50 protein-coding genes, 1 tRNA gene, 1 other RNA gene and 1 pseudogene (1 of these 53 only partly in view) are annotated in these 57671 nt (G+C 62.1%); 21 read left to right on the top strand and 32 right to left on the bottom strand.

Translation table 11 applies throughout. The annotated features are described in order from the left end of the window. The 4 genes and pseudogenes from GFD25_RS03820 to GFD25_RS12135 all read right to left on the bottom strand — a co-directional run. A protein-coding gene (locus tag GFD25_RS03820) for a DUF3427 domain-containing protein (protein WP_163230106.1) crosses the window boundary here: on the bottom strand, positions 1 to 2241 show its 5' portion. Its footprint begins 1083 nt before the window's first position; the window shows 2241 of its 3324 coding nt (coding positions 1-2241); its start codon is at positions 2239 to 2241; the stop codon falls past the left edge of the window. Positions 2242 to 2423: 182 nt separating this feature from the next. Then, a complete protein-coding gene (locus GFD25_RS03815) occupies positions 2424 to 2846 on the bottom strand; it encodes a (deoxy)nucleoside triphosphate pyrophosphohydrolase (protein WP_163230104.1) in 423 nt (140 codons plus the stop codon). Positions 2847 to 3030: 184 nt separating this feature from the next. Further along, entirely contained in the window at positions 3031 to 3180 is a 150-nt protein-coding gene (locus tag GFD25_RS03810) for a hypothetical protein (RefSeq protein WP_204314759.1), read from the bottom strand. A 99-nt stretch (positions 3181 to 3279) separates the two neighbouring features. After that, a pseudogene (locus GFD25_RS12135) lies at positions 3280 to 3764 on the bottom strand (aldo/keto reductase); the annotation flags it as partial. 812 nt (positions 3765 to 4576) lie between these two features. On the opposite strand from GFD25_RS12135, the gene GFD25_RS12530 reads away from it, so the two are divergent. Then, the gene (locus GFD25_RS12530) at positions 4577 to 5407 is read left to right on the top strand and encodes an AlbA family DNA-binding domain-containing protein (protein WP_239512385.1); all 831 of its coding nucleotides are present in this window, start codon (positions 4577 to 4579) and stop codon (positions 5405 to 5407) included. 25 nt (positions 5408 to 5432) lie between these two features. Beyond that, complete coding sequence (locus tag GFD25_RS12525) at positions 5433 to 6227, top strand: ATP-binding protein (RefSeq protein WP_420837543.1); 795 nt, start codon at positions 5433 to 5435, stop codon at positions 6225 to 6227. 67 nt (positions 6228 to 6294) lie between these two features. Here the strand turns inward: GFD25_RS12525 and GFD25_RS03795 are convergent, their stop codons facing one another. The 3 genes from GFD25_RS03795 to GFD25_RS03785 form a co-directional block, all read right to left on the bottom strand. Next, positions 6295 to 7119, bottom strand: a complete 825-nt coding sequence (locus GFD25_RS03795) for a PhzF family phenazine biosynthesis protein (protein WP_204314758.1) — start codon at positions 7117 to 7119, stop codon at positions 6295 to 6297. 91 nt (positions 7120 to 7210) lie between these two features. Next, positions 7211 to 7546: a branched-chain amino acid transporter permease gene (locus GFD25_RS03790; protein ID WP_163230102.1), complete on the bottom strand. Its 336-nt coding sequence runs from the start codon at positions 7544 to 7546 to the stop codon at positions 7211 to 7213. Then, positions 7546 to 8343: an AzlC family ABC transporter permease gene (locus GFD25_RS03785; RefSeq protein ID WP_163230100.1), complete on the bottom strand. Its 798-nt coding sequence runs from the start codon at positions 8341 to 8343 to the stop codon at positions 7546 to 7548. The genes GFD25_RS03790 and GFD25_RS03785 overlap by 1 nt, the downstream gene beginning before the upstream one ends. Before the next feature lie 169 nt (positions 8344 to 8512). Here GFD25_RS03785 and GFD25_RS03780 point away from each other — a divergent pair, with 169 nt between their 5' ends. Further along, a complete protein-coding gene (locus GFD25_RS03780) occupies positions 8513 to 9391 on the top strand; it encodes a LysR family transcriptional regulator (RefSeq protein ID WP_163230098.1) in 879 nt (292 codons plus the stop codon). Between the two features lie 533 nt (positions 9392 to 9924). Here the strand turns inward: GFD25_RS03780 and GFD25_RS03775 are convergent. Further along, positions 9925 to 11280 carry a metal ABC transporter substrate-binding protein gene (locus tag GFD25_RS03775; protein WP_239512383.1) on the bottom strand — a complete coding sequence of 452 codons (1356 nt, stop codon included), beginning with the start codon at positions 11278 to 11280 and terminating at the stop codon, positions 9925 to 9927. A 13-nt stretch (positions 11281 to 11293) separates the two neighbouring features. On the opposite strand from GFD25_RS03775, the gene GFD25_RS12120 reads away from it, so the two are divergent. Further along, on the top strand, positions 11294 to 11572 hold the full coding sequence (locus tag GFD25_RS12120; RefSeq protein WP_239512382.1) for a hypothetical protein: 279 nt from the start codon (positions 11294 to 11296) through the stop codon (positions 11570 to 11572). 257 nt (positions 11573 to 11829) lie between these two features. Here the strand turns inward: GFD25_RS12120 and rpmF are convergent, their stop codons facing one another. From rpmF to rpmB, 6 genes are read right to left on the bottom strand one after another with little or no spacing between them, the layout of a single operon-like run. Continuing rightward, positions 11830 to 11997 (bottom strand): 50S ribosomal protein L32, encoded by a 168-nt coding sequence (gene rpmF / locus GFD25_RS03770; RefSeq protein WP_101625382.1) that lies wholly within the window; start codon positions 11995 to 11997, stop codon positions 11830 to 11832. Then, complete coding sequence (gene rpmJ / locus GFD25_RS03765) at positions 11997 to 12119, bottom strand: 50S ribosomal protein L36 (RefSeq protein WP_012578244.1); 123 nt, start codon at positions 12117 to 12119, stop codon at positions 11997 to 11999. The genes rpmF and rpmJ overlap by 1 nt, the downstream gene beginning before the upstream one ends. Before the next feature lie 38 nt (positions 12120 to 12157). After that, a complete protein-coding gene (locus GFD25_RS03760) occupies positions 12158 to 12415 on the bottom strand; it encodes a type B 50S ribosomal protein L31 (RefSeq protein ID WP_163230094.1) in 258 nt (85 codons plus the stop codon). Between the two features lie 56 nt (positions 12416 to 12471). Next, positions 12472 to 12777, bottom strand: a complete 306-nt coding sequence (gene rpsN, locus GFD25_RS03755; RefSeq protein WP_101625380.1) for a 30S ribosomal protein S14 — start codon at positions 12775 to 12777, stop codon at positions 12472 to 12474. 13 nt (positions 12778 to 12790) lie between these two features. Then, positions 12791 to 12961: a 50S ribosomal protein L33 gene (gene rpmG / locus GFD25_RS03750; protein ID WP_163230092.1), complete on the bottom strand. Its 171-nt coding sequence runs from the start codon at positions 12959 to 12961 to the stop codon at positions 12791 to 12793. 57 nt (positions 12962 to 13018) lie between these two features. Further along, entirely contained in the window at positions 13019 to 13255 is a 237-nt protein-coding gene (gene rpmB, locus GFD25_RS03745) for a 50S ribosomal protein L28 (RefSeq protein ID WP_101625378.1), read from the bottom strand. A gap of 50 nt (positions 13256 to 13305) precedes the next feature. Between rpmB and GFD25_RS03740 the strand changes: the two genes are divergently transcribed. Further along, positions 13306 to 14079: a hypothetical protein gene (locus GFD25_RS03740; protein WP_163230090.1), complete on the top strand. Its 774-nt coding sequence runs from the start codon at positions 13306 to 13308 to the stop codon at positions 14077 to 14079. 1669 nt (positions 14080 to 15748) lie between these two features. Here the strand turns inward: GFD25_RS03740 and GFD25_RS03735 are convergent. Continuing rightward, positions 15749 to 17293 (bottom strand): RNA-binding domain-containing protein, encoded by a 1545-nt coding sequence (locus tag GFD25_RS03735; RefSeq protein ID WP_163230088.1) that lies wholly within the window; start codon positions 17291 to 17293, stop codon positions 15749 to 15751. A 1281-nt stretch (positions 17294 to 18574) separates the two neighbouring features. On the opposite strand from GFD25_RS03735, the gene GFD25_RS03730 reads away from it, so the two are divergent. The 7 genes from GFD25_RS03730 (at position 18575) to GFD25_RS03700 (ending at position 27868) form a co-directional block, all read left to right on the top strand. Then, positions 18575 to 18766: a hypothetical protein gene (locus GFD25_RS03730; protein ID WP_034528681.1), complete on the top strand. Its 192-nt coding sequence runs from the start codon at positions 18575 to 18577 to the stop codon at positions 18764 to 18766. Continuing rightward, positions 18763 to 20667: a DNA primase family protein gene (locus GFD25_RS03725; protein ID WP_034528684.1), complete on the top strand. Its 1905-nt coding sequence runs from the start codon at positions 18763 to 18765 to the stop codon at positions 20665 to 20667. Before GFD25_RS03730 ends, GFD25_RS03725 begins: the two co-directional genes overlap by 4 nt. Positions 20668 to 20816: 149 nt before the next feature. Then, a complete protein-coding gene (locus GFD25_RS03720; RefSeq protein WP_034528687.1) occupies positions 20817 to 21302 on the top strand; it encodes a hypothetical protein in 486 nt (161 codons plus the stop codon). A 328-nt stretch (positions 21303 to 21630) separates the two neighbouring features. Further along, positions 21631 to 22092: a hypothetical protein gene (locus GFD25_RS03715; protein WP_034528690.1), complete on the top strand. Its 462-nt coding sequence runs from the start codon at positions 21631 to 21633 to the stop codon at positions 22090 to 22092. A 29-nt stretch (positions 22093 to 22121) separates the two neighbouring features. Further along, positions 22122 to 23615 (top strand): relaxase/mobilization nuclease domain-containing protein, encoded by a 1494-nt coding sequence (locus GFD25_RS03710; protein WP_163230086.1) that lies wholly within the window; start codon positions 22122 to 22124, stop codon positions 23613 to 23615. Between the two features lie 961 nt (positions 23616 to 24576). Continuing rightward, entirely contained in the window at positions 24577 to 24912 is a 336-nt protein-coding gene (locus tag GFD25_RS03705) for a hypothetical protein (protein ID WP_034528695.1), read from the top strand. A 553-nt stretch (positions 24913 to 25465) separates the two neighbouring features. Then, positions 25466 to 27868, top strand: coding sequence for a LysM peptidoglycan-binding domain-containing protein (locus GFD25_RS03700; RefSeq protein WP_163230084.1), 2403 nt, complete (start codon positions 25466 to 25468; stop codon positions 27866 to 27868). A gap of 172 nt (positions 27869 to 28040) precedes the next feature. Here GFD25_RS03700 and GFD25_RS03695 read toward each other — a convergent pair whose 3' ends face one another. The 9 genes from GFD25_RS03695 to GFD25_RS03655 all read right to left on the bottom strand — a co-directional run bounded on the left by GFD25_RS03695 (position 28041) and on the right by GFD25_RS03655 (position 34882). Beyond that, positions 28041 to 28271: a helix-turn-helix domain-containing protein gene (locus GFD25_RS03695; RefSeq protein WP_051922930.1), complete on the bottom strand. Its 231-nt coding sequence runs from the start codon at positions 28269 to 28271 to the stop codon at positions 28041 to 28043. Between the two features lie 47 nt (positions 28272 to 28318). Further along, positions 28319 to 28798, bottom strand: coding sequence for a hypothetical protein (locus tag GFD25_RS03690; protein ID WP_034528700.1), 480 nt, complete (start codon positions 28796 to 28798; stop codon positions 28319 to 28321). A 505-nt stretch (positions 28799 to 29303) separates the two neighbouring features. Beyond that, positions 29304 to 29903, bottom strand: a complete 600-nt coding sequence (locus GFD25_RS03685) for a recombinase family protein (protein WP_163230082.1) — start codon at positions 29901 to 29903, stop codon at positions 29304 to 29306. Between the two features lie 296 nt (positions 29904 to 30199). Continuing rightward, positions 30200 to 30844: a hypothetical protein gene (locus tag GFD25_RS03680; protein ID WP_034528705.1), complete on the bottom strand. Its 645-nt coding sequence runs from the start codon at positions 30842 to 30844 to the stop codon at positions 30200 to 30202. A 90-nt stretch (positions 30845 to 30934) separates the two neighbouring features. Then, the gene (locus tag GFD25_RS03675; protein ID WP_051922931.1) at positions 30935 to 31636 is read right to left on the bottom strand and encodes an antirestriction protein ArdA; all 702 of its coding nucleotides are present in this window, start codon (positions 31634 to 31636) and stop codon (positions 30935 to 30937) included. A 101-nt stretch (positions 31637 to 31737) separates the two neighbouring features. Beyond that, positions 31738 to 31980, bottom strand: a complete 243-nt coding sequence (locus GFD25_RS03670; protein ID WP_034528707.1) for a helix-turn-helix domain-containing protein — start codon at positions 31978 to 31980, stop codon at positions 31738 to 31740. Positions 31981 to 32026: 46 nt separating this feature from the next. Then, positions 32027 to 33523: a site-specific integrase gene (locus GFD25_RS03665; RefSeq protein ID WP_084686158.1), complete on the bottom strand. Its 1497-nt coding sequence runs from the start codon at positions 33521 to 33523 to the stop codon at positions 32027 to 32029. A 440-nt stretch (positions 33524 to 33963) separates the two neighbouring features. Continuing rightward, positions 33964 to 34051, bottom strand: a tRNA-Ser gene (locus tag GFD25_RS03660). A gap of 411 nt (positions 34052 to 34462) precedes the next feature. Continuing rightward, positions 34463 to 34882 (bottom strand): glycerophosphodiester phosphodiesterase, encoded by a 420-nt coding sequence (locus GFD25_RS03655; RefSeq protein ID WP_163230080.1) that lies wholly within the window; start codon positions 34880 to 34882, stop codon positions 34463 to 34465. Between the two features lie 409 nt (positions 34883 to 35291). Between GFD25_RS03655 and GFD25_RS03650 the strand changes: the two genes are divergently transcribed. Further along, a complete protein-coding gene (locus GFD25_RS03650) occupies positions 35292 to 35795 on the top strand; it encodes a hypothetical protein (RefSeq protein ID WP_163230078.1) in 504 nt (167 codons plus the stop codon). Positions 35796 to 35834: 39 nt separating this feature from the next. Here the strand turns inward: GFD25_RS03650 and rlmH are convergent, their stop codons facing one another. The 3 genes from rlmH to GFD25_RS03635 form a co-directional block, all read right to left on the bottom strand. After that, positions 35835 to 36314: a 23S rRNA (pseudouridine(1915)-N(3))-methyltransferase RlmH gene (rlmH, locus tag GFD25_RS03645; RefSeq protein WP_163230076.1), complete on the bottom strand. Its 480-nt coding sequence runs from the start codon at positions 36312 to 36314 to the stop codon at positions 35835 to 35837. A 118-nt stretch (positions 36315 to 36432) separates the two neighbouring features. Then, positions 36433 to 37611: a UDP-galactopyranose mutase gene (gene glf, locus GFD25_RS03640; RefSeq protein ID WP_163230074.1), complete on the bottom strand. Its 1179-nt coding sequence runs from the start codon at positions 37609 to 37611 to the stop codon at positions 36433 to 36435. A 199-nt stretch (positions 37612 to 37810) separates the two neighbouring features. Beyond that, positions 37811 to 38824 (bottom strand): ribose-phosphate diphosphokinase, encoded by a 1014-nt coding sequence (locus GFD25_RS03635; protein ID WP_163230072.1) that lies wholly within the window; start codon positions 38822 to 38824, stop codon positions 37811 to 37813. 240 nt (positions 38825 to 39064) lie between these two features. On the opposite strand from GFD25_RS03635, the gene rpsF reads away from it, so the two are divergent. The 4 genes from rpsF to rplI all read left to right on the top strand — a co-directional run bounded on the left by rpsF (position 39065) and on the right by rplI (position 40918). Further along, positions 39065 to 39361, top strand: a complete 297-nt coding sequence (gene rpsF, locus GFD25_RS03630) for a 30S ribosomal protein S6 (RefSeq protein WP_033496384.1) — start codon at positions 39065 to 39067, stop codon at positions 39359 to 39361. 63 nt (positions 39362 to 39424) lie between these two features. Further along, positions 39425 to 40093, top strand: a complete 669-nt coding sequence (locus GFD25_RS03625) for a single-stranded DNA-binding protein (RefSeq protein WP_163230070.1) — start codon at positions 39425 to 39427, stop codon at positions 40091 to 40093. 111 nt (positions 40094 to 40204) lie between these two features. Beyond that, a complete protein-coding gene (rpsR, locus tag GFD25_RS03620; protein ID WP_033890661.1) occupies positions 40205 to 40453 on the top strand; it encodes a 30S ribosomal protein S18 in 249 nt (82 codons plus the stop codon). Between the two features lie 18 nt (positions 40454 to 40471). Next, positions 40472 to 40918 carry a 50S ribosomal protein L9 gene (gene rplI / locus GFD25_RS03615; RefSeq protein WP_163230067.1) on the top strand — a complete coding sequence of 149 codons (447 nt, stop codon included), beginning with the start codon at positions 40472 to 40474 and terminating at the stop codon, positions 40916 to 40918. 259 nt (positions 40919 to 41177) lie between these two features. Here rplI and ffs read toward each other — a convergent pair. Both ffs and GFD25_RS03605 read right to left on the bottom strand, forming a co-directional pair. After that, an RNA gene (gene ffs, locus GFD25_RS03610) (signal recognition particle sRNA small type) lies at positions 41178 to 41274 on the bottom strand. Between the two features lie 189 nt (positions 41275 to 41463). After that, positions 41464 to 45606: a S8 family serine peptidase gene (locus tag GFD25_RS03605; protein ID WP_163230065.1), complete on the bottom strand. Its 4143-nt coding sequence runs from the start codon at positions 45604 to 45606 to the stop codon at positions 41464 to 41466. A 277-nt stretch (positions 45607 to 45883) separates the two neighbouring features. Between GFD25_RS03605 and GFD25_RS03600 the strand changes: the two genes are divergently transcribed. After that, the gene (locus GFD25_RS03600; RefSeq protein WP_163230063.1) at positions 45884 to 48307 is read left to right on the top strand and encodes a transglycosylase domain-containing protein; all 2424 of its coding nucleotides are present in this window, start codon (positions 45884 to 45886) and stop codon (positions 48305 to 48307) included. Positions 48308 to 48517: 210 nt separating this feature from the next. Here GFD25_RS03600 and leuA read toward each other — a convergent pair whose 3' ends face one another. Continuing rightward, on the bottom strand, positions 48518 to 50431 hold the full coding sequence (leuA, locus tag GFD25_RS03595; protein ID WP_163230061.1) for a 2-isopropylmalate synthase: 1914 nt from the start codon (positions 50429 to 50431) through the stop codon (positions 48518 to 48520). A gap of 401 nt (positions 50432 to 50832) precedes the next feature. Here leuA and GFD25_RS03590 point away from each other — a divergent pair, with 401 nt between their 5' ends. Continuing rightward, a complete protein-coding gene (locus GFD25_RS03590; RefSeq protein ID WP_204314763.1) occupies positions 50833 to 52194 on the top strand; it encodes a metallophosphoesterase family protein in 1362 nt (453 codons plus the stop codon). Positions 52195 to 52294: 100 nt separating this feature from the next. On the opposite strand, the gene GFD25_RS03585 is transcribed toward GFD25_RS03590, so the two are convergent. Further along, on the bottom strand, positions 52295 to 53977 hold the full coding sequence (locus GFD25_RS03585) for a PASTA domain-containing protein (RefSeq protein ID WP_163230057.1): 1683 nt from the start codon (positions 53975 to 53977) through the stop codon (positions 52295 to 52297). Positions 53978 to 54059: 82 nt separating this feature from the next. Beyond that, the gene (locus GFD25_RS03580) at positions 54060 to 54707 is read right to left on the bottom strand and encodes a DUF5701 family protein (RefSeq protein ID WP_163230055.1); all 648 of its coding nucleotides are present in this window, start codon (positions 54705 to 54707) and stop codon (positions 54060 to 54062) included. A 433-nt stretch (positions 54708 to 55140) separates the two neighbouring features. Here GFD25_RS03580 and asd point away from each other — a divergent pair, with 433 nt between their 5' ends. Beyond that, entirely contained in the window at positions 55141 to 56235 is a 1095-nt protein-coding gene (asd, locus tag GFD25_RS03575; RefSeq protein WP_163230053.1) for an aspartate-semialdehyde dehydrogenase, read from the top strand. 198 nt (positions 56236 to 56433) lie between these two features. Then, a complete protein-coding gene (locus GFD25_RS03570) occupies positions 56434 to 57654 on the top strand; it encodes an ATP-binding protein (RefSeq protein ID WP_204314757.1) in 1221 nt (406 codons plus the stop codon). Positions 57655 to 57671: the final 17 nt, after the last annotated feature.

Raw genomic sequence — 57671 nt, 5'->3', positions numbered from 1 at the left:
GAAATCGAGATAGTTGTTGCGTTTCGCGGCCAGCGTGTACGGCAGCGAAGGATCGTAGTCGTAGATGTCCATGAGCATCGGGATTCTCCCGAGTTCGTAGCGCACCTGACGGTACTGTTCGGACAGTTTCTTCATTTCGGACCAGTCCGCGGTGTCCAGCGACTTCAGCACACGTTCCTTGGCGATCGGGTCGAAGCTGATCGACGACAGGCCGATCGACTTGCGTTGCAGGTTGCGTCGCGCCCGGTCGCGGTCACCGGTGTTGCCGTACAAGGCGACGGGAATGAGGTAATTGTTGTTGTAGTTGCCGATGAAATCGATGACGACAACGCTGTCCTTATGCGGGAACTTGCGCAGTCCGCGGCCCAGCTGCTGGGTGAAGACGATGCTCGACTCGGTGCTGCGCAGCATCACGATCTGGTTGACCGCGGGAATATCGACGCCCTCGTTGAACAGGTCGACGGTGAACAGATAGTCGAGTTCGCCATCCGTCAGTCGCCGCACGTATTCGTCGCGCCGTTCGGGCGATATCGGCTTGCCGTCGGCATCCTTACTGGTCACGGCCGCGGTACGATAAAGGCGTTCCGCCTGCTGGTTCCACTGCTGATTGAACAGTCGCGACAGTTCGTGCGCCTCGTCCTGCCGGCTGCAGAACACCAGTCCGGTAACGGGCAGGTTGAACTGGCCGTATTCCTGCAGTTTGTCGATGATGTAGCGCACGCGCTGCTTGGTGGCGAGTTGGCCGATCTCGTATTTGAGTTGCGCCGACTGTTCCGTATCGAGACCGTGCGCGATGTCGAGACGGTGCGCGCTCTGGTTTGGATCGTCGTCGGACCCGAGATATTCCGCGACGCCGTAGTAGTGGAACGAGCAGAGCATGTTCTCGTCCAGCGCCTTCTGCAGGCGGATTTCGTAGGCGATGTTGTGGCCGAACAGCTCGAAGATGTTGATGCCGTCGGTACGTTCCGGGGTGGCGGTCATGCCGAGCATGAAATCGGCGTCCTTGAAATGGTCGATGACACGTTGATAGCTGTTGGCTCCCGCATGATGCACTTCGTCGACCAACACATAATCGAATTCGTCGGACGCGAACTGCTCCAACGCATTGTCTTTGCTAAGCGTTTGCACGGTAGCGAACACGTACCTGCGATCCTGCTGTTTGCTGGTGCCCGAATACAGTCCCAGCTCCGACTCGTCGCAACCGAGCACCTTCTGATAGGACTTCATCGCCGCCTTGAGGATCATCTGCTGCTGGGCGACGTACAGCATGCGTTTCGGACGGCATGCGCGCACGTCGAACGCGGACAGGTACGTTTTGCCGGTGCCCGTGGCGGATACGATGATCGCGCGATGCTCGCCCTGATCGCGCAGTTTCTTCAGGTTCGCCAAGGCCTCGCGCTGCATGGCGTTCGGTTGGATGTCACGGCTTTCGAGGGATTTGAGGATGTCGCGGCGCGGCGGCGCGTATTTCTTGAAGTCCTCCTCGTAACGTTCGATCCACTCCTCGGTAAGCGGCACCGAATCGGCCACCTGCGAGTCGATCTCCTCGCGGATCTGCCGGACCAGCTCGCCATCGGCGAGGGACGACACTTTCAGATTCCACTCGCGCTGCGTGTTCAGCGCGGCTCCGGTGAGGTTCGAACTGCCAACGAACAGTTCATAGTACGGAGTGCCGTTGTGCATGCGGCGGGCGAACACATAGCCTTTCGGGTGGAACGGCTGGCCTTGGCCCTGCGATATCGCGGCGGAACCGTCGTCGGCGCCTTCCCATACGCGCACATCCACGCCGGCGGTTCGCTGCAGGTGCAGCAGCTCCCAGAAGGCTTGCGGGTCGTTGAAGTGGTTCTTGGTGGAGGTGATCAGACGGCTGACGTGCGATGCGGAAGTAGTGGACGCGCTACCATCGCCGGATTCGGTATCGGCCACGGCATTGGCATGATGGCTGCGGAAATCCTCGAACAGGCTCAGTACCGCGCCGGTCGAGACGAACGCGACGGAGATGTCGAAGGATTCGCTGTTCGCGAGTGCGTCACTGATCTGGTCGTGCATGGTCAGGCCGCCGGGACGGTTGGAGATCAGCGTCGGCTTGTAGTCGTCGGCGGCGTTCTCACGCGGCTCGATGAAGCCGGCGATGGCGCTTTCGAGGACCGAATACGTCGCGTCATCGTACGGGTTCTGCTGTGCGAGCGGAAGGCGGGATTGCCGGTTCGTGTTTGGGACGTTCTGGACTGTGTCTGCCATGATATTCCGCTCCTGACTATGAGATCTTGTGCTGCGCCCCGTTGGCTCTCCGATGAGTTACGGGACCGGTACTGCTTCGGACTGGTGTGAAGGCTTAATGCTCTGCTCCCCCTGAAGGGGGAGCTGTCGGCAAAGCTGACTGAGGGGGTGACACACCCAACACATCAACTCCGACCAACCATTTAGCGCACCAGCAACTGCCGTTTCTTCGCGATAATACCAACTGCTTCCCTATCGACCGGCGCCCAATCCAATCGCGGCATCTCGTCCGGTTCCATCCATCGGATATCCGTATGTTCGGTGAGCCGAGGCGTGCCGGAGATGAGGTGACAGATGAACGTCGTCAATCGCACCGTGCCGAAGTCGTACGCGTATTCGCTGGTGCATACTTCATCGGCCACGTCGACCTCGCACAACAGCTCCTCTTCGATCTCACGATGCAACGCCTGCCGCGCTGTCTCATGCGGCTCGATCTTGCCGCCGGGAAATTCCCAATAACCAGCGAGCGACTTGCTCGGACCGCGCCGTGCGCACAACACCGTCCCGTCGCGCACGATCGCCGCGCCAACGACATTGATGATTCTTGGCTGTTCCGCTGCCTCCATGACTCACCAGGATACAACGCGGCATCCGCGCCCCATAAACCACGTGCGGCGAACCGCCTTGTCACGGTTTCAACGCTTGACGCGTGCTCCCTGCCGTTGGCCGGAACGGCAAGGAGCACGCACTGCCCAAATAGTGCGACGGTCTCCGGCCATCACGCTACCGAGTCGACGTCACCGGTCCGCGTCACCGGCCGTTCTGCCCCGCCGCATCCGCCCGCGGCGTGACGGCGCCGACATGACCCAGCCAGCATCCCAGCGGGATGGTAAGAGCGCCACCGATGATGAAGATGAGCCGCACATCGATCATGTCGGCCAGCGGTCCGAACACCAGCATGCCCAACGGCGTGCCGAAGGCCGTATGCGGCGCATGCCCAGAATGTGGGCCTCGATGCCCTGCGACCAGCATGACTGTCGGACGGCCACGGCCGTTCCGCTACTCACGTCCGACGCGTTCCTTGAGCAGTCTCGCCATGAGTTCGATGGCCTCGGGGTGCCGTGGTCGAAGAACAGGCTGGTGCCGGTGTCGAGCGCCGCGATGTCAGTCATTTCGTCGTCCGTGAGCGTGAAATCGAAGATGTCGATGTTCTGCTTCATGCGCTCCCTGTGCGTGGACTTCGGCAGGGCGATGATGTCGCGCTGCGTGAGCCAGCGTAGGATGACCTGGGCGGCCGACTTGCCGTAGCGCTCGCCGATCGCCGTGAGCGTGGGCTGCGAGAACATGCCGGACCGGCCTTCGCTGAACGGCGCCCACGCCTCCTGCGCCACGCCGTACTTGGCCATGGTCTCGTGCGCTTTGATCTGATGGTTGAACGGGTTGGTTTCGACCTGGTCGACCATCGGCGCGATCTCGTTGAACGTGGCCATGTCGGCAAGTCGGTCCGGCACGAAGCTGCTCACGCCGATCGCGCGGATGACGCCGGAAGAAGCGTGATTCCGGCCGCCGATCGAACGCAAGCCTCGCGAGAGCCGGCTCAGGACGCTCAGCATCCGACTCCTGCTTCCGTATGGCATAAGCCAAAAACCGTTACATGGGACCGTCATGCTTCTTTTGCGCCACGGTAGAGGAAAATCGACGAAAAACCGCTGCCGTGGCACGCATTTTTGCCACGGCAGGGAGGGTAAGCGGTTACTGCGCGAACCGGGACAACATGCGCCCTCGCAAAACCGCAGAATTCCGCCATTCTCGAAATGACGGGATTTCCCCACCATCACGACGCTTGCCACGGTAGCCCAGAATCACCTTAAATCCGCTACCGTGGCACACCAACGACAGGCATAATGCCCGAAAGAACCCGCATAAGCATCAGCCGGACCGACTTCCGCCACCGAGTCCAATGGCCGCCGAACGACCAGACCACCAAACACACAATTCGGCCTATAACCCGAAATCCGCTATTTTGGCAACAAAAAAGGTTTTCAGAAATCTCTGAAAACCCTGATAGCGAAGGATACGAGACCTCAACCTTCAGGGCGGTTCCACCTTACTGCCGCTTGGGGTTTGCGGGATTCATGCGCTCGCCTCGCCACCTCCGTTACCACGTCCACGGCGTATCGTGACGGGCTTTTACGGTGCTGCAGGGCGTGGGATGCGCGCAAACTCGCTGCGCCGATGGCCGTGTTGCGGCATCGCTTTCGCTGAATTCTACGCTGAATACACTGAATTCAGTTATTCAACACTGAATTCAGTGTATTCAGCGTATCGAGAACATTTTGGCGGATTGGAGCTCGCTATGGCGCATGAATACGGCAAAGAGACGTTGTCGTTGGAATTCAAGAGCGATCTGAAGCGCCTGCCTGATGATGACCTGCTTGATGCGGTTGTGGCGCTGGCGAACTCGGATGGCGGCACGGTATATCTGGGCGTCGAGGATGATGGCACCCCGACCGGACTCAATAAGGAGCATCAGGATGCGGTCGGCCTGGCGACGATGATCGCCAATCGCACGGTTCCTCCGGTCTCCGCTCGCACTCAGATTGTCGGGACCTCGGAAGTGCCGGTGATGCAGATCGATGTGCCGAAATCGCGTAGTGTGGTCTCCACTAAATTGGGCAAGGTGTTGCGTCGTCGTATGAAGGCGGACAGCACGCCGGAAAGCGTGCCGATGTATCCGTATGAGATTGCGACGCGCTTGTCCGATTTGGGCCGTTTGGATTTCTCGGCGCAGCCGGTGCCGGACGCGACCCGCGACGACTTCGATCCCCTCGAACGTGAACGCTTGCGCCGAATCATCGGTACTTACCAGTCCAGTGACCGTAATCTGCTGGAGCTTACTGACGAGGAGCTGGAGCAAGCCCTGCAGTTGACGGTGACCGTCGACGGCAAAGCCATGCCGACGCTGACCGGACTGTTGCTGTTGGGCAAGGAGGAATCGTTGAAACGTTTCGTTCCGACCCATCGGGCTTCCTTCCAGGTCATGTCCGGTACGGACATCAAGGTCAATCAGGATTACAGCGGGCCGCTGTTGAAAACCATCGAGCAGATCAACGATATGTTCTCCCCCTTGGAATCCGAGCGTCGAGCTATCCGTCGGGCTGTTCTCCACGATGGTGCCGGAGTTTGACCATAGGGCGTTCCGTGAGGCGCTGGTGAACGCGTTCGGCCATCGTGACTACACCCTACTTGGGCGTGTGCGCGTGCAATTGGACGATGCCGGACTGACCATCGCCAACCCCGGCGGATTCGTGGAGGGCATCAACATCCACAACCTGCTTACCGCCGAGCCTCACGGGCGTAACCCCTGTCTGATGGACGCGCTCAAGCGCACGGGGCTGGCCGAGCGTACGGGACGCGGCATCGACCGTATCTACGAAGGATCGCTGCATTACGGCCGCCCGTTGCCCGATTACACGGCATCGAACGAGCGCAACGTGTCCGTATATCTGCAGCGTAGCGCGCCCGACGTCGAATTCGTGCGGATGCTGGCCGAAGAGCAGGAGCGCACGGGTAAGACGATGCCCGTCAATGGTCTGCTGATTCTCAACATGCTCAAGAACGAGAGGCGTTGCACCTTCGAGACCATGCGCAGGGAGCTCGATATGAGCGAACAGCGTCTGCGCGCCATGCTCGGTCAGCTTACGGAGTTGGGCTTGATCGAAGGTTCCGGCAGTGGCTCCCGTCGTGCCTACACCTTGGGATCCAAGGTGTACGGGCGTGTGGGCAGGACCATCGAATACGTGCGTCAGACGGACATCGACCGTGTGAGGTGGCCGGAACTCATCATGAAATTGGCTACGGAACAGCATGGCGTCACGCGTGCGGATGTCATGGAGCTGCTGCACATCGACGCCAATCAGGCGTATTACCAGTTGTCCAAGCTTGTTAAGGCCGGGAGGTTGAAAGTCGTCGGTCGTGGCCGGTGGGTGCGTTATACAGTCATGTAGCGGTGCCGGTTGGCGTCAATGCGGTAGCTCGTCATCGCCGCCAACGCGGCGAGTGTCATATCGGCCATCAGTCGGGCAGGATGGTGCCGATGGAGAACAGCGCCGCGCCGCCGCCGAGGCTGACGCGGCCGTCGCCGACCGTGGCGTGGATGACGCCGCCGCGCGCCGAGGCCTGATACGCGGTGAGCGCGTTCTTGCCGAGGCGTTTGCTCCAGTACGGCAGGATATGGCAGTGGCCGGAACCGCAAACCGGGTCCTCGGGGACGTTGAGTTTCGGCGCGAACGAGCGGGATACACAGTCGAAGCCCGAACCCGCGTCTCCGGCTGCCGTGACGTTGGCCAGCAGACCGGGCAGGCCCTTAAGCAGCCCCTGGTCGGGATTGAGATTACGCACGGTCCGCTCGTCGGGCATCACGCACAGCAGGTCGCGGCCGAGCCACGCCTCAACCGGACGGGCGCCCAACGCCTGCTCCATCACGTCGGTGACCGGGGTGGGCTTCAGGTCGAAGGCGGGGAAATCCATGGTGAACACGTCGCCGGCCTGGTCGTCGCCATCACGCCCGTCGCTCCGCCGCCGGGTCACGGTCAGCACGCCGCTCATCGTGCGGAACCGCACCACGTCGGCGTCCGGTTCCACGAACCGCAGCACCACATACGCGGAGGCGAGCGTCGCGTGCCCGCACAAGTCGATCTCGCCGCCGGGCGTGAACCAGCGCAGATGCCATCCCGACGGCTCGCGTACGATGAACGCGGTCTCGGAGAACCGGTTCTCCATCGCGATGTCCGCCATGAGTTCGTCAGAGGGCCACGATTCCGGCAGGCATACCGCCGCCGGATTACCTTTGAACACCCTGCCCGTGAACGCATCCACCACATACTGCCGCATAGTCATACCTATCTCCCATTGCTTTCGTTGTCTACCGTCGGATGTCCGTCGCCATGAATCTCCCTCCCAAAAAACGAGGCGGAAGGCCGCAGGCCCGTCACACGAACACCAGCTGGACGAGCATCATGTACACGATGGTTCCGCCGGCGACGGACACCAGCATGCTGTGACGCCACCGATGCAGTAGCACGATGACAAGGACCGCGATCGCCTCGGGCGCCCCGTGGAATCCGGAGAACAATGACACGTCCTTGAGCGCGTACACCACCAGCAGGCCGGTCATCGCATGCGGCAGCACCCTGCCGAGATAGGTCACGGTTCTGGGCGGTCGGCGTGAATCGGGAAACAGCGTGAACGGCAGGAAGCGGGTGAGCATGGTGCCCAACGAGACCGCCGCGATGGTCACAACGGCCTGCCATGTGGTCATGGTCATCATTGTTCCTCCCCGGTTCGGATGCCGTGCTCGTCGTCCGCGGCTTCCAATCTCGTACGCAATATCAGGAACGCCACCAGCATCAGCGCCATGGACGGAATCATGAACCGGTCCGGGCCGAACAGCGCCAGACAGATCGCGGAGACCGACAACCCGTCCAGCGCAGACGCATGAGACCGCGCCGAATCCATGAAATCCGTGATCGCCAGGTGTGGGCGCGGGCGGCTGCCGTCGTCTTCCTTCCGGCTCCGGTCGTCATCCCACTGTTCAAGGAGAATCGACAGGAACAGGGCGGCGAGCACGAACTCGATGCCCTTGGTGTCGAACGGCAGCACGCCGCCGGCCAGCCAGCCCAACGCTATGCCGCCGAACCAGTAGGAGCGGCAGAGGGCGGAGACAAACACCATGAACCATCCCCGGTCGACCAGTGCCGGAATATGCATGCTGGAATCGATAGCGAACGTCTCATCGATCATCGTGAAGATCAGATACGGCTTTCTCCAGCCCAGGCCGCGGAATGTGTCCAGCATCGACAGGCCATAGAACAGATGACGTGCGTTGACCATGATCGCCAACAGGAACGCGGACCACGGGGCGAACGGGGACAGCAGCAAATTCACGGTGACGAATTCCATCGACCCGGCGAAGATGACATAGCCCATGGCCAGCGGGTACACGATCGGGAATCCCTTGGCATGCATAAGCAGTCCGTAGGATCCGCCGAAAAACAGGAAGCCGGCGGCGATCGGCAGCGTGGGCGGTAACGCGGCTCGGAACGCCGTACGCAACAACGCCATATCGGGAGATCCTTTCCTTCATTGATGTCCCCGTGCATGGGTCGAACAATCCAACTGCGCTGGACGTGTCCGATGGCGGCCATCGTATGACGGGCGCATACGATAAGTACAATCAAATCTGCTAATGGATGCATAAGCAATACTTATGCATCGTCTATGATGGACAATCATGGACAACCGGTATCTCGCCCTGCGGCGCATCGTCGAATACGGTAGCTTCTCCGCGGCCGCCGACGAACTGCGATGCAGCCAGTCGGCCGTCAGCCAGATGATCGCCTCGTTGGAGAAGGAACTCGACATCACTCTGCTCAACCGGCAGCGAGGCGGATGCACGCTCACCGAGGAGGGGCGGCAGCTCTACCCACTCATCGAGCGCTATGTGGAAGACGGTCTGCGTATCCGCGAACGGACCGACGAGATCCTCGGTCTCGATACCGGCGTGATACGTATGGGCACCATCGCCAGCATCTCCGCCCACTGGCTGCCCGGACTCATCAGTGGATTCCAGCAACGCCACCCGAACGTGCGGTTCGTCCTGCATCAAGGTGACTACACCACCATCCAGGAATGGATCCACAACGGCACCATCGACTTCGGATTCATCAACCCCGCCGCCGCGCGCGACGTACAGACCATCACTATCAAACGGGGTGCCATGCTTGCCGTCCTGCCACAAGACCACCCACTCGCCGCACTCGATCGGGTGCCGCTGGACGAGCTCGCCAAGGAACCCATGATCTTGCTGGAGGAAGGCCACTATTCCGAGCCGTTGGAGGCATTCACGTCAATTGGGCTTAAACCGAACGTGCGGCTGCGCATCCACGACGACTATTCGATTATGACCATGGTCGAGGCTGGATTGGGTTTCAGCATCCTCGCCGAACTCATCCTCCACCGTACCAGCACCAACTACAGACTCGCCTTACGTCCCACTGACCCGCCCGTGCAACGCACCATCGCCATCGCCTACGCCGATCGCGAAAGGCTTCCACTGGCGGCCAGACGGTTCATCGAGCACCTGCGCGATAACATCGACACGTTACCCTGAACTGATCTGCGAGCGATGTGTTGCATGTGTGCACACGAACGTAAAATCGTCTGATTCGCACTGACGTGGCATTCAATTGTGCCATGCCAACGCATTTTCGGACTTTATGCATTCGCATGGCACGAAAATCGTGGGATTCGGTCATCTTGGAATATGTGTCATGCCACGCCACTGCAAAAACAGTGAATGTGCGCGATTGTGCACATTGTGTATGCGCGGGCATGGATAACAAAAAAAAATGAATAAGGTGGATTATTGCTTTTCCCAAGCTCCGCAACCGTTAGAAGTGAAACCAGCTACACCGCTGGGAATGGTAATCGTTTGAGCGATTCCAGCAGACACAAAGTTATTGTCATATGAAATGCGGATGGTATCTGGTACTTCGTGTGAGCATGTACTTTGAGGGTCAAATGCTGGCGGCGGGATGAATATGGCAACGGGGATACCTGCGCATACGCAAGTATCCCCGTATTGCATGGTGCGATACCGGTATCTGCCGGGGCAGAAGGCGGCATCGCGGGTCAGGGAAGGAATCAGTGAGCCAGCATCTCGGTGGCTACTTCCTCCTTGCTCATGGACGCCGGGTAATACGTGGGCCAGTTGTCCATTTCCTTCAAGGTCTCTTCTTGGGAATCATTGCCCATGAAGATGTGGAAGTGCGCGGCCTTGGTTGGCGCGATGCCGTGATCCGAGAACTGCACGATCTTCGGTGCACCTTCGGGCGCGTCGCCGGTGGCGGTGAACAGATAGCGCACGCCGCGATTGCCCTTGGCGTAGTCGAGGATTTTGAAGCCGCTGTACTCATAGGTGGCGGTGGCCGTCTTGCCGCCTCGGGTGAAGCTCATCTGATCGCCCTTGATGGCGATCCTCTCCACATCGGTCTTATAGCCGGCGTCGTAGTACTTCGTGTATTCGGCTGCGGTCATGTCGCCCTTCTTGGCCTTGGCCTCCATCACCTTGTCGAGTGTGCCGTCTTGGAGCAGCGGGTAGACGGACTGCCACTCGCCCTCGTAGTCGGACAGGCTGCGGTCCTTGACGTCCTGGGTCAGGAAGTAACCGTTGGTGGTGTCGGTGGCCAGAGCCTGGTTGGCGATCAGCGTGAGCCAGCCAAGCAGCGTCTTCTGGTTCTCCGGCAGCTGTTCGGTTACGGAGATGATCGTCTTGTTGCTGGATTGCGCGGCATCGTTGAGTTTCTTGGCGAAGCCGTTCATTTCCTGCGGATTGACGACGAGCAGGTCCACGTCATTGCCGGAGACGATGCCCATGGCGTTCTTGAGGTCCGCCGCGGAGGGCTCGGCTTCGCTGTTCATCGCGTTCGTGTAAGTTGCGGGAGTCTTGTCGATTGCACCGATGTATTCCAGCAGATAGCTGATGATGGATTCGGTGGCCACATAGCGGCGCTGCACGTCGGTGGAGCGGGCCTTGTTCACCAGGGTCACGAAGTCGGCGTACTCGCCATTCCACTCGTTGAAGTGACGCTGAGCGGTGGCGGCGGTGGCGGAACTCGCGCCGGCCTTGTCCGTATAGGCGGCGTTGATGGCCTCGGCGGCTTTCAGCACGGCTTCGGGGCTGAACCACAGGTGCGGGTTCGTGGAACCGTGGTGATGATGATGTCCTTCCTCGCCGTCGGCGTGGTCGTGGTCATGCTCGTGCTCCTCGGTGGCGGTGATGCCCATGAGATCGCCCACGTTCACAACGGCCTGACGCTTGGTATCAAGCTGTGCTTTCTCAGCCCAGCCGTCATAGCCTGCGCCGTTGAGCACCACGATGTCCGCCTTGGCAAGTTTGGCCAGGTCGGATGCGGTGGCCTCGTAATCGTGTGGGTCGGCGGAGGTCGAGTTGATGAGCGAAGTCACTGTGGCGCAGGAGCCGCCGAGCTGTTGGGCCAAGGATCCCCATTGGTTGACTGAGGCGACCACGGTGAAGGTGGTGTCGCAGGAGTCATTGGTGGCGTCTGCGGCTGGGCTCGTGGTGTTGCCTACGGTTGATGAAGTCGAGCCGTTTGGCTTGAGGAAGGTGAATGCGCCGAGAATCAAGACGCCTAGTACGGCGCCGATAACGAAAGCGACGACAATGCCGATGATGGTGTTGCGTTTGGAGACGGTGGTTGTGACAGCGGATGCATTGCTGCTGCGCGCGGTGCTATCGGATGCACTGCCGCCAATCGGGCTGTCGGTCTGATGGTTCTTGGAGTGGTTGGTTGAGGGCTGGCTGGTATTTGGATCAGTCATGCTCTGACTTTCTACCTAATGTTTTTCTCTCGAAAATGCGTGTGGATATATGCGGATGGTCGGTCGATATGGTAGCGGCGGTTCGCGCCCGTGAACGGCGGCATGTGGAGGAAATAGGAGAAGAACACGTGCCGTGACTATTCGGGGCGGAGCCGCCGCTGTCATGTTGTTGCGAGACTTGGTGGATGTGGAATCCATCGATGGTGGTTATGGTTTCATATACCCCTTTCGTACGGCGGCGGCCAGATTCTGCGGAACCTGAGCCACTTCGCCTTCGGGCGTTCTGACCGTGGCCAACTGGGGTACTTTGGCCTTCCAATTGGCTCGGCGAGAATGCGTGTTGGCTCGGGACGTCTTGTATTTGGGAAGTGCCATCAGCCTTGCCTTGCCTTCCAGTGGGGATTCTTCTTGTTGATCACGTACAGGTGGCCGCGCCGACGGACAACATAGGAACCGTCTTTGCGAGCCAGTGAGCGGACTGATGCTTTGACTTTCATATCCGTTCCTTTCTTGTTGCGGATGGGGTGGGTTCGGACTACTTCCTGCCGTATCGGGCGTTGAACTTCTGCACCTGGCCGGCGGTGTCGAGCACCACGTTCTTGCCGGTATAGAACGGGTGGCTGTAACTGGACACCTCCACGTTGACGAGCGGGTAGGTGTTGCCGTCCTCCCAGTCGATGGTCGGCAGACTGTTGGCCTTGGAAACCAGTGTGGATTTGGTCAGGAAGTACTTGTCGGCGGAGCGGTCATAGAAGACCACGGGGCCGTATTCGGGGTGGATGCCTTCTTGCATGGTTATGGACCTTTGGTTGTGATTGATGGTTATTGGATTGCGGCCGCGCCGGTGAATCACCAGCTGGACTTCACCACGCCGGGCAGCTCGCCCTTGTGCGCCTTCTCACGCAGGTTGATGCGCGAGAGTCCAAACTTGCGGTTGTAGGCACGCGGGCGGCCGTCGATGGAATCGCGGTTGCGCAGGCGGGTGGGACTGGCGTCGCGGGGAAGTGCCTGCAGTTTGCGCATCGCCTCGGCGCGTTCTTCGGCACTCAGATGCGGGTTGACGCTGTCGCGCTTGTACTCGGCGCGGCGTTCAGCGTATTTGGCGACCATGCGTTCGCGCTGCAATTGCCGGTTGATCTTACTGGTTTTGGCCATGTCTGGCTCCTTCTCAGCGGGTTTCCCGGAACGGCACCCGTTTGCGGACCACCGGGTCGAACTTGATGAGTTCGAGGCGATCCGGTGTGTTGCGGCGATTCTTGGCGGTGGTGTAGGTGAAGCCGGTGCCTGCGGTGGATCGCAAAGTGATGACCGGACGTACTGCGGCGGATTTGCTTGCCATGATTGGTGCTTTCTATCGGGTGTCAGGGTATGGAGTGCGGATCGCGTCTTGCGCGCGTCAGTTGAGTTCCTGATTGCGCTGAATGCGCGCGAGGGCCGCCTCGATGCCGATGCGGTCGATGGTCTTTATGCCCCGGGCGCTCACGGTAAGGGTGACGTGGCGCTGCAGGGACGGCACCCAATACCGCTTGGATTGCAGGTTCGGGGCGAACGTTCGGCGTGTTTTCCTGTGCGAGTGGGAGACGCTGTTGCCGACCCCGGCGCGCGTTCCCAGAATTTGACATGTTTTGGACATGCCTGCGACTATATCATAATGATAACCATTATCAAATCAGAAAGGCTGTCATGATTCATCCGACATTGCAATCACAGGGAAACGCGGAGGGGAGCACTCCCGTGGTGCTGCTTACTGGCGCCGATCGGCTCAGCACCGACTCGGTGGCGTTCTCGCTTGTCGACTCATGCCCGTCTGTGTGTTCGATTTCCTATGACGTGCGTCCTAATGGTGCCGTGGAGTCGGGGCTCGACATCATCCGCAACATCGTGCGTCCGCAGGCGAGCGGGGTGGCGTTCGGCGAGTCCGACTCATTCGGGCTCGAGGAGTGTTGCCTGAGCTGCACCGTCAAGCATGATCTCGAGCGGGTGCTGGAGTCGCTGTGCGGGCAGGCGGGCGTATTCCTGGTCTCGTTGCCGGTGGGTCTTGAAGCGGCGCCGATCGCGCAGTACCTGGCCGATTCCTTCCGCATCAATGAGTGGGGCGAGTCGATGTTCGTGGGTGCCATCGCCAATGCCGTGGGTCTTGACGAATTCGAGGAGCGCTTCTTTGACGACGACCGGCTGTGCCTCTACGGCATGGGTGAGGCGGATGGCGTCTATGACGAGCGATCCACCGGCGCGGTGGTTTCCCGTTTGATTCGTGAGGCCTCGTGCGTGCTCGAATTGCCGGTGGTCGGTGCCGGTTGCCTGGCTCGCCATCTGGACGCGGACGGCGAATGCAAATGCCGCGACATCATCCGGGCGATCGCCTCGGCCGATGCGCTGATCTGCGAGGATGCCCACACCGTGGGGCTTGCCGATGTGGTGAGGAAGACGTCCGGCGTTGTTTCGCCGCTGCTGTGAAGTGACGTGTCAGGAAACGGCACTGTGCGGCAGCGCGCGATGGTGCGGCGCGGCATTGTGCCGAGGGGAGTGGACTCGCGCTATCGGGGAAGGCTCCTGGTATTCAAGGGCGCTTCGGTTCATGCCGAGGCGCCCTCTGCATTACTCTGGAAGGGAGTCGGAGAACAGTAAAGAATCGCACATAATCATAAAATCCCAAGGTTGTGCGGGAGGTGGGGCTCGATGTATTCCGGTTGACGGCGAGCAACTGCTGGACGCCGGTTGCAAGTGGTTGAATGTGGTCGTCGGCGTTGGGGTTGAGCATTGGCCTGCGGACTCCAACCTGTCGCGGATGGATGTACGGATGTAGAGGGGCCCTGCTTGGCAGGGAGGTAATCGGCTACGGGAAACCGCTTTTCCGTCAATCGAATGCGACGATGTGTCGCATTCCTGTGGATAACTGTGCCGTTATGGCTGTCCCGAGGCGTTCAGGCTATGGACAAGTCACCAGAAATCGACAATTCGGAGTGGTTTCCTGCGGTGATGCTATTTGTGATTGCTCCGTAGGTTCTTCGGGAGATGCGCCCGGTTTGATTGTCGTTTGCGGTTGAGGGTCTTGGGACGTTTCTTCCCTGCCTGTGGATCGCGTTGCGGATACTCCGGAGAAGAACTCGTCGGCGATGGTGATGTTGTGCGAGTTCTGGAAGCCGGCCGCCGTCGACCCCGGCTTCCCGGCCACGGTGAGTCTGACGAGGGTGCCCTCCCCCGCTAGGTACGGCCGATGCCGTCAGATTCTCGCCCCATATGGTCATGCTGATGCCCGGTGAGAACGTGCATGAGCATGACAGGTCATCGGCGTTCCTCAAAGTAGATCGGGGCCGGTCCGATTCCAGATAACGTCTCATCGCCCCGTACACTTCCCGATGGGTGCATTGTAGTAGCGTTCCAGCTACGTCGTGTTCAACGCCATTGTTCTTCTCCCTCTGCCGAACAGACGATGGCCCAATTCTATTTGACAGTGCGGATGCGGGCTCCTGGGGCGCTGCGGTGCCCCTGCGGAATAACCCAGCAAGGGGATGACCGGCTCGGTGAGTGAGCCGTGCAGAGGGAGCATGACATGGTGACGGACTACGGCGCTCCCAGAATGAGCACCCTATAACGACACCAGCACCCGTGGGAGAGACATGAAAAAAGCCGGAACCCTTTGAAAATCAAGGCTTCCGGCGATGGCGGAGGATACGAGACCCTAACCTTCACGCCCTCTCGTTCCTACTGCTGACTGGTGTTTCGCGTTTCGACGGTCCCGCGGACTCATCTTCGCGCTCATTCGACGTGAATGGGTGGGAGCCCGTTTCCGCATCTGGGGCGCTGTGGCGGGGCTTTCGCGGTGTTGTGGCATTGCCTTCGCTGAATTTAGCGTTGATTCAGTGTATCGCTCTCAGCCGATTGCGGAAGTGCTCCTAGTGGGGGTGTGGCTTTCTTTTCTTGGGTTGCTTGTGAAGCTTCAAGATGCCTGCACATTAAGCTGCATACCTAGGAACTTGACCGTGGAACCTAGGAAGTTACCTAGGAACCTAGGAAGTGGGTGTGGGCAAGGTTCCTAGGTTCAGGTGGAGGCTGAGTTCCGTCGGGAGTCCGCGGTTCCCGTCTCCGTCATTGTGCCCACGCCATGTCGGCGCGAGTCTTCGCATTACTTGCGGGATGGCTGCGATGGGGTGAGGATGCGCCATGTGCCGCGTCTGTCCGAGCCAGTGCGTTCGATGAAACCGGCCTCTTGCATTGCGCGGAGAGTTCTCCACACGGTGGTGTACGACACGCTTAGTGCGTTAGCCGCCTGTCGATATGTGATTGATGGATTGTTGCGCAGTAGCTCCAAAAGACGTTGCTCTCTGGTTACAGTTTCATTTACAGTTTCATTTACAGTTTCATTTACAGTTTCATTTACAGTTTCATTTACAGTTTCATTTGGATTTTTTTCCTGCTCATGGGGATCATGTACAGTCCCGGCCGGGTCGTGCTCGGTCTCATCGTGAGCAGGTAGACCGTCTTCGGCGGTGGTGCCTTCCACCCAACGCACGGGGACGAACGCCTCGAACACGTCGCCGTCGTCGAGCACGGGGTCCTTGCCGGAGTAGGGCTTCGAGTACTTGTACAGGTTGCGCATGCCGCTGCCGAGCTCGTCGGCCAGGCCGATGTTGCGGAAGAACTTCGCGATGAACGGGTTCTTGGACACCGGTTTGAAGCTCGTGATGGCGAGCTGCCCTTGGAAGATGGCCTTGGAAGCGTTCTCCGTGTGGACGCCGTCGTCCAGAATAAGGAACTTGGCCGGGTACGGGCTGACGAACTCGCGGTGGATCATCAGGTTCGAGACCAGCTCGCGGATGATGATGTCCCTGGGACTGACGGTCTGGTCGCCCTCCAGCATGAACCGGTCAGGTAGGTATCGCTTCGCGAACTCGGCGACCTGTGCCTGCGCCTCGATCAGGTTCGTGGTCACGATGAGCCGGTCGTCGTAGCGGTCCAGGTTCTCGCGGCGTACGATCACGTCGGTTTTGTAGGCGGGCGCGATGCGTGAGATGACCTCGTCCTTGCCGAGCAGCATCACGGCGGCGAGGTTGAAGCCCTCCTCGCCGGTGTCGTAGTTCACGCCGTACAGGTCGGCGCTGCGCATCAGCTCCATGTCGTCCATCTCGGCCCACGGATGACCGGGCGTCTTCAACGCGGCCAGTTTGCGTACGCGCGGCAGCAGGTCGAACCTGAAATCGGACGGCTTCAGGTACCGGTACACGCGCTGCTCGCTGAAGTGGTTCTGCTTGCGGATGTGCATCTGCGCGATCTGCGTCTCGCTGGTGATGCGTCGATCCACGTCGGCCACCCGGTCGTAGATCACATGCTTGAAGCTCACAACGGCAGGGCCGGCGGGAACCCACACGCGGATTACGAGCTTGCCGTCGTATTCGATGCGTTCGGTTTCGATTGCCGGTGCGACGTTGAACAGTTTGGGGTTGCCGATCACGTTCACGAGATTACGTTCGATGGCCGTGGCCTGTGAACGGCTGACGCCCTCGACGGTGCCGTCGTCGAGCACTCCGAGATATATTGACCCGCCGAACCGGTTGTTGAACGAGCATACCGTCTCGAATGTGTCCGCCTCGGGCTGGACGCCGCAGCGCTTGAACTCGACAGAGATGTTCTCGCCGTGCCCAAGCACGGTCGTAAGTTCCGCAGTGTCCATGTCGTCTCCCCGAATCGTCCGTCCACCCAGTGTATCGCGGGGTGTTTCGGTGTTTCGATTACTCCATCACGGCGATGCGTATACCACATTGCAGGACTCAACACGCCGATGAGAGCCGTTTTTGTCCAGGCCTCATGGTGTAATATAAGTAAGCCGTGTTGAAACAGCCGCAGGTATGTTTCAACACGGCTTACTTATATTACACCTAAGTCCCGCTTACAGCGGGCCCGGGGTAGAGGATGAAGCAATAACAGCGGCGGTACTTCTCTCGGGTGCTCTTTGAGAGTTGATGACAGTAAAACCCTTCCGCAACGAGGTGGAGGGTGAATTAAAACAATCAACGCAAGACGGAAGGAAAAGCGCGCCGGTCGGGCGCGCCTATGGAAGAAACGAGGGGGATGCGGCCGAACTCCCGGCTGTCGCGATAGCGGCGGTCGGGAGCCTGGGCCAATTCCCCCTCCATACGACACGAGGAAAGGAGGGGGAGAACGGCCGGGCCAGAAGGGTTCCATTGGAACCCTTGGTATGAGCCGTAGGCTAGGCGGCCCAATCGGGGCCGCCGCCGGTCACGGCGAACACCGCAAGGATGCGGAGCCGAACCAGACGCCACTGCCGCGTCGATTCCCGCACCGCCGGCCCCGGCGTCATGACGCACCGGAGCGTCATCCCGCCGGCTTCCGTGCTTGGAAACACGTGTTTGTGATACCACGACCTGTTCGTATATAGCGGCCTCCCTAGTCCGGATGGTTCGTTCGTCGGAGGCGCAGCCGGCGGCATGCCGCCGGCGACAGCGGCAACGCACACGTGCCGCGACTGACCGCAATCGCGCATTGACCTTGAGACCTGAGAAAGGGCCGCGCCTGCGCGCGGCCCCAGTTGGGGAAATGCAAGAGACGAGAACCGTGACTGATCCGTTGAGAGACGGGTGTGACGGCGATCGATCCTGTGAGGAGAAAGGGCCGCGCCTGCGCGCAGCCCCGATTCCGGAAACGCGAGAGAAAGCCGTGACTGATCCGTTGAGAGACAGGCACGATGACAGTCGATTCTGTGGAAAAGAAAAAGGCCGCGCCAGCGCGGCCCGGCTTCGGGAATGCAGGAAAGACAAAACCGTGTCAGGTCCGTTGAGAGACGGGTGTGACGGCGATCGATCCAGCGCAAGAAAAGTAGCCGTCAGGCTAGAAACGTCCGCATCGGCCCGACCGATGCGGCATGAATCCGCGCAGAGAGGCCGGTCGGCGGCGAAACGCCGATCGCCGAGCCCGCGGAAGAAAGGGAACTGCAATGACAGGCAATAGCGAATGGTCGCAATGTCAGCAGCCGAAAAACACGAAACGCAGCAAATGGCATGACGCCGCCTACTGGGCCGCAGTGAACGGGCTCATCGCCGGGAACCCGGCTCAGACGGCAAGCCAGGACGAACAGGGCGCCGACGCCGCGGCGCGATACGTGAGAGCAGAGAGGACAACGCTGTGAGCAATACGAACGACATGCAGGACGACATCGACGAGGCGGAGGCGATGTTCGATCGCCAGCTGGGCGAGCCGGATCTCGTCGCCGGTGCCCCGGATTCCGTCAAGAAGCCGGTCTCGGCTGACGTCATCATCCGCGAGGAGACCGACGCCGCCATCGAGGCGAGCCGGTCGGATATCCGCGAGGACAGTGTGCTGGAGGATGTCGCACGACAGACGGCGATGGACGCGATGCGTCGCATCACCGAAAGGGTCGAGAGGACCGTGAAGTCCGACGGCGGGCGTGGTCGACGCCGCGTTGTGGCCCCGCCGAACCCTTGGACGGCGGCGCAGTGCGCGGCACGGATCATGCCGCTCGGCAAGCTGCTCCTCGACGGCGTCTCCGAGGAGGACTACGTCAAGCTGGTCTCCTACAACAAGGCGAGCGGTCTGTACGAGCCGCTCAACGTCGACAGGCTGGCGGTCTCGTTCAACGCGACCGCCAACGGCAGCTGGCGGCGGGACTTCGAGTGCAACCTGAAGGTGGCCTGCCGGCAGGTGCGCAGGGAGAGCGACCCCGACCTGATCGCCGTCAACAACGGCATCGTCCGGTACTCCACCGGCGAGTTCATGCCCTTCGGTCCGGAGCATGTGTTCACCGGCAAGTCCACAGCCGATTGGACGGACCCCGCCACGCCGCCCTCGGAACCCGTGTTCGACGTGACCACCAACGGGGGCCAGCGCAAGCGGCTCGCCGTGTCGGACGTGTTCAACGGGTTCTCGACGGATCCGGACGTCGTGCGATTCCTGTGGGACGTCGTCGTCATGACGCTGACGCCGCTCAAGCACTGGGACATCGCGCCGATCCTGTACGGCGAGGGAAGCTCCGGGAAGTCGACGTTCATCGACATGGTCACGGGTCTCGTCGGCGTGGAGAACTCCACGCGCGCGCAGCTGAGCACGCTGACCACGCGGTTCGGGATGATGCACATCCTCGACAAGACGCTGGTCGCGAGCGACGACGAGAGCGGGACTTATATCGACGACTCCGGTCCGTTGAAGTCCGCCGTCACCCACGGCGAGGTGAACATCGACCGCAAGAACAAGATGCCCGTCTCGTACAGGCTCGGCTGCATGTTCGTCGTCGGTACGAACTCGTATCCGAAGTTCCGTGACCGGTCCACCGGCATCTGGCGACGCTTCCCGGTGGTGCCGTTCGACCGCGTGGTGCTGCCCAAGGACCGTGTGCCGGAGCTCGGCCGGCTCCTCGCCCGGCAGGACGTCCGCGATTGGATGATGTTCCACATGCTCTACGAGCGGCCGCGGGTGACTGGCGTGTCGCTGCCGGAGGCCGTGGCTAAGGCGAACGCCGAGTTCCGGGAGGCCATCGATCCGGTGGCGGCGTTCTGGGGCGAGTACCGCGACGCGTTCACGCGCGACTTCCTGCCGCTGCCGATGCTGTGGAGCGCGTTCAAGCAGTGGTATTCGCGGGAGTTCGGTGGCCGCGGGCAGCTCAAGAGCTCTCGCAACTTCTACGCCGAACTGCGGTCGCTGGTCTCGCGCGAGATGCAGGATCCGGCGTTGCCGGACAGTGCGAAGTGGGTGGAGACGGCCGACAAGGTGAGCGTCGCCGCGTGGGCCGCGGGCACCGAAGAGGCGATCGGCGACCTGTATCGGGACGAGGGCTTCCACAAGCCGCGCGTCGACCGGGTGATCCTGTCTCCGTCCACCGACCAGCTGGCCTTCTGGCTCTCACCCGTTGACGAGCTGTGGAAGAAGACCCGATGCAAGGGGTTTGTCCGCAAGTCGTTCCTCGTGGCGTACGAGGATCCCGATTCGCCGCTGCACGGCAAGACGCCGCGCGCCGTCTCCGAGGAGCAGAGCAAGGCACGGTCGGCGTCCTACCCGAGCAACGGCCGCGGCTGACCTCACGTCGAGAACCGGGTGTGGCGCACCGCGAGCGCCGCACCCCCACACCGATCAGACAGTGCCCGGCGCACGCCACCGCGCCGGGCTCCGTTCGCACCAACAAACCACACATGCCGGCGGTAAGATGCCGGCGGAAAGACAGCGACATGTCCAAGAACACCACCATCTACGATGCACAGATCAAAGCTGCGATGCGCAAGCTGGAACAGTTGAAACAACAACAGGCACAGGAACAGCACCTGCTCGACATCGCCCCCGAGGTCGTCAAGCGGCTTCGAGGCTCCGAGGTCCACTACGAAGGCACCGGCGACGAGATTCTTAAGAAGGTGATCGCCGATATCGAACGCCTGCGCGAGCTGAAGCGTGAGGAACGCAGCGAACGCGCCAGAGCGGCCGCGGCCCGTCGCGCGGCGAAGAAGAACCAAGCGCCCGACTGGCTCAAGTCGGATGCCGTCAACGTCGTGGTGGACGGGTGCTCGGACGACGATGACCCGCACGCAGACGACTACGCCGACATGCAGGCCATGCTGCACGAGGAGGCGGTTCAGGCCGCCGCCGCGGCTGAAGCAGCCGCGTCTGATGGCGATGATGCCGACAGGCCGATGAGCTGGGACGACATCGTCGGCGACTGATGTCGCAGGTGCAAGCCGGGTCCGAGTCGTCGGACCCGGCCAGCGCAGCTGGGGCGACCGCGCCTTGGCGGAGTCGTCCGCCGGGGCGCGGTTTTTGCTTTCCGCGGGAGAGCAAACCGCGGTGCGGCGGAAAGGGGTCGAGGGGAATCCCCTCGCGAGAGTGATATAGCGGTCAATTCCATTGGCCGCTATATCGCCTGCTCGCCATCCATTAGCATGCGCACTTGCATGCGCAAGAGTATAATGAGAATCGTTATATATAGGCGCATGGGTCAGCTCACGCAAGGGAGCATGGCGCATGCGGTAATGCTCGGAAAGGAGGAGCACTATGGTTCGTTCGATGGCTGCGCAGCGGTCAAGCGCCGGCACGCGGCGCGAGCCCGCGGACCGCCGGCTGACGGTGCGCTTCCCACGCCGTCGGTTCGAGCAGATCGACGTGCTCTCCGCGGGCATCCCGCGCGCCCGGTTCGTGCGCCAATGCGTTGAGGCGAGGCTCGACGAGCTCATGGGCGCACCCCATGAGCCGGTGGCGCAGCCGGCCGATTGGAGTCCGTTCAATGATCGTGAACTCGCCCGGCTCGCGCTGGCGGTGAACCGGATCGGCGTCAACTGGAACCAGTTGGTACGCGCCACCAACGCCGGCAAACCACTGCCGTCCGGCGCGTTCACAGCCGACGACGTGGCGCGCTTCGGTGAAGTGTGGCGCGACATGCGCCGTGTGTTCGCTGATGCCGGCATGCCGATGGGGTATGGCGAGTCGGCCGGGCACCGCAGGAGGCGAGAACGATGAGCTACACGTCGGTCCGTCCCGTGCGCAATATGCCGGCGCTGCTGTCGTATCTGCTGTACGGCTCTAAGGGCTCGGAGAAGTACAAGCGGCATCGCGCCGAGCACACCGATCGTGCGGCGTTCATCTTAAACGACGCCGGCAGCATTCGAGCATTCCGAGAGGAGTCCGACCGGCTGCTACGCAAGCACGGGCGCGACGTTGCAGCATACAGCTACGTGATGTCTTTTGCGCCGGACGAACTCGACGTACACAGCAAGGACGACTTGCGTCGATGCGGTGAACTCGCCTATGAACTCGGGAAGACGATGCACCCGGACTCGGAGAGCCTCGTCGTCGTCCATGACGACGGTGAGGGCGGCTGTGCGCACGCGCACCTCATCATTCTCAACCACGACCACCGGACCGGCCATGCGCTGAGCAAGTACAGGAACGCGCGGACGCTGCACGCGATCAACGACAAGACGATGGACGCGTTCGGCATGGAAACGATGAGCGGGCGCGACTCGTGGTCAGTGCGACGTGAGCGGGTCAAGGAGGGCTCATTCGACAGGTTGCTCGGCGACAGACTCATGCAGGCCGCACAGGCCGCTGATTCGTTCGACGAGTATGTCGCGAAGTGCACGGCGGTGGGCATCACCGTGGACGTCAACTCCGACGACAGCCGCGGCATCACGTACAGGATGACGTACGACGACGGGCGACGCGTGCGCAAGCGACGCCGACGAGCAAGCAGCTTGGCACAAGATTTCACGTTCGATGAATTGGCGGCACTGTTCGCCGCAAGGAAACACAACGAAGACAAGGAAAAGGAGAACACGATGGTGACACAACCAGAGGTCTACGTGGGCAAGTCCAAGAACGCAAGCGTCAACAATCCGGGCAGCGTGAAGCCCGAGGTGTTCGTCGCGTCGAGGATGGCCGATGACGATGACGACAGCACGCCGATCATGGAAATCAGCCGCGGGTGGCTTGAGGAGACATACGACGATCTCATCGGCGCGCGCAACAGGGTGTGTCGCGAACGGATGCGCACACTATCCGACGACGCGGTCTTGAAACGACTCAACGAGCATCGTACTAACGAGGATCTGCTGCGGCGAGACCTTGAGGACGCGAACCTGCGGATGGAGTGGGCGCGCAACCGATTCCGCCAGCTGAAGGCATCACAGCCGGAAAAGGTCCAAGGCCACGATGCTGTCGTTTGGATGCTTGACCTGCTCGTTGACAACAGCCTTCAACGCCGTGACTGGTTCGTACTGGCGGTCACCATGCTGCTGCGTGAGCAGTACGCGCAGCACATCGTTCGCGTGAATCGGCAGATCCGCACGCGGCATGATGCCGAGGTGTATGAGGCTCGTGCAGGGATGTGGTCGGCAGAGAAGCGCGCAAAGGCCGCCCGCGAGGCGCTTGATCAGGCCATGTCGGATACCCTCGTGCGCCGGAATGGCTCCGGCAAGTCGATCCTCAGGATCGCGCCGGTCCTCACGGAGGAGCCGCCACAGGATGATGAACCGCAATTCTGACAATCGCATGACGGCGGCACGTTCGGGGGGAAGCCGTCGCGGAGCGCCGGCCGGCCTGTAAGGCGAGGGCGGCGCGGGAATCGGAGTCGACGGAAGGCAATCGAACGAAAGGAATGAAATGAGACCGAGATGATGAAGCTCCCCGGGCGGCAACGCCGTCATGCGGGAGCATGACGAACAATGAGGACCGTGAATCCGCAACATGCGGATTCACGGTCCTCATTTTTTTCTTAACAGCGTAGCTGTCTGCGTTTTTCCCCGATCGGCGGGGACGTTTCCCATGGTGATGTCGGCATGAGAGGAGGCCGACGGTCGGGCGAGACGCCGACCATCTCCGGACGCCCCTCCGGTGGTTCCCGTTTGCTGTCGTACGTTCCCGTCCGTGTGTTCGGGAACGGATTTCGGAACCATGACAAACGGCTTGGTCGCAACGTTTCCAGCCGCATGGTTCCTGAGTTCTTCTTCTTTTCCCACCTAACTTCATAAGGAGAAAAAAAAGATTAAGACATATGCCCAATGCGGAAGGTTGGCCGATCGGGGAACTTGGGAACCAATCTGGGGTTGATGTCCGATAATCGTTGGGATTCCGGCGGTTATGGAGGGTTCCATAATGGCGATTCCTTGGGAGCGAGGGGAACGTATCCGGTTTTCGGGGACCGCGTCCTTCCGTGATCACGTGGTCCCACCTCCACCACGTTGCCATTGTGCGGACCGATGCGCCGATGGCCGTCACGTTGACGGGGTTCATTCCGAATACGGTCTGTTCGGATGGGGTGCCGCCCATTCCCGGCATCATCAGGTCTGCGGTGTTGGGGGCCGACACCCGCATCAGCCTGCCAGAGAACGGAACGGGGTATCGTCGTGAAAGGATTCGGCGACCGGCGCAAGTCGCAGGGGATCTGCCGTCGCGTGTCGTCGAACACGTGTGACGCCTACGTGGAGAACAGGGAGGCATGCCGCGATGAACGGAACGACTCATTCGAACGACGACGACCGTCCTGTGGCGGGTATGACGCTGTATCTGCACACACTCGACCATATCGTCGTCGATGCCGATGAGGGTCCCGAAGTCTACGACCGGGCTGCAAGCCACGGTGTGCCGTCCGTGTGGATCTGCACGCAGGGCGGTGACGTCGAGGGGCATGGCTTCACCGATATGACCCTCTCCATCCGTCTGAACAAGTTTGCCGCCACCGGATACCGGGTGCATGCCTACTACGGCGTGCAGGAGCGTCATGCAATGGACTGTCTCGACCGTGCCTGGGATGAGAATATCCCCGTGGAATTCGCGTTGTGAAAAGAGTGGAGGCTCCCTCGTGTTTGGCACGGTCTTCGTTGTTTTTGCATCATGACCGGTCGGAGGGAGCCTCCGGGCCACCCCTCGCGGGATGGAGTCATGCCCTTTTGCGCGGCCTTCGAGTTGTCTCGTTGGGACGATGTTGCGGGCATGGCATACGGTTCCGTCTTTTAGGGCGTTCTTGCGTTGTTTTTGCTATGACGACGTCCACGGAACCATATGCAACTATACGCTCGGAAGGGGGTCGTGTTGCTCGGCGATTCGCCGTGCGGACGTGCAGGTGCATAGGTCTGCTGGTTCTTTGGCATGCGGCCGCGGGGCCATGAGTATATGCGGGCGTCGGTGCTGTGGTGTTCGGGTTGTTGCCGTGCTGGTTTCGTGAGACACACCATTTGGCTCCCCCTCCCTGTGGTATGCTTACAACCAGTTATCAATGCAAACGGAGTGTTAGCGGACGCCGGTGATGTGTTGTCGGCGCATTTCCTGCGTTGGCGTTCCGTGGGTTGAGACGAGAGACATACGCCTGTTGGCAGGCGGGAAGGAAAAGGGAACCATGGTGGCTAAGCATGCGAGTGGCATCCGCAAGCGGGAGTCGCATCGTCCGGTCCACAAGATCATGACGGCGGGCCTGTCCGCGATCATCGCGGCCGGGCTCCTGAGCTCGACGGCCGTGGCGTTCGGCGCGACCGCGAACCCGGACGGTTCGATCACCGTCGAATCCGGCGACACCCTCAGCCAGATCGCCGAGCAGTTCGGCGGCGACTGGCACGACTACACCGGCTACCGGTCCGGCGACCCGAACCTGATCTTCCCCGGCGAACACGTCCGCGACTCCAAGAAGGCCACCACCGAGTGCAAGGTCACGATCGACTGGGCCGCCGAGGCGCAGAGGACGTACAACGGCGACTACGGCGTCGACCCGGTGCGTCATGACACGCTGGCCGGCAGGTACGGCGCCGAGGCGGCCGACAAGGTGCAGGACCTGGTGAACCTGATGGTCGCGGGCTCGTGGGCTCCGGGCCAGCCGCTGCCCGCGGGCTACGAGTCCAACGAGTGCCTTGTCTCCCAGACGACCGACGGCGACGATTCCGGTGCGAACACCGCGAACCCGTCCTCGACGCAGCCCGACACCGCCACGCAGCAGCATCATGCCACCAAGGTGTGGATCGTCGACCGCAACGGCCACTTCGAGCCGGTCTTCCGCGACGTGCTCGTGCACCACCAGGCGGTCACGCAGACCAGGGACCATGCGGCGGTCACCCGCACCGAGAGGGTGAAGGTGCGCGACGCGTGGGACGAGCAGGTCGAGCATCCGGCCGAGTACAGGACCGTCCACCATCCGGCGCAGACCCACGTCGAGAAGGTGCTCGTCTCCCCGGAGCACACCGTGCACCACGAGGCCGAGTACAAGGACAAGGTCGTCGTGGACAAGCCGGCATGGGACGAGAAGGTCGAGACCAAGCCCGCCTGGACCGAGACCGTGCACCATCCGGCCGAGTACGAGGACAAGGTCGTGGTCGACAAACCGGCATGGGAGGAGAAGGTCGAGACCAAACCGGCGTGGGATGAGAAGGTCGTGGATGTCCCCGCCCACGAGGTCGAGCACGAAGCCGTCACCCACACGGAGCAGAAGCTCGTCAAGGAGGCTTACGACGAGAAGGTCCCCGCCAAGTACGAGGAGAAGACCATCACGGACAAGCCTGCATGGACCGAGAAGGTCGAGACCAAGCCCGCATGGAGCGAGAAGGTGCTCGTCAAGGCTGCATACGATGAGAAGGTCCCGGCCAAGTACGAGGAGCGGACCATCACGGACAAGCCCGCCTGGACCGAGAAGGTCGAGACCAAGCCCGCGTGGAGCGAGAAGGTGCTCGTCAAGGCGGCGTACGACGAGACGATCCCGGCCACATACAGGACCGTGAACCATCCGGCCGAATACCGGACAATCACCGTTCCCGCCGTAACGCATACTGTCCATCACGAAGCGGTGTATAAGACCACCGTGGTATACATCGTCGGTGACGGTGCCGAGTTTCCGAATGCCGAACTGGCCGACCAGCATGCGACCAGCAATGCGCTCAAAGGACTGCCTTGCAACGTCCGCTCCGAGACACGCACCGTCATGGTGACACCAGCCTACGACGAGCAGGTCATCGACACTCCCGCAACCACCAAGCAGGAGATCGTCAAGCCTGCATGGGAAGAGAAGGTGCTGGTCTCCCCGGAGCACAAGGTCCACCACGAGGCCGTGTACAAGACCGTCGACCACCCTGCCGAGTACAAGACCATCGACCACCCGGCCGAGACCCACACCGAGAAGGTGCTGGTCTCCCCGGAGCACACGGTGCATCACGAGGCAGAGTACAAGACCGTCGAGCATCCGGCCGAGTACAAGACCATCGAACACGAGGCCAAGACCCACACCGAGAAGGTGCTGGTCTCCCCGGAGCACACGGTGCATCACGAGGCCGAGTACAAGACCATCACCGTCGTCGACAAGCCGGCCTGGACGGAGCATGTCGAGACCACCTACAAGACGATCCACCATGAGGCCGAGTACAAGACCGTCAAACACCCGGAAATCACCCACAAGGAACAGGTTCTCGTCAAGGCCGAATACGACGAAAAGATCGAGCATCCGGCCGAGTACAAGACGGTGCACCATGACGCGGTCACGCACGTGGAGCGCGTCAAGGTGAGGGACGCGTACGACGAGACCGTCCCCGCGAAGTACGAGGAGAAGACCGTCACGGACCGCGAGGCCTGGGACGAGCAGGTCCTCGTCAAGGACGCTTGGGTCCAGACCGTCCATCACGCCGCCGAGTACGTGGACAGGACAGTCGTCGTCAAGCCCGCGTGGCGCGAGACGGTCGTGGTGCGCCCGGCGTGGAGCGAGACGGTCCGCCGCGAGTCGGGTCGTCGCTGGGTCGAGCCGACCGGCCACTGGGAGTGGCGCTGAGCCGCAAGGTCAGACATCGCTGATGAAACGGAGTCCCCGTCGAGATAATCCCGACGGGGGCTCCGTTTTCGTGCGATAAGAACGCAACGGGGACGTACTCGATACAGGCGAGGTCGAGGAGAGCCGTCGTATGCCGTTCCTGCTTTGCATCTACAGTAGACGCGTCGAAGCGCTACTGGAGTCCGTCGAACAGGTCTTCGACCTTGATATCGAGTGCGTCTGCGATGTAGTAGAGCGTTGAGATTTTGGGCATGCGCCGCGCCTGCTCGATATAACCGATTGAGACGCGGTCCATGCCGACCAGTTCGGCGAGTTTCTCCTGCGAGTATCCACGCTCGCGGCGCAGGTTCTGTACGCGTCGGCCGAGACGCGTCAGATAGGCTTGGAAACCGTCAGTTTGCATATTGTCGATTGCATGACGTCGGCGGTCGCGAAGCCACTAACTCATAGTTAGCAGTTGCCTGTCTGTGGTGCCCGCTCTCGTGTGTAGAGGCCGCCGAGGGCCTGTCGCTCCTCACGCGTGGGCTTGTATCCGAGCGCAGAGAGCGCGTTGGCCAGCGGAATCGCCTCGCGTTCGATTGCTTCGCCGTCGAGCCACACGTACCAATCGATGGCGTCCTCGGCGTCCGCGTACAGCAGCGACAGCAGCGCCATGAGCGGGTTCGTGCGGATCATGGCGTGGAGCTCCCTGTCGAAACGCGCGCGGGAGACGCCTTCGTCGTCGTTGCCGGTGATGCGCAGCCACAGGCCCGTGGCGTCACCCATAGGGTCGGTGTACCGGTCCTCGAACCGGTTCGTGACGAATCTTGATGCCAGTAAGGCGACCGCGGCCTCAAGACTTTGCGGATGACGCTCCGACGCGATGATGCGCGTGATGAAATCGATGTGCCGTGCGCGGATGCGTTCGGCGATGATCTGGATATTGGCCATGAGGTCGGTCCCTTTCGTTCGGTTCGACGGGTGATGTGCCCGTCCTGTCGAACGTTGGGCCGTCGCGGCGTCGCCGCGGTTTTCCGCTGCTATGGGGGTGGTGGGTGTTGCCTTGTTTTCCATAAGGGTCCACGTGGGGGAAGCGGGGCCTTACGAGGCCGACGATATGAAGGCATGCAATGCGGGGTATTGCGGCATGGTGCCTGTTTCTGGGATCTCGTTCCTTTACGACGTATGGTTTCGCGATGTAGGGAACCGGTCATAAACGTTGTGATTCCAACGATTGTGGCACAGTGGCATGCTGACGGTTCCCTGGTCCTCCAGAATGGACGCCTCCCGCATATCACATATGCATATGTTGTGTTTTCTCTTTCTTATACAACAGAGGAAGTGGTAGAGGAACTCGGGAACCTGGATGCCTGCGCCCTTGATATTCCAACGGTTCCATTGGTTCCGCAACAGGTTCCGGAGTCCTTGTACAGGAACGCCGCCGCCCGATGTGTAACTACCTCTCGCCGTCCGCCGCCACGATGCCGCTCCTCGTGGACGGTGGACAATCGTCGTCTTCCAACGCGCGCCTGATCGTGGAGATGCCGACATGGTAGCTGTCGGCGAGTGATTGCAGAGTGCGGCCGCGTGACCGCAGCAGGCGTACGTCCTCACGCTGCTGCGCCGTGAGCTTCGGCTTTCGACCACCTTTGCCAGAGGCGTGCGCTGCGGCCAGACCAGCCTTGGTGCGCTCGATGACGAGTGAGCGCTCGAACTCGGCCAACGCCGCCATGAGGGTGAAGACGAGCTTGCCGTTCGCCGAGCTCGTGTCGATTTGCTCGTGCAGGCTCTTTAGTTCAGCGCCCTTCGAGTGGATGCGATCGACGAGATCGAGCAGATTTCTTGTGTTGCGTCCGAGCCTGTCGAGCCGCCACACGACCAGCGTGTCGCCTTCGCGCAGGTGGTCAAGCGCCGCGTCGAGCTGCGGCCTGTGAGCTTTTGAGCCGGAGACGCCTTCATCGGTGAAGATCCTGTCGCATCCGGCGGCGTGCAGCGCGTCGAGTTGGAGCTGTGGGTTTTGGTCAAGCGTCGAGACTCGCGCGTAGCCGATTTTCATATCTTCCTCCTTGCAGCGCAGCGTTATTGATAACCATTCTCATTTTACTCTCGATGTTCTTGCCATCCCATGCTTGGGGTCTGTGGCGCGATTGCCGTTTTTGCCGTTGCATGGCTGCATTTCGGCACATTCAATTCCGGCAACGAGAAACGGCAAGCTTCATGCCCATTTCCGACGGCCTTTCGCGAGTGGGCGGCTTCTCTGCCGCTACACGAACGTATTCCGGCAACATCAGACTCTTTGAACAAGCATCAGAAAAAGGAACTCCGCCCCATCGGGGCGGAGTTCTAGTGTGCTCAGCTTTCATTTACGCATGCCGGGGTAATCCCGCGACTGACCACGCTCATCACGATAGCTGCGAGCGTGCAGTCCTGATCGATGAGCAGCGCTGTCATCGCATGACGAACCGGTTCGGCCGTGTCGCGACCTGCGAGCCAAGCAAGGTACGCGATGGCTGCATGCGGCTGAACGGCGTACATTCTCGGCCATCCGGCCATCGTGTCCAACGTCTTCAGTGCGCATTCAAGTCGGGCGTTGTCGATGCGCGCATCCGGGTCTTTGAACGCACGTGTGAGCAGCGCGGTCATGCCCTCGCGGGCGCGTTCCGACCTCGGGTCGGTCGCGTAGGCGAGCATGTCGTCCACGTTCAGTGTGTCGTCGATGACCGTGGCGATTAGTGCGTCGCGCACTGCGAGTTGCATGCGGATCGCAGTCGCAAGGCGGATCGTGTCGTGCTTGGTGACGATGCCCGCGCGCTGCTCGCGCAGCGCCGCCAACCAGTCCGTGAATGCGGGGCGCAGGTACTTGGCAAGGGCTTCAGCCCGCCCTTCAGCGGTCAGCCGCTCGCCGAGCATCTGCATCTCCTCGTCCAGTTTCTCTTGCGTCGGCGCTCCCTTCGCGGTCTCGGTGATGTCGCTTTTCTCGATGGTTATGACGGTCATGGCTTCTCCTTGTCGAAATGACTTTTATTGGTCACATCAACATTCGCGCCGGCTTGCCGGCGTTTTGGGAAAAGCCATAACCGCGGGTGTTCAGCCCAGTCCGGCAGCGTCGAGCACCTCGTAGCGGTCGTACTTGTCCGCGTCCGGCACCGGTTGCGAGGTGTCCAGCCAGCCGTAGTCGCCAAGCTCCACGTAGCCCGACGCAACATCATCGCGACCGTATTTTGCAAAATCGAAATATATGTCGAGACTACCGTCGAGTATCGCGTGACGCACGTCGGGATCGCGGTTGATTTTGTCGTATCCGTAGCGTTCTTCACGGTCTGGCGTGTTCTCGATGGTGACGTTATTCGGTAGATCGTAGGGCGAATACGCCATGTCATCCAGTTGAAGAATCGCGTTGCACAGCATCAGCGCGTCCGACGCGCCCGGAAGACAATAGTCGATTGCCAGTTCAAGCCGGTCCCAGTCCTCGTCGGTTGCCAAATGCTCCTTCGCCAACGTGGCCAGAGCGTTAAGCTCGTCGAGGTCTTGGTATTCGTAAACCGTCCAATCAAGACGTTTCAGAAGGCCGTCTTTTTCGAAGTCGTGAATCGCGTATTCGTCGTCGGCACCGTGCCATTGGAACACACGCTCGTCCAGAAAACCGTCGAGCTCGTCCTGCGACACTGGCAACGTAATCCAATCGCCACGCATGAAGCCTGCGTTGTACGCGGCGAGATTAGCGACATAGACACGAATCTCATAAGGGGCGATGTGGGACGGAACGATGGACGTCGGGTTTGATTGCATGATGGTTCCTTTCGTGAGATGGAGGTGCCTCGGAAAGGCCATCGGCGGCCGGCAGGCCGTTTCGCCCGCGCGACCGCCGATGTCCGCTTATCGTCGCCGTGTCAACCTTCGACGTACTCTTTCAGGGAGCGGTAGGAGATCAGGAAGATGTGCCCCGACTTGCGGGCCTTGATCCTGCCCTCTCGGATGAGCCGATACACGCTCTTGCAGTTCCTGAATCCGAGCAGCCGTGTGGCCTCGGCCACGGTCACGGACAGTGGTTCCAGTCCCGGATACAGGGTCCGTCTTCTGCCGGTCGTCGTGCTGTCGTCTTGCCTGTATGCTTCCAGTGTTCCTCGGGTCATGGGTGTTCCTCTCCATATGGTGTTCTATGTGTCTGTTCATGCCGGCTCAGCCGGTCGAACCGTTCGCCGCGTCCAGCAGTGCGATCGTGATCTCCGTCTGGACCGGTGGGGGCAGGCGGTTCAGGAGCTTGGGCCGCTGCTCCGGCTTGAGCCCTCTGATGACGGCGAGTCGTGCCGCGGGTTCCATGCCGGTGACGAGGGTCGCCAGCTGGGAGAATGCGTCGTCAGTGTTCGTCGCGCCGCCGGCGCGGTCTTTGGGCGCTGGCTCGTGCGCCGGTTCGGTCTCGCTGTGCGGGGCGAGTCCGGCCGATTCGGCTTCGGCGTTCATTCCCGCCAGAATCTTGCCGGTTTCGTCACTGGTGAGGTGTTGATAGTGCATCGCCGTCCTCACCTGCGTGTGGCCACCCTGCGCCATCACCGCGCGGATGCTGTTCGTGTACGAGGCCGTGCGCGTCAGCGCCCGGTGGCGCAGGTTGTACAACGGCGGGGCCAGGGCGTCCACGCGCGGTACGGCTCTGCGTGCCCTGTAGTAGGCGTTGCGCAGCGTCTGTGATTTGACGTAGGTGTGGCTGCGCTGCCCCGTGAACAGCAGGGCCGCGGGCCTGTCGTCCACGAACCTGTCGAGATGCGCTTGGATGACCGGCACGAGCCACGCCGGGATGCGTTCGTCTCGTATGCTGCCGCGGGTCTTGGGTTTGCCGGCGATGACGATCTTGCTGCCGTCGCGGCTGACCTCTTTCGCGTTCTTGGTGACGTGCACCGTGCCGCCTTGACCGTCCGCATCGAGTGCGATGTCCCGTCGTTGCAGGGCCAACGCCTCGCCGGGGCGCAGCGCGAGCTGTCCGCACAGGTAGATGGTCAGCGCGAGGCGCGGCGGCATCGCGTCGTGGATGGCTTTAAGCTCGTCCATGTCGATGTCGACGTATTCGCGGTCGCTGTCCGGTCTGGGCACTCGGATCCGTATCGGGTTGCGTTCGAGCAGCGTCTGTCCGCTCGCGTCGAGCGGCTTCTCGCACGCCTCGGCGAATATGCCCGACAGAAGCTCGAACACGCGGCGTTTGATGACCGCGCCCTCGCCTGCCTTGCCGATCCTCATGCTGGCCGCCCATCGTTCGATGTCGTCGGGCGTGATGGAGGCCATCGGCAGCGAGCCCAACACGGGCAGCAGATGATCCCGCAGATACTGGCGGTACTTCTCTCGCGTGGTCTCCTCGATGGGTTCGCCGTCTCGTTTGACCCGGTGCTCCACGTAGTCCGTGGCGTACTGGGCGAACGTGACGCGCCGCGCGAGCCCTTCGTTGCGGGCGACCTCGGGCGGCTTCCAGATGCCCTGCTGGATGGCCCGTTCGGCGTCGTTGAGCCATTTCTCGGCCTCGGTCTCGAAGCCCTCGGCGAAGCGCTTCGTGTAGTACTCGGGCAGCATGCCCGGCCACTTGTAGTATGCCTCCACGGGAGGCTTGTATTTCGCTTCGATGTACTTCCGGCCGGATCTGCGGCTCGTCTTCAGTGAGACTGTGCCGAACCGTCTTCTTGCTCTCGCCATTGTCCGCCGCCTTCGTGTGGAACGTATCGTGGATCGTCTGTGGGGGACCGTGGCTCGTCAGTGAATGACGTAAGGTCCGCGGTCCATCTCCCCAAAACCTCGACCGCCGGCTCCCACGGAGCCGGTTCTCCATGCGGGGTATTCGACGGGACGATGGCGAACGGTCATATCCCTTCTGGGGATGTGGCTTATCGGAGAAACGACGTGAAGCATGGCGATGCCATACGAATGTGATGGAATTGTGATGGCGTGAGTGCGCCCGGGCGACGTGAAAAACGCTCACGTATGCGCTCACGTATGGCGAGGGGAAAACGGTCCCGCATGGCCGTTGGCGGAACGGCGACGCCGCCCGCCCAACAGTCCGAAAACGTTGCAATTCCGCCGTTTTCTCGGCATTCCGGCAACAAAAAAGGGCTTCCAGATTTCTCTGAAAACCCTGTTGGCGGAGGATACGAGATTCGAACTCGTGAGGCTGTTACACCAACACGCTTTCCAAGCGTGCGCCATAGACCACTAGGCGAATCCTCCATTCGTGTTACCTCAGCGCGAACGCGTCAGCACACAATTTGGATATACTAGCACGATATTCGGAATTACCAAATCAAATAGGCGGAGGATACGAGATTCGAACTCATGAGACCTTCACGCCAGCACAACCACAGATAGTCACAAACCGCGGTTTTCCAACGATCAGCAGACCTCGCAACCATAGATCACCCTCATCATACAAACAATGGTCTTCGGCGTGTCACAAGACACTCCGAAGACCATATCACCAGCCGAATCGTCAGTCGTGCCGCATGCCGCACGCCGCCGACAGCCGTCATCGTCAAACCAGCTGGTCAACGACCGTCAGACCATCGGCGGCAGACACCCAGCCACCGGCTATCGCACGACCTTCGGCCATCGCACAATCCCCGGCCATCGCCGGACCTCCGATCAGTAGTTGTTCGAACCCGGACCCTCAAAACGCACCACGAAACCGCGCTCATAGTGCAGGAACACGTCCGCGCCGTACCGATCCACGTCGCGGTGCGTGAACAGCATGCGGATCGCGAACGCGGTCTGCACGTCCTCGGGCAGCTCCTTGAACGCCTTGTGCGCATCCCAGCCGGTCGTCGGCGACACCGCACGGTCCGGCACGTACGCATAGCCGTAGCCGTCCTCGTTCACATACCCCATGAACGGCAGGTCCCATGCGTTGTTGTCGGCCAGCGCCTGCTTGAAGTCCTCGACGGCGGCCAGCGCCTTGTCGTCGATGCCGAACTTCCTGGCGACCTTGTTGGCCTCCGCGGTCTTCGCCGCGGCATCCTGGCCGAACATCGACTCGTCCACGACGATCAGTTTCTCGTTTGCCATGATCACTCCTTACGAACGCAGTCAAACAGTTACGCAAACCGGACATGATCATGTTATATATAACACGTAAATCATCCGGCATATCACTGCGATTATGACGTCGCCCCTCGCGACACCATTTACGATATCACTGATCCCATGTGCGAAAATCCTTGCAAATGTGCGTTTCTTCGCCTTCGAGCACATTATCCGACATACCCACACATTGATACGTATACCATATTCAACCATGTTCATATACACAAAATAGAACATGATGAATGTTCGCTTCTGCGGCAGCGCGGCGTGTCTTCCGTGACATTCACACGAGCATTAGGTGGCGAAGTTGCGCACATACTCCGTTTCCTACCGACCGGTAGTCAACGACGCGGTACGCTCGGTGCAGTTGTGTGACAGTAGGGAGATGAGCATGGCCGAACCAGGAGACCAGCGATGGCGCGTGGACGACATACGCGACACGTCGATGCAGACCCGCCTGATTCCGCTTTCCGCCCTTGAGGACGAAGGATTCGACGTCGCCGACGACTCGGCGAACGGGACCGGCGCAACCTCCGCCACTCCCCCGCAACCGCTTCCACCGAGCTTCTATCCCACCAATACCGGCCGCATGCGTCCGATCATCCCCGCGCAGGCATCCCCTGCCGCGCCGGCATCGTCCGTCATGGCCGCTCCATCGACGCCGCAGCCGGCTCGATCCGGTCACGACAGCACCCCGCAGACCGCACCGTTCAGTTCCGTAGCGCCCCGCACGCCAGCGACGGCCGCGAACACGTCCGACTCGCTCTCCAGAATCGCGCAGCCCGCCTCGGATCCGGACAACGAACCGGGCGCCGCAACCGATCAGACGTCGGCGCCGCCCCATGTCCGGATCAGTTACTCGCTGCAGTACCGCGCGCTGCATCCGCGCGACTAGGTGCGCGACCACCGCGCTTGTTGACCGCGCTGTCCGCACTCACTTGTGATACGGCTCGTGCGCGTTGATCTTGTACGCGCGATAGATCTGCTCAAGCAGGATGACCCGCATAAGCTGATGCGGGAACGTCATTTTCGAAAAACTCAGCTTGTAGTTCGCGCGACGCAGGATCGCGTCGTCCAGTCCGATCGAGCCGCCGATGACCAGCTGGATATGACTCACGCCGCGCAGTCCCAGCTGGTTGATTTCGTTCGCGAGACCTTCCGACGTGAGCATCTTGCCGTCGATCGCCAGCGCGATCACGTACGCGTTGTCACGCAGATGACGCGCGATCCGTTCGCCTTCCTTGGCTTTGATCTGCCGTTCGACGCCCTCGCTCGCACGGTCCGGGGTCTTCTCGTCGGCGACCTCGATGATGTCGAGCTTGCAGTAGCGGCCCAACCGCTTGCTGTACTCGGCGATGGCGTCGCGCAGGTACGATTCCTTGACCTTGCCGACGGCGATGATGTCGATCTGCATACGTTCTCCTTATGATCTGCCGATTATGGCCGACTCACGCAAAAGGGTAGCCGGCAAAACCGGCGAATCCGGTCTGCCGACTACCCTCGGTCACCACTGTCCCGATATCGGGAACGCGTCACTTCGCGATGAGCGGGAGCACCTGCTCGTCGAATGCGGTGAGCGCGGTGTCGATCACGTTGTGCATGTCGTAGTACTTGTACGTGCCCAGACGGCCGCCGAACACGACCTTCGGCTCGGCCGCGGCCTTCTCCGCGTACTTCGCGTACAGCGCCTTGTCCTCGTCGGTGTTGATCGGATAGTACGGCTCGTCGCCGCGCTCCGCGAAGCGCGAGTACTCCTCCCACACCACGGTCTTCTCGTGGTTCTGCGAGTCGTGGCGCTCCGGGTTGAAGTTCTTGAACTCGATCGCGCGGGTGTACGGCACGTCCGCGTCCGAATAGTTCATCACCGGGCAGCCGAAGTGGTCGTCCTCGTCGTAGCGCACTTCCTTGAAGTCGACCGTGCGCCACTTGAGGTCGCCCAGCTCGTAGTCGAAGTACCGGTCCACCGGGCCGGTGTACACCACCGGCACGCCCGCGGCGAGCAGCGCCTTCTTGTTGTACGGCTGGGATTCGTCGAAGAAATCGGTCTTCAGCGACACCGTGATGCGCGGATCGTCGATCATGCGCTCCATCCACGCGGTGTAGCCGTCCTTCGGCAGACCCTCCCACGTGTCCTTGAAGTAGCGGTTGTCGTAGTTGAAACGCACCGGCAGGCGCTTGATGATGTCGGCCGGCAGGTCGGCCGGGTCGGTCTGCCACTGCTTGCCGGTGTAGTTCTTGATGAACGCCTCGTACAGCGGGCGGCCGATCAGCTGGATGCCCTTGTCGTTGAGGTTCTGCGGATCGGTGCCGGCCAGCTCGCCCGCCTGCTCCTCGATGAGCTTGCGCGCCTCGTCCGGCGTGTACGACGCGCCGAAGAACTGGTTGATCGTGCCCAGGTTGATCGGCAGCGGGTAGACCACGCCGTCATGCGTCGCGTACACGCGGTGCACGTAGTTCGTGAACTCGGTGAAGCGGTTGACGTACTCCCACACGCGCTTGTTGGACGTGTGGAACAGGTGGGCGCCGTACTTGTGGATCTCCGCGCCCGTCTCCTTATCGAAGTACGAGTACGCGTTGCCGCCGATGTGGTCGCGCACGTCGATGATGTGCACGCGCGCGCCCGCACGCTCGACCGCCTGCTGAGCCACCGTCAGACCGAACAGGCCCGCGCCGACGATCACCAAATCCGGATACTGCACGTTGTCCGTCATAACCATAAACCTTCCATGCACGATGTTCGTTTCCCCAGCAGTCTATCGTATGGGGGCTATCGAACGCGTTCTCGAACACCCGCACGGACGCACGCCGCCGCGCACGGACGCACGGCCGGCCGCATATGCAAGGACTCCCCCGACCGGAGTCAGGGGAGTCCCATCAACAATCAGCGACAATCAGCGAATCGCGTAATCGTCACGCATAGATGTTGCGCGGACGCATGTCCGACGGCAGACCCTCCAGCAGGTGCATGACCGAACGCGATTCGAATACGGAACGGATGCCGGCGGCCAGCAGCGGCGCGACCGACAGGACGGTCATGTTCGGCAGGCGCTTCTCCTCCGGCACCGGCACAGTGTTCGTGACGATGATCTCGCGCGCGCCGCAGTCGCGCAGGCGTTCGATGGCCGGGCCAGACAGCAGGCCGTGCGTGGCGACGAGCGTGACGGACGCGGCGCCCGCGTTGCGCAGCGTGCGCACCGCCTCGCAGATCGTGCCCGCGGTGTCGATCATGTCGTCGACGACCACGCAGTCACGGCCCTTGACGTCGCCGATGATGCCGTGCGCGGTCGCATGGTTCGGACGCGTCGTGTCACGCGTCTTGTGGATGAAGGCGAGCGGCAGGTTGCCCAGCTTGGCTGCCCACTGCTCGGACACCTTGATGCGGCCGGCGTCCGGGGAGACGATCGTGGCGTGCTCCATCGGCACGTTGTTGCGCACGTAGTCGAGCAGCACCGGGGTCGCGGTCAGATGGTCGACCGGACCGTTGAAGAAGCCCTGCTCCTGCGCGGCGTGCAGGTCGATCGTCATCATGCGGTCGGCTCCGGCGGCGCGGAACAGATCGAAGATCAGACGGGCGGTGATGGGCTCGCGGCCGAGGTGCTTCTTGTCCTGACGCGAGTAGCCGAGGAACGGCGCGACCACGGTGATGGAGCGGGCCGAGGCGCGCTTCATCGCGTCGATCATGATGAGCTGTTCCATGATCCACTTGTTGATCGGCTCGGTGTGGCACTGCAGCACGAACGCGTCCGCGCCACGCACCGGCTCGGTGTAGCGCACGTACATCTCGCCGTTCGCGAAATCGTAGGCCGTGGTTTCGAGGACCTCGGTTCCCATGCACCGCGCCACTTCCTCCGCAAGTTCGGGGTACGCGCGACCGGTCACCAGCACGAGTCGCTTATCCGGTGTGCCTTCGAGAATCGCCGACATGATCCGCCTTCCACAATCGTCAGTCACCGCACGGTCGCAGCCGAACGGTCGAGAAAATAGCCGTCTCCCAATATAACAACGACGGTGTATGTGACGTGCCGCGCACGATGCGGCGCGATCCCTGCCGCTGTCGCGCGGTGACGATACTCTATACAGGTTGCCCGCATGCAAGTGCGGGAACGCGTATACACACTCCTGCCACGGAACGTCCGTGGCCGAATAGTCCGAAGGAGGTGGGTGATGTCTGCGCATAAGTACGAACTGATGTTCATTGCCGATCCCGAGCTGGATGAGCGCGGTCTGAAGAAGCTGACCGAGCAGTATCTGGAACTCGTCACCAAGGAAGGTGGTTCCGTCGAGAACACCGATATTTGGGGACGTCGTAAGCTCGCTTACGAGATCGCCGGCAAGACCGAAGGCAACTACGTCGTGGTCAACTACACCTGCGAGCCTGCCGTCAGCGACGAGCTCGACCGTGTGCTGAACCTCAACGAATCCGTGATCCGTACGAAGATCCTTCGTAAGGACGCCAAGTAAAGCTTTCCTCAGCGCAAGCTGAACGTGAGCCATCACGCGTAAGTAAGGTAAGAAGGTAACGTCATGGCAGGCGAAACGATCATCACCGTGGTCGGCAATCTCACGTCCGACCCCGAGCTGCGAACCATCGGTTCCGGCGCGACCGTCGCGAGCTTCACCATCGCCTCGACGCCGCGTACGTACAACCGCAACTCCGGCCAGTTCGAAGACGGCGCCGCGTTGTTCATGCGCTGCTCCGCATGGCGTGATCTGGCCGATCACTGCGCGCAGACCCTGACCAAGGGCATGCGCGTGATCGCCCAGGGCCGTCTGCAGCAGCGCTCGTATCAGGCGCAGGACGGTTCCAACCGCACCGTCGTGGAGATGCAGGTCGACGAAATCGGCCCGTCGCTGCGATACGCCACCGCGCAGGTGACCCGCACGTCGAGCGGCCAGGGCGGATTCGCCGGCCGCGGACAGAACGGGTTCAACGGCGGCGGTCAGGCTGGCGGCTACTCCGGAGGCGCCGGATATGCCGGCGGCAACGGCGGTTACCAGAACGGCGGCTATCAGGGAGGCGCGGCGTACAACACCGGCGCCCCGACCCAGGCCCCCGCTCCCGTCCAGTCCGCTCCCGCACAGCAGGCTCCGGCGACCGATCCGTGGTCTTCGGACGCCTCCGCGAACAGCGGATTCTCGACGTTCGGCGGCAGCTCCGATTTCGGCGGCTCGTCCGAGGAACCGGAGTTCTGATCCGCACGACTCACGCAACCGGGACGCATGCGGGATACGCGCGACAGGGCTCGCGCCGCCCGCCGTCCCAGCTCACGAAGCACAACAACCTAACGTTTTAAGGAGAACATCATGTCACGTAAGAGGCCGCAACCGCCGGTCAAGCCGTTCAAGAAGAAGCCGAACCCGCTGAAGGCCGCCAAGATCACCGAGATCGATTACAAGGACGTTGCGCTGCTGCGCAAGTTCATCTCCGATCGCGGCAAGATCCGTTCCCGTCGTATCACCGGTGTGACCGTGCAGGAGCAGCGCGAGATCTCGAAGGCGATCAAGAACGCCCGCGAGATGGCCCTGCTGCCGTACGCCACTTCCGGCCGCTGATTTAGGAGGTAAAGGAACATGGCTGATACCAAGGTTATCCTCACCACCACCGTCGCCAACCTCGGTCACTCCGGTGACGTCGTCGAGGTCAAGGCCGGCTACGCCCGCAACTACCTGTTCCCGCAGGGCCTCGCCTTCGCGTGGACCAAGGGTGCCGCCGCCCAGATCGAGGCGATGAAGCGCGCCCGTCTGGCCAAGGCCGTCGCCACCCGCGAAGAGGCCGTCGCCGCCAAGGAGCTCATCGAGGGCACCACCGTCGAGATCGCCGCCAAGGTTTCCGAGTCCGGCAAGCTCTTCGGCAGCATCTCCAACGACAAGATCGCGATCGCCCTGTCCGACAAGGCCGCCGTCAACCCGAAGAACATCGAGGTCGAGCCGATCAAGACCACCGGTGACTTCCCGGCCAAGGTCGCCCTGCACCCGGAGATCACCGCGTCCTTCTTCGTGAAGGTCGTCGCCGAGTGACCCGTTCCGGCGGTTCTTTCCGCCGGAACTTCCAGACTGACACATATATAACAGTCTGAGCTTAAGCATCTGCCCCTTCGGGCGCGGGTTTCCCGCGTTCGAAGGGGTTTTTCGTATGCGATACACGGCGATACACGATGCGATGCCGGACGTATGCCCGTATGCGACGCTATACGGCGCCGCATGAGGCTGATTCCGACGGATCCTAGGATGTTCGGACGGATCCCGCAACGGCGCGGGAACCTGGAAATACGGAAGATATGAAAAACCTCCACGCACCCGTCAGAGGCCACTTACCCTTGCTGCATTCCTGCCCTGGGGGAGTTGGGTGACATAACGCCACATGGAGGCTTTCACTAGTGTACATCATGCCCCGACAAAATCCGGGGCAACGACACGGACATGTTCGCATACGAAACGCATACGAAAAAGGCTCCGGCCGTGATCAGCCGGAGCCCTGCGCCTGTCGTCTGCCGGAACCAGCCGGCCGGCGACAGGCCTACGGGATCATGCGACCGGAACATCCAACCGCATGATCATTGCCGTCAGTGACGACGGGTCGAAGCAGCCGTACGGCGACGAACCTCGAGGAGCGCGCCCGCGGCGGCGACCGCCAGCGCGACGCCGGCGGCGAACGGAGCGACGGAAGCACCGGTGTTGGAGAGATCGGCCTTCTTGTCACCGTTGCCGGTACCGGTCTGGACGCCCGGCTTCTTGTCGGAGCCCGGGTTGGTCGGGTTGGTGCCCGGCTCCTCCGGCTTCGGCTTGTTCGGAGCCGGCTTGGCGACCAGCGCGCCCTGGGCCGCGGTCAGCGCCTTCTCGGCGGCGTTGACCTGCTCCTGGGTGGCGTTCGGATCGTCGTACACCTTCTGGGCCTTGTCGCGGGCGTCGGCGAACACCTTCCACGACTCGGCGGTGTAGTCGGACTCCTTGGGCTGCTTGGCGGCGTCGAGCGCGGCCTTCAGCTTGTCCTTGTTCACTTCGGGCGTGACCTTGACCAGACCGTCGAGAGCTTCCTGCAGCTTCTGGGCCGCGGCGTTGACCTGCTCCTGGGTGGCGGACTTGTCGGCGTACACCTTGTTGGCCTCTTCAAGCGCGGCCTGCAGGGCCTGCCAGGAAGCGTCGGTGTAGGCCTTCTGGTCGAGCGCGTTGGCCTTGTCGATCAGCGCCTTGAGCTGGTCCTTCGACACGGCGGTCAGCGAATCGACGTCGAACGTCGCGGTCGCGTCGGCCGCGTCGGGGGCCTTGCCGAGCGTGTGCAGGGTCAGGGTCTTGAGATCCTGGAGCAGCGGCTCGGCGGCCTGGTGCACGGCCACGGTGGTGCCGTCCTGGTCGTCGAACGTGCTCACGCCCGCGTCCTTGGCACCGGCGTCGCCGAACCACAGGTCCGGGTCGTACGCGTCGAGTTCTGCAATGTCGGTCGTATCGGCGATGTATTGGTTCTTCGCGTTACCGGCCGCGTAGAGCGATTCGGTCTGTCCGTAGAACTGCACCGTCGCGCTCGTGTCCTTGGCGGTGAAGCCGATGGCGGAGAGCTTGACGGACAGCACGACTTGGTTGGAGTCGTTGATGTACGCGTCATCGATCGCTTCCTGATCGACAACGCTGAGCAGGCGGCCGGTCTTCGGATCGACCTGATACGTGACGGCGTACGCGGTATCGGCCTGCGTGTTGCCGACGGTGTTGACCACCGACAGCAGGAACTGGCCATACGGCGTGGCGAAGACGATGTCCGGCATGAACACGTTGCCAAGGTGGTTCCAGGTCTTATCGGTAACGACACCGAAGTTGAGCACGCCCTGGGACTTGTCGGCGAGCTGCGGCGCGGTGGACGAATATCCGATTGCGCGGATGTCCGCGGCGGCGAGACTGCGCTGCGCGACGATCGGATCGCTGTCCTTGTCGCCGTAGTAGCCGTCGACCGGATCGGAGATGGCGTACACGAGCGGCGTGGCCTTGGACTCGTACGCGGCGTCGCCCTCGCCCTGCTTGATGCCGTGGCCGGAGATGACGAGCTTGGTGTTGCCGTCCTCGCTCTTCTCGTACGTCGCGGCGGTTTCGGAAACCGGCTTCGGCGCGGCGGACACGACGACGCGCAGGCCGAAGGCGTCCTTCTGGTCGGCGTTGGCCGGGGTCAGCTTGACGATGCCGCTGGCGTCGGTCACATAGCTGGCCGGCAGGCCGGCGACTTCGAGGGCCTTGGTCGGGTCGGCGGAGTGGGTGAGCTTGGACTGGTCCGGGATGCTCAGCGTCACGTCGAACGTGGCGGTGCCGTTGGCGGGAACGGTCACGGTGTCGGCGCTCAGCTGGTACTCGACGCCCTCGGCCGCGACGCGCGGGTCATAGGAGACCTTGTACGTGCGGTCCTCGCCGGTGCGGTTGGTCACGGTGAAGGTCTTCTTGGCGGTGTAGCCGTCCTTCTTGACCTGCACGATGCCGAACTGGCCGGTGACGGCTGCGGTGTTGTCGGAGCTGACCTGCACGCCGTTGTTGACCGCGGCGTACGCGTCGATGCGGCCGGCGCCCACGCGCAGCGGACCGTACGCGACGGAACGGTCGGCGGTGAGCACGTCGTGGTCGGCGGTGTTGATCATCTGCGCCTTGACGGTGTAGGCGTCCCAGTCCTTGTGGGCGGAACGCACGAGCGCGGCGACGCCGGAGGTGAGCGGGGTGGCCATCGAGGTGCCGCTCATGACTTCGGAGCCGACGCCGGAACCGGCGGAAGCGGAGATGATGCCGACGCCCGGGGCGGCCACGTCGGGCTTGACGGTGCCGTCATAGGAACCGTGGATGCCGCGGGAGGTGAACGAGCCGATGGTGTCCGCGGATTCGGCGGAGTAGTCGGCGTTCTCGCTCAGGCGCAGGCTGGAGGCCAGCTTGACCTTCAGCGTGCCCGCGTCGATGGCGGCCTGCAGGTCCTTGTTCTCGGCGGCGTCCTTGACGAGCTGGAGGCCCGGGATACCCGCGTTGCCGGCGATGCCGGCCTCGGGGATGTTGCTCTGCGAGCCGAAGAGGATGCCGATCGCGCCGGCATTCTCGGCGTTGTTGAAGCGCATACCGGAACCGCAGTTGACGGCCGCGTCGTTCCATTCGACGTACGCGATGTTGCCCTTGACGGCGGCGGCGTCCTCGGCGGAGTACGCGGCGCAGCCTTCGAGGTTGTCGGCGGCCTTGACGCGCACGACCTTGCCCTCGACGTCGAAATTGCTGAGGTTGGCGTAGTTCTGCGAGTACTGGCCGGCGAGCTTCTTGCCCTTGAGCGAGGCGGGGCCATCAGTGACCTCGATGGCGTCCTGCAGGGTCTTGCCGGTCTGGCTGGCCGCGACGGTCAGCGCGCTGACCGCGGTGCCCGGGGCGCCGGTGATGTCGGTGACGTCACCGTCGTTGCCGGCGGCGATCACGGACAGCACGCCGTCCTTGGTCAGGTTGTCGACGGCCTGGTTCTCCGGATCGTCGGAGGCGCCGAAGCTGCCGCCGAGCGACATGGAGACGATCTCGATCTTGTCGTCGGCGGAGGCCTTGAGGTTGTGTTCGGCGACCCAGTCGAGAGCGTCGAGCACGAGGCCGGTGGTGCCGCCGTTGTCGCCGAAGACCTTCAGCGCGTACAGGCCGGCCTGCGGGGCGGAGCCCGGTCCGACCTCCATGCCGGCGACGTCGCCGTCGGTGAGCTTGGTGTAATCACCCTTGTACTGCTTGCCGTCGGCGGTCACGCCGTAGCCGGCGACTGAACCGGAGACGTGCGTGCCGTGGTGGCCGCCCTTGCCGTCGATCGGGTTGGCGTCCGGCTCGGCCGTGTCGATGGTTTTGCCGTTGGCGTCCTTGGAACCGTAGGTCGGGCCGGCGAAGTCGTAGCCACCCTTGAACTTGGTCTTGTCGAGCAGCTTGCTCAGCGTCGGGTCGGTCAGCGGGTCGGCCTTGGATGCGAGCGCGGTTTCGTAGGCCGCGGTGGTGCCCGCGCCGCCGAAGTCGGCGTGCGTGTAGTCGAGGCCGGTGTCGACGACGGCGACGTTCACGCCCTTGCCGGTGTTGCCGGTCTGCGTCCAGGCCTTGACGGCGTTGACGAGCGGGTCGCTGTTCTTGTTGGCGGGCTTCTCGTTGCCGGCGGCCTTCTGGGCGGCGGCGTCGGCCTGCTGGGCCTTGGCGTTCTCGGACGAGGTGGTGTCCCCGGTGGACACGGTGGTCGCGGTCTTCGGCGTGATGGCCGAGACGGAGATCACCTTGCCGGACTGTTCGGCGAGCGTGCGCAGCGCGGCGGCGTCGGCCTTGACGGCGACGCCGGAGATCGCGTACGACGTGGTGTACAGCTTCTGCGCGTTCGCGTCGATGGTCTTGAGCTGTTCGAACACCTTGTCGGCGGTGGTCTCGGCCTTGGCGGCGCTCTGCTCGCCGACCGCCGCGGCCTTGTCTTCCTTGGCTTCCTGCGACATCGCGGAACGCTGGCGGTTCAGCGAGTCCAGTGCGTTCGTCTTCGCTTCGACACCGGATTCGCCGGTGGTCTGGATGAACGCGGTGATGTTCCCCTTCGCGCCGAGCACCTTGGCAGACAGCTGTCCGCGCAGGGTGGAGACGGCCTGATCGATGTTGTCGGGATCGACGGTCTGGTCGGCGTTCGCGACGGCGGGCACAGCGCCCAACATCGCGACACTGGCGGCGATCGCAATCCAGCGTGGCCATTGCTTGTAAGCCATGCTTGTATTCCTTCCCCTATGGAGCTCGCCCTGCGATAAATATGGCGAGTTAGGGCAAACTATAGGCCTCTTCACCGTTCATTCACGTAACTTGTCCATTGCACTCAGGACGTTCACAGCCGTTCCCCAGACACTCCGGCCCTTATGGGAGTAAGCGTTTTCCAATTATTGGGGCATCTCAGCCAAATGTGTAAATTCAGGAAAAATTCACTTTCCACCATCTGGATGTCTCGCATATCGGCCCTGAATTTCAGGGCGGGACGTTACGGTGGAAACCATGGTTTCACAGTCACGCACTATTTCCAGCGGATCGCACCGGTCGGCGCACGCATCGCGCCATGCGGGCGCGCCGTCGAACGGACCGGCGCAACGCCGGCGTTCCGGCGCGCGCCACGGGTCGCACCGCGCGGGCGGTTCACGCGGAACCAGGCGTCCCAACAACCGCAAGAAGCGTTCTATCCTCAAGCGGGTGCTCATCGCCATCGGCATCCTGTTCGCGGCCGGAATCGTCACGGGCATCGGCGCATTCGCCTATCTGTACATCACCACGGAGATCCCGCAGGCCGACAAGATCGCGCTGTCGCAGAAGACGACGGTGTACTACGCGGACGGCACCACCGAAATCGGTTCGTTCGCCGAGCAGAACCGCGAGATCATCTCGTGCACCGACCTGCCCGACTACGTCGGCAAGGCGATCGTCGCATCCGAGGACCGCACGTTCTACACGAACAAGGGCATCGATCTCAAGGGCATCGCCCGCGCGCTGGTGAACAACATCACGACCGGCTCGCGACAGGGCGGCTCGACGATCACCCAGCAGTACGCGGAACGCTACTATCTGGGCGAAACCACGTCGTACCTCGGCAAGGCGCATGAGGCGATCCTGGCGCTCAAGCTCGCGCAGGCGCAGGACAAGAACGAGATCCTGTGCAATTACATGAACACGATCTACCTCGGACGCGGCGCATACGGCATCCAGGCGGCCGCGCAGGCGTACTTCAACAAGGACGCGAAGGACCTGACGCTGCAGCAGGCGGCGATGATCGCCGGCATCATCCCCTCCCCCTCGTCGTGGGACCCGGCCGTGAACTCGGCCATGGCTACGCAGCGCATGAAGCGCGTGCTGAACATCATGCAGGAGGACGGCTACATCACCGCGGCCGAGCACAAGAAAGCCGCCACGTTGCCCGACACGATCGAATACTCGCCGAGCAACGTGTTTTCCGGATACAACGGCTATCTGCTGACGACCGTGGAGAACGAGCTCATCAATTCGGGCACGTTCACCAAGGACGACATCGAAACGGGCGGATACAAGATCGTCACCACGCTCGACAAGGACATGCAGTCGGAGATCCAGACCGTGGGCGACACGCGCCCGGACGGCATGCCGTCGTCGATCCAGGTCGGCGGCATCGCGGTCGACCCGCGGGACGGCACGGTCAAGGCGATGTACGCCGGCAGCGACTACCTGACCAACCAGTACAACAACGCCACGCAGGCGAACTTCCAGCCCGGATCCACGATGAAGCCGTTCGCGCTGTTGGGAGCCGCGCAGGAGGGCGTGAACTTCAACACGCTGTTCAACGGCAACTCGCACCAGCACTTCGCCGGCGTCGAGAACGACGTGAGCAACGCGCTCGAACTCAACTGGGGATACATCAACCTGTATCAGGCCACGGCGAACTCGGTGAACACCGTGTTCATGGACGTCAACGAGCACCTGACGCCGCAGCGCACCGCCAAGATCGCGCATGAGGCCGGCATCGAAAGCGACATCGACGAAACGTCGCCGTACAACGTGCTCGGCATCAACGCGAGCACCGTATGGGATCTGGCGCAGGGCCATTCGACGATCGCCGCGAACGGCGTCAAGAACACCTTGCACGTCGTGTCGAACGTGACCGATTACAAGGGCACGGAAGTGTACAAGGTGACCGCGGCCAACGAACGCGTGTTCGACGCGAACGACTGCGCGCTCGTGCAGAAGGCCATGCAGGGCACGACCGTGAACGGCACCGCGACCGGCGTCGCCGCGACGTTGGGACGAGCGGTGGCCGGCAAGTCCGGCACGGCGAACGACGAGACCGCGGCCTCGTTCGTGGGTTACGTCCCGCAGCTGCTCAACGTGTGGGCGATCTGGAATCCGGACGAGAACGGCTCTCCGCAGGTCGTGCCGGAATTCTCCGGCTACGGCGTCTCCTCGACCGGATATCCGGCGCATCTGTTCACCGAGTTCATGAGCCAGGCGCTGGCCAACAGCGAGGTCATCGCGTTCCCGACAGCCACCGACGACGGCAAGATCGGCGGGCCGGACGGCACTTGGGGCCTGGGATCAGGCTATGCGTCCGGCTCCGGCACGTCGGGCAACTCGGGCAACTCAAACAATTCCGGTTCCTCGGGCAACTCCGGCTCGAACGGCAACCAGTCCGACCAGCAGACGGAATCGGACAAGCAGAATCAGGAAGATACGTCCGGCGACGGGCAGTCGTCCGGCGGTTCCGGATCCGGCAGCGGATCGGGTTCCGGATCGAACGGTTCCGGCAACGGTTCGGGATCGGGCAATGGTTCCGGTTCCGGCAGCGGATCCGGCGGATCGGATTCCGACAACGGTTCGGGGTCGGGCAACGGCTCAGACTCCGGCGGATCGTCGGATACCGGCGGCGGTGCGTCCGGCGGCACGTCTGGCAACGTGAACTGATCCGTTCACGCCCGCCGGACTCGCGCCCCGACAACGCAAGTGGCCTCCCTCGATTGAGGGAGGCCACTGTTGTATCAGTCGCGTATCAGTTGCGACGCGCTGGACACAGCATGCTGACGGATGTCAGCGTTCCGACGAACAGTCCAGTGAACTGTTCGTAGCCGGAGCAACATCAGTTGCGACGCGCAGGGCACAGCACGCTGACGGATGTCAGCGTTCCGATCTATTCACCGCGGAGATGATCGCCTTGAGCGAGCTGGTGATGATCGAGGAGTCGATGCCGACGCCCCAGATGATCTGGCTCTCCGCGTCCTCGCCGACCTGCGCCTCGACATACGAGGCGGCCATCGCGTCGGTGCCGACGGACATCGTGTGCTCGACGTAGTCCATCACCGACACTTCGATGCCGAGGTTCGAAATCGCGTTGATGAACGCGGCGATCGGACCGTTGCCGATGCCCGACAGCTCGCGCACGACCGGTTCTGCGGCGTTCGCCGCGCCCGCGCCGCGGTCGAGCAGTTTCGCCTTGAGCACGGTGTCCGAACCATCCTCGCCGGAGGAGACCGACACCTTGAGCAGCTTCAGACGACCCCACTGTTCGAGGCTCTCGTCGCGGGTGTCGCCCACGACCGCGCCGGCCGCCGTCGCGCCCGACTCCTCGACCGGCAGGTACTCGTCCTTGAACAGACGCCAGATGTCCTCGTCCTTGACTTCCTTCTTGGTGTCGTCCGCGTACTTCTGCACGATCTTGTCGAACTCGACCTGCAGGCGCTTCGGCAGATCGAGGTTGTGGTTCGTCTTGAGCAGGTACGCCATGCCGCCCTTGCCGGACTGCGAGTTGACGCGGATGATCGCCTCGTACGTGCGGCCGATGTCCTTCGGGTCGATCGGCAGGTACGGCACGAGCCACACGAAGCTGTCGAGATCGGCGCCGGCACGGTCGGCGGCCATCTGACGCGCCTCGAGGCCCTTCTTGATCGCGTCCTGATGCGAGCCGGAGAACGCGGTGAACACGAAGTTGCCCGCGTACGGGTGACGCTCGGAGATCTTGATCTGGTTGCAGTATTCGACCGTCTTGCGGATTTCCGGCACGTTCGAGTAGTCGATCTGCGGGTCGACGCCCTGCGTGAGCAGGTTCAGGCCGAGCGTGACGAGATCGACGTTGCCGGTGCGTTCGCCGTTGCCGAGCAGGCAGCCTTCGACGCGGTCGGCGCCGGCGAGCACGCCCAGTTCGGTGGCGGCCACGCCCATGCCCTCGTCGTTGTGCGGGTGGAGCGACAGCACGATCGAATCACGGTCGTTCAAGTTGTTGGAGACGTACTCGACCTCGTCCGCGAAGACGTTCGGCGTGGTCATTTCGACCGTGGCCGGCAGGTTGATGATCATCTTGTGATCCGGCGTCGGCTTGATGACGTCGATGACCGCATTGCACACCTCGACCGCATACTCCGGCTCGGTGCCGGTGAACGACTCCGGGCTGTACTCGTAGTACAGGTCGATGCCCTTGGCCTCGCCCTCGAGATGCTTGCACAGCTCGGCCGCGTCGATGGCGAGCTGCTTGATCTCGGCCTTGTTCTTGCGGAACACGACCTCGCGCTGCAGCACGGACACGGAGTTGTAGAAATGCACGACCGCGCGCTTGGCGCCGCGCAGCGCCTCGTAGGTGCGGCGGATGAGGTGCTCGCGGCACTGCGTGAGCACGACGATGGTCACGTCGTCCGGGATCAGTTCACGCTCGATGAGCATGCGGATGAAGTCGAAATCGGTTTCGGACGCGGACGGGAAGCCGACCTCGATCTCCTTGAAGCCCATGGAGACGAGCAGGTTCCAGAAGCGCAGCTTGCGTTCGGAATCCATCGGGTTGACGAGCGCCTGGTTGCCGTCGCGAAGATCGACCGAGCACCAGCGCGGGGCGCGCTCGATGCGCTTGCCCGGCCACGTGCGCTGCGGGTAGTCGAACGGCACCTGCTTGTCGTAGGCGGCGTACTTGTTGTACGGCATCTTGCTCGGCTTCTGCGGGTCGCCGATGAAGCGCGCCGGAGGCAGCAGCGGGTCGTTGTTCCCTCCGTTGGACGCTGCGGCGACCGCCGCGAGATCAAACACTGACGATTGATCCTGACCCATCACTCCTCCTTTTCTTGGAATTGCGCCGGTGGTTCAGCCCGGCCGTATCGTTTACGTGTACGTAACATGTACAAACTTTCATCATACCGGCCCCGCCCCGGGAAATCGCCGTAATCTCGGGATTCGGCGCATGAGTCCGGCCAAGCGCTCCGACATGCATCACCATGTGAAACGCACGGTTGCGCAAACGTGATGCTTCCGCGCGGATCGCGGACATCGTCCGATGACGGGCCGCTCGGCACGGTTAGATGGGGTGCATGACACAGCCTTCCGATTTCGCGCAGCCGGCCGAAGCGCACGCCGGCCCGACCGCCGCCGCCCCCCGCACCACGTCCGCGAACGAATCCCATTCCTCTGCCACGCTTCGGTTCCGCGAGGACGGCACGTTCCGCGTGCTGCAGATGGCCGACATTCAGGACGGCCCGAACGTCCATCCCGACACGATCCGCATGATCGAAGCCGCGATCAAGGCCGCCGACCCCGATCTCGTCGTGTTCACCGGCGATCAGATCCGCGGCTACGATCCGGCGTACATCGACACGTTCCTGCGTCGCCGCGGCGAGAATCCAGGGGCGAAGGTCCGCCTCGTCACCGAGGTCGAGGCGAAGCTCAAAGGCATCCGGCGTCGCATCGACGCCCGCCGCAACCCCGATCTGCCGCCCGTCGCGGACGTGGCCACGCTCGACGATCTGCTCGACGACACCCGTCAGAAGGTGCGCGACACGTTCAGCGGATTCCTCGGCCCGGTCGTCAACGCCGGCATCCCGTTCGCCGCGACCTACGGCAACCACGACTTCCAATGCGGCATCCTCGCCGACGAGCAGGACGACATCTACCGCGAATATCCGGGATGCCTGAACCCCGCCGACTCATTCGAACCGGGCACGTTCGCGCTGCCGGTCGCCGCCTCCGACGGCTCGGGACACATCGCGATGAGCGTGATGATGGTCAATTCGGGCGACTACGCGGGCAAGCCGGAGGAGAACGACGCGCAGTATCCGCGCTATGTCGCCAATTCGCGCGGTCTCGATCTCGCCGACTCCGACGGATACGGCACGCCGAGCGACGAGGCGATCACATGGCTCGGCGACGTGCAGCGCGAGCTGGCGGACCGCAACGGGGACGGCCGGCCGGTGCCGTCGATCGCGTTCCAGCACATTCCGCCGCAGGAGTTCTACGACTGCCTGACCGAAGTGCCCGCATGGACGCCGAACGCGGTCGAGGGCGCGCGCAACTACGCCGGACACTGCTACGTGCTCAACCATGAGATCTGCCGGCCGGGATCGCGGCTCGGCGAGGCGATCGGCTGCGCGGACGAGAACGTCGGCGAGGTCGACGCGATGCGCGACGCGGGCGGCTATTTCGCGCTGTTCTGCGGCCATGACCACAAGAACTCGTTCGTCGGCCACGTGGACGGCATGGATCTCGGCTACGCGCCGACCTGCGGATTCGAATGCTACGGTCCGAAGTCGCGCTACCGCGGCATCCGCCTGTTCGAGTTCCGCGAGGACAATCCGCGCAACTACGTGACGCGCATGCTCACTTGGGGCGAACTGGTCGGGCGGTATTCGAGCAACGAGGTGCGCGTGTTCTTCGAGGACCACTGCGTGACCGGGGCGATCAGCCTGCGCAACGAGCTGCGCCGCCCGCAGGTGTTCGCCGGCGTCGCGCTCGGCACCACCGCCGCGTTCGCCGCGATCGTGCATGCCGTGTTCAGGCAGATCGGGCCGGCCAGGCGGTCCGGCAAACGGACGCGACGCTAGCGATCCGCCTTGGCTCCCGGGTCAGAGGGAGCCAAGGCATCCGCAGGCCGGCATGGGTCGCTGCCTTTCATGGCCTTTGAGCGAGATCAGAGCGGAAAACCTACTGCCGGTCATACGCGGGGAACACCGACCAGTCGTACGGTTCGTCGACCAGGTAGTACACGGTCTCACCGCTGGGCGCCGGCTTCATGCCGACCATCGCGTTGCGGTAGTCGTTGTCCGCGGAATTGGTTGGCACGAACGGATTGACCGTCGTGATCCACTCCCCCGCCGGCTTGCTGGTCACGTCGTACAGCGTGCGGTCGCGCACCAGCACGAACGGCCGCGAATCGTCGACCGGCGACTGGTCGAGCGCCTCCGACAACGCGCTGCGGTCGAAATATCCGGTCTTCTCCACCTCGTCCACGTTGGCGCCGGCCGCGAAGTACACGAGGAAATCCTTCATCTCGAACGTGAGATCGCCGTCGCAGGTCTGGCCGGGAGCGCCCGTGAACACGGCGTCGCCGCAGTTCGGCAGGCCGTTTCCCGCGTACAGTTCCGCGACGCCCCAGTTCTTGTCGAGTCCCTGGGCGAGCAGATGGTTGCGCATGGGAAACTGTCCGGTGGGATTGTCCGGATCGGCTTCGAGCAGCGCGCCACCGATGTCGTGCGCGAAATTCGTCAGGTCAAGCCGGTCGTCGGGCTGTGCGGGATCGTCGCCGTTGAGCACGAGATAGTGCCCGTTCGAACCGTCAGTCGATGTGCGGTCGGTCAGCGTCAGGCATTGGCCGGCCGTATCCGTCACCGGAGTGCCGGGCGACGTGCCGGATTCCCGGGTCACGTCGCGGCAGTACGTGCCGGCGATCGCGGCCGTGGTCACGCCGGATGACGCGCCCGTGCGCACCGCGCGCAAGCCGTTCAGGTCGTCGCGCGGCTCACTGAACACATCCTTCGCGCCGGTCATGTCAACGCCGTAATACAGGGTGACCGACTGCCCGTCGGCGAGTACCGAACCGGGCACGGGATCAGTGGCGACGACCGTGCCGAGAGCGTCACTGGACGAGAACCTCGGTTGCAGATTGACCGCATGGCCTTGAGATTCCAGCGTTTGCCTGGCCTCGTCGGAACGCTGGCCGATGATGTCCGCGCCGAGCACGCCTTTGCCGTTGTCGTTGCCGACGGCCGTGGCGACGCCGACGACGATGGGATCGCCCTCGCTCAGCGCCGTGCCGGGTGCCGGGTTCGTGGCGACGACCGTGCCGGCCGGATGCTTGTCCGTATCCGATACCGGCATGCCGACGTAACTCACGGTCAGGTCCATGCCCTTCAGATACGCGGGCACGTCCCCGACGTCGCTGCCGACGATGTCGTCCGGGACACCCGGGCCTCGCGACACGATCAGTGTCAGGTCATCGGGCAGCGAGTCCTCGGTGATGCGATAGCCGGCGTTGGTCGTGCCGCCGTATCCGAGCAAAGCACCTTCGGCGGCTCCCGAGAACCGGTAGCGGGTGGAGTAGCTGATGGAGCGATGCAGCCGGTCGATGGATGCGATGACGTCGGCGGCCATGACCGGATCGTCGGCGTACGGCGTCGGCTTGGGCAGCGTGTAGGACGAGATGGGTGTCGTGTCGTCTGCCGGCGGAGTGGACCTGATCGGCTTGAGGAACGCATACAACGTCAGGCTGGCCGCCGTCACGATGATCATCACGATGGAGAGTACCGCGGCAATGATCTTGTTCCGCCTGTTTTCGCGGGCCAGTTCGCGGGATTCGCGCGATTCGCGCACTTCACGATCGGCATCCATGATGACCTCCTCGTCAGCAACGGATGCCTTCAGTATATTCTTCGACGGTTCTCGGCATGCTGACGAGGGTAGTGGAACTGGTTCAGCGGAACAGGCTCACCCCGCGCCGGGAGATGCAGTAGGCGTTGCCGAGCCATGTATGACGGGAGTTGGGCCATACCGCGCCGAGCCGCGGGGCGTTCTGGCTCATCCAGATGCTGGGCACGCGGCCGTCGGCGCTGCGCGAGCCGAGCAGGTTGAACCCGTTCTTTTCGAGCAGCCATTCCGGGTGCTGCGTGGCGATCGCGAGGCCTTCCTCAAGGGTGAGCGGCGTGCGTTCGTCGGAGTCGATGAGCTTGCGCGCCACGTCCGGTTCGCGGTTGATGTAGCAGGTGCCGGTGTGCGGTTCGACGGCCAAGTAGAACGGGCCTTCGGGCGGCTCGAATCCGTCCTGCGGCAGGAAGCTGGCGATGTCGCGCGGCGGCATGGTGGTGAATCCGGCCATGCGGTTGATGCTGGTTCGGGCGATCAGCGATTCCGGCGAGACGAGTTCGCGCGTCGGGATCAACAGGATGTCGCGGCCCAGACGGTACCGAGGATCGTCGCTGTCCGGATCGCATCTCTCGAGCGCGGCGATCAGCGGACGCGCGAGTGCGCGGAACGAGGCGGCGGAGATGTCCGCCACGTCCGGGTACCCCAACGCCACGAGACGGTCCAGCTGCTTGCGTGCTTCATCCGATGCGATCGACATATCTCCCAGCCTACCAGCGGCTCGGTCGGTCATCCCTCAGCCGGTTCCTCATCATTTCCCATCACGACCGTAACTGAGTCCGCGTCACACATTTCGATCCGGATTCGGTCATCTCCACATTATTTCAGACCGTAACTGAGTACACGTCCCATCATCGTGACTCAGTTACGGTTGTCTCCGGACGAATAACGACCGTAACTGAGTCCGCTTCGTCATATCCGAACTCAGTAATGGTTGTCTTGTCGTCTATAACGACCGTGACTGAGTCACATATACGGAACACGGACTCGGTTACGGTCAGCAGGCCTCACCCCGGCCGCCACGCCATACGGCATCCGGCCAGCATGTGGGAGCGCGCGTGCCGTTATGCGCCGCGGTTCGTACAATGGTCGGCAACTCGCAGTTCGTAATCCGCACAAACACAGGGGTTGGTATGTCCGAAAAACTCAAGGTCGGCATTCTTGGCGCGACCGGCATGGTCGGCCAGCGTTTCGTGACGCTGCTCGAGAACCATCCGTGGTTCGAGGTGACGACGCTCGCCGCGTCCGCGCACTCGGCCGGCAAGACGTACGAGGAGGCGGTCGGCGACCGTTGGAAGATCGAGACGCCGATGCCGGAGTACGCGAAGCATATGACCGTGGTCGACGGCGACGACGCGGAGTCGGTCGCGGCCGGCGTGGACTTCATGTTCTCGGCCGTGAACATGCCGAAGGACCAGATCCGCGCGATCGAGGAACGGTACGCGAAGACCGAGACGCCGGTCGTGTCGAACAACAGCGCGCATCGTTGGACGCCGGACGTGCCGATGGTCGTGCCGGAGATCAACCCGGAGCATTTCGCGGTGATCGAGCACCAGCGCAAGCGTCTCGGCACGACGCGCGGCTTCATCGCGGTCAAGCCGAACTGCTCGATCCAGGCGTACACCCCGGCGCTGGCCGCGTGGAAGGAGTTCGAGCCGCGCGAGGTCGTCGTAAGCACGTATCAGGCGATTTCCGGTGCGGGCAAGACGTTCAAGGACTGGCCCGAGATGGTGGGCAACATCATCCCGTTTATCTCCGGCGAGGAGGCGAAGAGCGAGAAGGAACCGCTCAAGGTGTTCGGTCATGTGGACCCGGAACTCGGCGAGATCGTGCCGTTCGACGGCCCGCTGCGCATCACGTCGCAGTGCATCCGCGTGCCTGTGCTCAACGGCCATACCGCGACCGTGTTCCTCAACTTCGGCAAGAAGGCCACGAAGGAGGAGCTGATCGACCGGCTCGTCAACTACACGTCTCAGGCCGCCGAGCTCGGTCTGCCGCACGCGCCGAAGCACTTCATCCAGTACCTGACCGAGGACGACCGCCCGCAGGTCAAGCTCGATGTGGACTATGAGGGCGGCATGGGCGTGTCGATCGGCCGTCTGCGTGAGGATTCGATCTTCGATTGGAAGTTCGTCGGCCTGGCGCACAACACGCTGCGCGGCGCGGCCGGCGGCGCGCTCGAATGCGCCGAAATGCTCAAGGCGCTCGGCTACATCACCAAGAAGTAGGCGCGCCCAACGGCAATAGCCGCAATGCACATACGACGAATCCCCGTCCGGAATCAAACCGACGGGGATTCGTCGTAGTCGGGCCGGCTGCCCGCGCATTGCGCACACCACTTTCTTGTATAGAAGAAGTTTTCCGCGTTTTTAGAATTTCTTCTTCCATGGAAGAAGAAATTCTAAAAAATTGATATACTTTCTTCCATGAAAGAAAGTAAGCCGCTGATTGATCGCTCTCGCTACCTCGATCGCATCATGCCGTTCATCGGGGCCGACGATGTCATCAAAGTGTTAGTCGGACTACGCCGAAGCGGCAAATCGGACATGCTGCGGCTCATCCAACAACGTCTTCTCTCCGAAGGTCGAACCCCTAAGCAGTTCATTTCCCTGAACTTCGAAAACTATGCTCTCGCCAAGTATCACGATCCCGACGTGCTCTATCCGTATCTCATGGATCGAATCGACGCCATCGACGGCAAGCCTTACATTTTTCTGGATGAGGTACAGGAAGTGCGAGGTTTCGAAAAGGTCGTAAACTCACTACGCGCTACAACACAGGCAGACGTGATCATCACCGGATCGAATTCCACGCTGCTGTCCGGCGAACTCGCCACCTACCTTGGCGGCCGATACGTGCAGTTCGAGATTTTCCCATTCGGATATGCAGAATTCCGCGACGCACGGCAACACATCCACGGAAATGACTCTTTTGACGCATTCGTCCAAGAAGGCGGCATGCCGTTTGTTGCCACCGGCAGTTGGAGCGAAGAAAGCCGTCGTACATATCTGACGGACATCTACCGTTCCGTCGTGCTTCGCGACGTGGTTCGACGCCATAGCATCCGCGACGTGGCGCTGTTGGAACGCATTGTCATGTTCGCCATGCAAAACACCGGCAATGTATTATCCGCAAACGCCATCGCCGCATATCTCAAGGCGGAACGTATTGAAGTCAGCACGCAGACCGTCATCAATTATCTGGAATACTGCCGCGAGGCATTTCTGCTGGAACGTATGAATCGTACTGATTTGGCCGGCAAGCAGGTGCTGAAAACACTGCAGAAGTACTATGTAGCCGATCATGGGTTACGTAACGCAATCATCGGCGACGGCACCGCACAGATACAAGGCGTGTTGGAAAACATGGTTGCGATGGAAGGACTACGCAGGGGCTATACGGTTTCCGTGGGCACAGTCAATGACAAGGAAGTCGACTTCGTGTTTGACAAAGGCGCCCAACGTCGATATGTACAGGTGACGTATCTTATCGACAGTGATAAGACCGCCGAGCGCGAGTTCGGAGTATTCCGAGACGTTCCGGATAACTACCCGAAAACCGTGGTGTCGATGGATCCGATCCTGCGCCCGCGCGACGGCATCGAACACCGGCGCATCGACGAATTCCTTCTCGCCGAAGATTGGTGATACGGCACCTGAGAAGC

Source organism: Bifidobacterium aerophilum (genome assembly GCF_010667685.1).
In the GTDB taxonomy this organism is placed as follows: Bacteria; Actinomycetota; Actinomycetes; order Actinomycetales; family Bifidobacteriaceae; genus Bifidobacterium; species Bifidobacterium aerophilum.
The sequence above is the reverse complement of the archived record's forward strand: the minus strand, read 5'-3'. Positions and strand labels throughout refer to the sequence as shown.

Coding starts and splice junctions, on each gene's coding strand:
- GFD25_RS03815 (WP_163230104.1), bottom strand. CDS start 2,846: ATGGAGGCAGCGGAACAGCCAAGAATCATCAATGTCGTTGGCGCGGCG.
- GFD25_RS03810 (WP_204314759.1), bottom strand. CDS start 3,180: ATGCTGGTGTTCGGACCGCTGGCCGACATGATCGATGTGCGGCTCATC.
- GFD25_RS12530 (WP_239512385.1), top strand. CDS start 4,577: ATGGCGCATGAATACGGCAAAGAGACGTTGTCGTTGGAATTCAAGAGC.
- GFD25_RS03795 (WP_204314758.1), bottom strand. CDS start 7,119: ATGACTATGCGGCAGTATGTGGTGGATGCGTTCACGGGCAGGGTGTTC.
- GFD25_RS03790 (WP_163230102.1), bottom strand. CDS start 7,546: ATGACCATGACCACATGGCAGGCCGTTGTGACCATCGCGGCGGTCTCG.
- GFD25_RS03785 (WP_163230100.1), bottom strand. CDS start 8,343: ATGGCGTTGTTGCGTACGGCGTTCCGAGCCGCGTTACCGCCCACGCTG.
- GFD25_RS03780 (WP_163230098.1), top strand. CDS start 8,513: ATGGACAACCGGTATCTCGCCCTGCGGCGCATCGTCGAATACGGTAGC.
- rpmF (WP_101625382.1), bottom strand. CDS start 11,997: ATGGCACTTCCCAAATACAAGACGTCCCGAGCCAACACGCATTCTCGC.
- rpmJ (WP_012578244.1), bottom strand. CDS start 12,119: ATGAAAGTCAAAGCATCAGTCCGCTCACTGGCTCGCAAAGACGGTTCC.
- GFD25_RS03760 (WP_163230094.1), bottom strand. CDS start 12,415: ATGCAAGAAGGCATCCACCCCGAATACGGCCCCGTGGTCTTCTATGAC.
- rpsN (WP_101625380.1), bottom strand. CDS start 12,777: ATGGCCAAAACCAGTAAGATCAACCGGCAATTGCAGCGCGAACGCATG.
- rpmG (WP_163230092.1), bottom strand. CDS start 12,961: ATGGCAAGCAAATCCGCCGCAGTACGTCCGGTCATCACTTTGCGATCC.
- rpmB (WP_101625378.1), bottom strand. CDS start 13,255: ATGTCCAAAACATGTCAAATTCTGGGAACGCGCGCCGGGGTCGGCAAC.
- GFD25_RS03740 (WP_163230090.1), top strand. CDS start 13,306: ATGATTCATCCGACATTGCAATCACAGGGAAACGCGGAGGGGAGCACT.
- GFD25_RS03735 (WP_163230088.1), bottom strand. CDS start 17,293: ATGGACACTGCGGAACTTACGACCGTGCTTGGGCACGGCGAGAACATC.
- GFD25_RS03730 (WP_034528681.1), top strand. CDS start 18,575: ATGACAGGCAATAGCGAATGGTCGCAATGTCAGCAGCCGAAAAACACG.
- GFD25_RS03720 (WP_034528687.1), top strand. CDS start 20,817: ATGTCCAAGAACACCACCATCTACGATGCACAGATCAAAGCTGCGATG.
- GFD25_RS03715 (WP_034528690.1), top strand. CDS start 21,631: ATGGTTCGTTCGATGGCTGCGCAGCGGTCAAGCGCCGGCACGCGGCGC.
- GFD25_RS03710 (WP_163230086.1), top strand. CDS start 22,122: ATGCCGGCGCTGCTGTCGTATCTGCTGTACGGCTCTAAGGGCTCGGAG.
- GFD25_RS03705 (WP_034528695.1), top strand. CDS start 24,577: ATGAACGGAACGACTCATTCGAACGACGACGACCGTCCTGTGGCGGGT.
- GFD25_RS03700 (WP_163230084.1), top strand. CDS start 25,466: ATGGTGGCTAAGCATGCGAGTGGCATCCGCAAGCGGGAGTCGCATCGT.
- GFD25_RS03695 (WP_051922930.1), bottom strand. CDS start 28,271: ATGCAAACTGACGGTTTCCAAGCCTATCTGACGCGTCTCGGCCGACGC.
- GFD25_RS03690 (WP_034528700.1), bottom strand. CDS start 28,798: ATGGCCAATATCCAGATCATCGCCGAACGCATCCGCGCACGGCACATC.
- GFD25_RS03685 (WP_163230082.1), bottom strand. CDS start 29,903: ATGAAAATCGGCTACGCGCGAGTCTCGACGCTTGACCAAAACCCACAG.
- GFD25_RS03680 (WP_034528705.1), bottom strand. CDS start 30,844: ATGACCGTCATAACCATCGAGAAAAGCGACATCACCGAGACCGCGAAG.
- GFD25_RS03675 (WP_051922931.1), bottom strand. CDS start 31,636: ATGCAATCAAACCCGACGTCCATCGTTCCGTCCCACATCGCCCCTTAT.
- GFD25_RS03670 (WP_034528707.1), bottom strand. CDS start 31,980: ATGACCCGAGGAACACTGGAAGCATACAGGCAAGACGACAGCACGACG.
- GFD25_RS03665 (WP_084686158.1), bottom strand. CDS start 33,523: ATGGCGAGAGCAAGAAGACGGTTCGGCACAGTCTCACTGAAGACGAGC.
- GFD25_RS03655 (WP_163230080.1), bottom strand. CDS start 34,882: ATGGCAAACGAGAAACTGATCGTCGTGGACGAGTCGATGTTCGGCCAG.
- GFD25_RS03650 (WP_163230078.1), top strand. CDS start 35,292: ATGGCCGAACCAGGAGACCAGCGATGGCGCGTGGACGACATACGCGAC.
- rlmH (WP_163230076.1), bottom strand. CDS start 36,314: ATGCAGATCGACATCATCGCCGTCGGCAAGGTCAAGGAATCGTACCTG.
- glf (WP_163230074.1), bottom strand. CDS start 37,611: ATGACGGACAACGTGCAGTATCCGGATTTGGTGATCGTCGGCGCGGGC.
- GFD25_RS03635 (WP_163230072.1), bottom strand. CDS start 38,824: ATGTCGGCGATTCTCGAAGGCACACCGGATAAGCGACTCGTGCTGGTG.
- rpsF (WP_033496384.1), top strand. CDS start 39,065: ATGTCTGCGCATAAGTACGAACTGATGTTCATTGCCGATCCCGAGCTG.
- GFD25_RS03625 (WP_163230070.1), top strand. CDS start 39,425: ATGGCAGGCGAAACGATCATCACCGTGGTCGGCAATCTCACGTCCGAC.
- rpsR (WP_033890661.1), top strand. CDS start 40,205: ATGTCACGTAAGAGGCCGCAACCGCCGGTCAAGCCGTTCAAGAAGAAG.
- rplI (WP_163230067.1), top strand. CDS start 40,472: ATGGCTGATACCAAGGTTATCCTCACCACCACCGTCGCCAACCTCGGT.
- GFD25_RS03605 (WP_163230065.1), bottom strand. CDS start 45,606: ATGGCTTACAAGCAATGGCCACGCTGGATTGCGATCGCCGCCAGTGTC.
- GFD25_RS03600 (WP_163230063.1), top strand. CDS start 45,884: ATGGTTTCACAGTCACGCACTATTTCCAGCGGATCGCACCGGTCGGCG.
- leuA (WP_163230061.1), bottom strand. CDS start 50,431: ATGGGTCAGGATCAATCGTCAGTGTTTGATCTCGCGGCGGTCGCCGCA.
- GFD25_RS03590 (WP_204314763.1), top strand. CDS start 50,833: ATGGCCGACATTCAGGACGGCCCGAACGTCCATCCCGACACGATCCGC.
- GFD25_RS03585 (WP_163230057.1), bottom strand. CDS start 53,977: ATGGATGCCGATCGTGAAGTGCGCGAATCGCGCGAATCCCGCGAACTG.
- GFD25_RS03580 (WP_163230055.1), bottom strand. CDS start 54,707: ATGTCGATCGCATCGGATGAAGCACGCAAGCAGCTGGACCGTCTCGTG.
- asd (WP_163230053.1), top strand. CDS start 55,141: ATGTCCGAAAAACTCAAGGTCGGCATTCTTGGCGCGACCGGCATGGTC.
- GFD25_RS03570 (WP_204314757.1), top strand. CDS start 56,434: ATGAAAGAAAGTAAGCCGCTGATTGATCGCTCTCGCTACCTCGATCGC.